We start from the raw sequence: 57671 nt of genomic DNA, 5'->3' as shown, positions 1-57671 counted from the left end.
ACCTTGGCCACCCGCCCCGCCTTGAGCAGCGTGGCGATGCCCGTCTCCCCCGCGCCTGCGTTGTTGGAAATCACCGTCAGGCCGGTTGTGCCTTGTGCGCAAAGGGCATCGATCAGCCCGAAGGGGATGCCCGATGATCCAAACCCGCCAATCATGATCGATGCGCCATCTGTGATCGGCGCGACCGCCCGCGCCAGATCCGCTACTGTCTTATCCATAAAGCTGCCTCACGTTTTCACGGCGGGTTGCCGTCTGAATTTCAAATTGATCCCGATGGTCGCAACCAGAATCGCACCGCCAAGCAGGCTGGTCGGAAGGTCGGGGAACAAGATCAACACCCCCCCGACCGCCACGGCGATCCGGCTGATTGTGCCAATCCGGCCCACCTTGTAGATCCAGCTTTCAAAGGCCGAGGTGATCGCCCAGATTGCCACCAGCGTCAGGCCGACGCGCTCGATGATCTGCAAGGCCGTGCCCTCCATGATCAGCGCCGGATCATAGACAAAGATGAACGGCAGCACGAACAGCGGCATCCCCAGACGCATCGCGTAAAAGCCGGTCTGCATCGGGCGCGATCCGGCCACACTGGCGGCGGTAATCGCGGCAAGCGCCACCGGCGGCGTGATATAGGACAGCATCCCCCAATAAAGGATGAACAGATGGCTTGCGATCGGATGCAAGCCCGCCTGCACCAAGGCAGGCGCCAAGAGGATCGACAAAAAGATATAGCAGGCCGTCACGGTCATCCCCATGCCCAGCACAAAGCTTGTCACCGCGCCCGCGATCAACATCAGCGCGGTATTGCCATTGGCATAAAGCAGCAATTCACGCGAAAACGCCCCCGCAACACCGGTATAGGACAGCCCGCCCACCACCAGCCCGATCCCCGCCAGCACCGCCACAAGGCCCGCGATATTGCGCGAGGTGTCCTGCACCAGCTCTATGACACGGTTCACCGTCAGGCGGGTTTCCTTGCGAAAAGAGGTCGCGACCAGCATCACAACCGAGGCGTAATAGGGCGCGCGCGCCTCCATCCGCATGATCATCAAGACATAGATCAGCACCGCAAGGCTCAGCAGATAGGGCCAGCCGGATTTCAGCACCGGCCAGACGGGCGGGGTCTCGCTGCGGGGCAGGCCCGCAAGGCCGCGCCGGGCGGCATACATATCGACCTGAAACAGCAGGGCGACATAGAACAGGATCGCCGGAATAAGCGCCGCAATCACGATGCTCGAATATTGCACGCCGAGGAATGACGCCATCACAAAGGCAACCGTCCCCATCACGGGCGGCATCAAGGTGGCCCCGGTTGACGCGCAGGCCTCAACGGCGGCGGCGTAATGCGCAGGATACCCCACGCGCCGCATCGTCGGGATGGAAAACGGCCCCGAGGTCAGGATATTGGAAATCACGCTGCCCGAAAGCGACCCTAGGATGCCAGATCCAAGCACCGCAACCTTGGCCGGACCGCCGCGGGTGTGACCCAAAAGCGCCGAGGCCAGCTCCATGAAAAAGTCGCTGCCCTTGGTGATGACCAGCACCGAGCCGAAAATGACAAAGCCGATGACTAGTTCGGCCACGACCTGCATCGGAATGCCGATCACCGATTCCACGCCCAGAACATGCGCGCGCACCGTGCCCATCAGCGAATATTCCGTCCCCCACAAAAAGCCGGGCATGCTGTCGGCCCAAAGCGGATAGGAACCAAACAGCAACGCGGTGAACAGCAAGACCGTCCCCCCCGCGCGCCGCACCCCTTCGAGTACCAGAAACAACAGGATTGAGGCCATGATATCGGCCATCAAGGGCGCGTCATATTCCCAACCCCGCTGCAAGATATCCAACCCGTGAAACCCAAGCCAACCGGCGCTGGTCAAACTCGCAACCGCCAGGACGGGGTTAAGCCAGAACAGCCGTTCAGGGTGCATGATGCTAAACGGCAATGTCAGGAAAGCGATGGCCAGAAATATCCCGATCAGATAATAAAGATAGGCATTGCCCAAAGGCTGAAACCCGAAAATCCCCAATAAAAACTGTTGGTTGATGGCCATGATGACGCCGATCGTGCCAAGGATCATCGTGATGATCTGCACCACATGTTGCCGTGGACGCTGGGGGGGTACCGTTTCGGCAACGGCATCTTTTGTCGAAACCATAATCTTATCCTGACATTACCTGGAATACCCCCGGCGGTGAAAACCCGCCGGGGGAAAAGAGCGCGCTGCGGATCAGTTCAGCGCGGCAACCACCTCGGCGCGGTGTGCCATCCAGGCCTCGGAGAATGCCTCTTCGGACAAGCCCTCATTGGCGGGCTTGAATTCGGCCCAGGCGGCCAGCAGCGCATCCATGCGCGCGGTGCGCTTGGCGTTCCATGCGTCATCCTCGGCGGTCCAGATACCCTTTTCCTTGAGATAGCGGATCGCCCCTTCGTGGAAGGGAACGTCAATCGCAGGCTTGCCCGATTGCTCCAGCGTCCAGCGCTTCATCGTGGCGGTGCCGTCCTTGTAAAGGTCATAGGTTTCATCCAGCGCCTTGATAAAGGCGTAAACCTCATCTGCGGATTTCCCGGCGGTGGTGGTGATTACCGGATAGCGATAGGCCGCCATCTTGGCGATTTCACCTTCGGGCAGGCCGGCGGCGACATCTTCATCCGATGGGCCCATGATCGGCAGCACCTTAAGAAGCCCCTCCCACCCTTCGGCGTTATCCGCCTCTAGCGGGACATAGAAAATGCCGCGCGGGCTTTCGGCAAGCTCATAAAGCTGGCTGGTGGTGGGGGTGGTGCAGGTCGCATCGGATTCGTTGCGCGTCATCGATGCCATGGCCGAGGCATAGGTCGGGAAGGTGATCACCTCCACATCGTCCAGCGTCAGCCCGCCAAAGGCCAAAATCGCCTCACATTTGACATTCACCGACGGGTTGCCGGCCACAAAGGCGATCCTTTTGCCGCGCGCGTCGGCTACGGTCCTGATGCCTGCATCCTCTGCCGTGATCAAGGTGATGCCTGCGGGACGCCCGGCGACGGCGCGCAGCTCAGTAGGGCCCCAATCGGGGGTGGCGAAATCAAAGGCGCCCTCGGATACGAAAAACGCCTCGGTCGCAAGAAAGGCATAATCGGCGCGGCCCTGCAACAAGGGCTGCAAACGGCCGATGCCGCTGCCCGAGGGTTGGATCCGCACGCGGGTGCCGAACTTCTTGCCAAAGGCATCGGCAATGGCCGAGGCCTCGGCATAGCCGGCCGAGCCGACATCATAAGATGTCCAGACCATCGTGTCCGGCATTTCTTGTGCCATTGCGGCCGGGGCCATCATTGATGCCGCCAGAAAGCCGGTCGCAGCCAGCCCGAGTCGAAAGGTCGTTTTCATGTTATTTTTCCCTGTTGATTCCAGACAAAGCGCCTCACCGATCCTCCATCGGCTTTTATCCGGCATGACCCCTTTGGGGGCCGCACGCCGGACGGCGCTGTGCCTCTCCTCATTTGACCATAAGGACTGGAAGCCATGTTTCAAATGCATTATTGATATATCAGAGATACTCATGAGGCATGAATGGATTTCCGTCAGCTCCGAAACTTTATCCAAGTGGTTGAACTCAGCAGCATTACCGCCGCCGCGGATCATCTGAACATCGCACAGCCCGCGCTGAGCCGACAGGTAAAGGCGCTGGAAGAAGAGTTGAATGTCGCCCTGCTGCGCAGGCATGGGCGCGGGGTCATGCCAACAGAAGAGGGGATCCGGCTGGCCCGCCGGGCGCAAACCATTCTGGAAGATGTTCAGGATCTGGCCAATGACATCTCGGGGCATCGCGCCCCGCTGTCGGGGATGGTCAGGCTGGGCCTGCCGCCGACCGTTTCTGAAATCCTCGCCACACATTTGATCGAGCGGGTGATGCAGATCTATCCGAACGTCAAACTGCGGATTATTTCGGGTTTCAGCGGCCATGTGCAAGACTGGCTCCAACGCGGCAAGATTGATCTGGGGGTTGCCTATGAGGGTCAGCAATCCAATCTGATCAAGGCGCAACCCATTATTATCGAAAAACTTTTCTTCATCCAATCGGCAGCAAAGGGCGCGCAGGACGGTGTCCCGATTGACGCCCATACGGCCCTGCAACAGCCCCTGATCCTGCCCAATCCCGAACACGGCCTGCGCGCGCGCATCGAGGCGATTGCGGCGCGGGAAAACCTTGCCCTTGATGTGGTGTTGGATGTGGATATCCTGACGACCATGCTGGCCTTTGTCGAGCGCGGGTTGGGTGGTACAATCCTGCCGCTTGTCAGTGTGCTGCAACAGGTGCGCGACAAAAAGCTGGTCGCCCGCCCGATAGAGCGTAGCCCGATCGACCGCACCCTGGTGCTGATGTCACCGCTCAACCGGCCAAGTTCCCGACTGACCACCAGCATTGCCGAGTTCATCACCGCCGAGGTCCACCAGATGGTGACCGCCGGCGAATGGCCGGGGACGACGCTCTAGACCCATCCGAAATGTATCAGCGCCCACAAAAAGGCTGACCAGATCATCAGAATAAGGATGGAATAAGGTCCGTTCCAAACAGGGCCGATCACTTCTGCCCGTCGGTCAATGATCGCGGCGGAAATCGCCAGCGTGGTGATAAAGGGCGAAAGCCCCATCACGGCGGTCCAGCCCCCGATAATCGACAGGGCAATTGCGACATTGCTAAGGCCCGGCACCGCCAGCTGCGCCGCAATAGCCCCCAGAACCGAGGCCGTAATAATCGGGTTCACCCCGACAAGTGCCAGTATGAATATCGAAAACGTAAGGCCAAAGGCATAAGAGAAGGCGGACAGACCCCAATGGGCGATCACCTCTCGCAGGGCGTCCATCGGGATCAGCGCCAAAAGAACCACCGCCAAAAACCCGGCCGAGGCAAAGACACCGACCTCTGGCCCCATATTTGCCAGCCGCAGCCAGCTTGTCTGTGCGACCTTGCCGATGCCGCCCAAGATGCCCCGCGACTCGTGGCGCATCGCCGCCCCGGCCCAAAGCACGGCATAGCAGGGCACAATCACAATCAACCCCTGCTGAAAGCTGAGCGAGGTCATCCCATGCAGGACAAAGACCCCCGCCCCCAATGCCAACACATGCCCAAGCAGCAACGCCACCGCCAAGCCGCTTTTGGGCGGCGGCGTGGTGGTCGGCAATCCGCGACCGCGGAACCTTCGGCCCTCATAGGTATCCCAGGCCCAACCAATCGCCGTCAGCACGAATGACATCGCAAAACCTATCGGCCCGAATTGCACATAGGAAATCCCCGGCAACGTCAGCAAGGTCGCATTGGTGGCAAATCCGAACGGCGACCAAAGTGCGATCATTGAAAACCCGCGTATCACGGCAAGGGTCATGCGGCGCAAACGGGCCTCTTGAACCTCGGGGGGTAATTGTGCGGTGCCTTCGCGGTCCATCGACTGCTTTGCGATATCCAGCAAAAGCGCCAACCCGCCGAAATTGACCAACACCCCGAAGAGATGACCGCCAAAGGTCATGGACAGATAGCGGCGTGAGGCAGGTTGATTGGTCACCAGCGCCCCCGCCAGCCGCACCTCGGGCGCCAATGCCGCCGCGGATCGCAAGGTCGCCAGCATCGCAATCAGCGCCGCCAGAAACAGCATCCGGTCCAGCCCGCGCCAAATGACATCCGCCGGGACATGCTGCACCATCGCCAGCGCCGCCGCCCCCAGCGAGAGTAGCACCGGCACCCAAGTGCCAATGCCGAACATCTTGCACGACAGGGCCAGAAACCCGACCAACAGCCCCGTGCCAAGGCCGATCACCAGATGCGAGGGCGCGAAAATCTGCATGACCGCCGCGATCATCACCCCCAACATCAAGGCCCGCCGCAGATCGCAGCCAAGCGATAAAAGCGGGACAGAGGGCACCTGCCCCCCCCTGTTCAGCATCCGCGAAACTGCGGAGGTCTTTTCTCCGCAAAGGCTGCGCGCCCTTCGGCGGAATCCGCGCTATTGAGCAAGGCCGGTTGAATCGATTGCTCATAGTCCAACGCCGCAGCCACATCCCGCGCGAACCAATCGACGATGAACTGTCGTGGCAGGGGCGCGCCCTCGGCCTCTTGCAATGCGATCTCACAGGCACGGCGCAGCACATCGCCCGCATCCGCCAGCACGTCCACCGCGCCCAAAGTCAGGGCTTCCGGCGCATCAATGACACGGTTGGTCAAGAGCAGCCGACGGGTCTGCGCAGCACCGATCCGGGCGGGCATGGTCGCCAGAATACCCATATCGGGGATCAGTCCGATCTTGGTAAAGCTGGCGACAAAACGCGACTCTTTGGATGCGACGATGGTCGGACAGGCCAGTGCGAGGGCAAAGCCGCCCCCGGCCGCCCAACCCTCAACCCCCGCAACCAGCGGTTTGGAAAACCGCGTCATCCGCATCACCAGGTCCTTGATCCGCGAAAACCGTTCGCGGTGCTCGGATACGCTGCGTTCCCCCTGATCGCGGATATCGCCCCCGGCAGAAAAGTTCCCGCCAGCCCCCGTCAGAACGACCGCCCGCACGGCATCGTCGCCCTCGGCCTGCGACAATGCGGCGATCAATTCGACACGGGCGGCATGGCCAATGGGGTTACGGCGCGCAGGCTCATTTATCGTGATGACGCAAAGCCCGTCGGACCGGTATTCGACATCGATGCTCATACGGCCTCCTTATGCTTGAAAATTCCGTTGCCCATGACGATCACATCCCGTTCCACAGCGCGGGTGCGGAATGACCCGTCTGCCCAAACCTCTGTCCGCAATGTTTCACCCGGAAAGACATGCGCCGTAAAGCGCAAATCCATCGCGCCAAAGCGGCTGGCGTCATAATCACACAACACCGCCAGCAAAGCATGTGCCGCACAGCCAAAACTGCAAAGCCCGTGCAGAATGGGCCGCTCAAACCCGGCCTTGGCCGCCACGCGCGGGTCAAGATGCAGCGGATTGGGATCGGCATTCCAGCGGTAGGCCAGCGCCTGTTCGGGCCGCGTGGGGGTGTCGAACACATGGTCGGGCGCGGTACCCGGGAGTTGATGCGGCTTTTTGGCCAGCCCCGTTGGCCCGCCAAAACCGCCATCCGCGCGCAAAAATGTCGTGTTACGACAGGTCGCAAGATGCAGGCCGGTTTCCGCGTCATGCAACTGCTTTTCGCTATAGAGCAACGCGCCCTTGCCCTCTCCCTTGTCGATCAACCCGGTCACGCGGGTCTTGCCGCGAATGGTGCCCGCCATCGGGATCGGGTTGTGCAGGGTCATCCCCTGTTCACCGTGCACCAGCTTGAGGGCGTTGACGCCGGTTTCGGGATTGCCCAACCAGAACCCCGGATGCCCCAGCACATTGACGATGGCGGGCATCACGCGGCGATCATCGGCCAGCCCGTCCACATAGGCCAACTGGCGCAGGTCCATAGGGTCCTGTCCCATGCCGACCGTCAGCCCATAGCGTGCGACCTCCATCGGGCCATAGCTCTGTTGCACTTCGGGGATATCGAAGTTCAGCAGGGTTTCATAATCAATGGCCATCGGCAGCCCCCTCTTGTGCAACTTCAATCACCGCATCCAGCGCATAGGCGCCCTGCCCCTCTGGCATCGCAAGCACAGGGTTCAGGTCAATCGAGCTCAGCCCCTCGCCCGCCCCCGCCGCAAAGACCGACAGGTTAGAGAGCATCTGCGCCAGCGCGTCGATATCGGAAGGCGGCGTGCCTCGCGCGCCCTGCAAGATCGCCGCACTGCGGATCGACAGGATCATCTTACACGCGGTATCGACCCCAAACGGACAGGCCCGCACCGCAACATCATTGAGCAGCTCGACAAAGATCCCGCCAAGGCCGAAGACCGCAATCGGACCGAATGTCGGGTCACGGTTGATCCCCATCAAACATTCCACCCCGCCCGAAAGCTGTTTGGCCACCAGCATCCCCGTCACCGAGGCCTTGGGCGCATGTTCACCAACTGCGGCCATGATCTCGGCATAGGCGGCACGCACCGCATCCGTGTCCTGCAGGTTCAGCTTGACCGCGCCAATGTCGGATTTGTGCAAAATATCCGGCGAGAGGATCTTCATCACCACCGGATAGCCAAAGCCCTCGGCGGCCTCTACTGCCTGATCGGCATCCGTGACGGCCTGTTCGGGGGCGGCGGCAATTCCGGCCTTGGCCAGAATGATCTTGGCCGTCGCCTCATCAGGGTTGCTGGCCGGAAGGGTGACCGGCGCCACAGCGGGCAGATCGGCCTGCGTGGGGTTTTCCATCGACCGACCCAGCCGCAAGACCGTATCCAGCGCCCGCACCGCACGACAAGGATCGTTGAACACAAGGATCCCCGCATCGTCATAATGCTGCAAGACCTCCGGATCGCCAAGCGCACAAAAGGCGATGATCCGGTCGGGATATTCGGCGCGCAGCGGGGCGATGGCATCAAGGATCACTTGCGACATCGCGCGGCTTCCCGCCACATAGGTCAGGAAACACATCACCGCGCCGTAACCGCCATCCTCCAGCGCCGCACGGGTGAATTTTTCCAACAAGGACGGATCATTCAGCGCCTGCGCGGTACAGTCCAGCGGATTGGCCGGCGCGGCATAGGGCAACACCTCGCGCAGCGCCTCTTGGGCGGCATCGGGCATGGCGGGCATCGGCAGGCCGACGCGCTCTGCCTCATCGCTGGCCACAATCCCCGCACCGCCACTGACGGTAATCACGCCAAAGGAATGCTGTTTCGGGAACACCTTTTTAGAGGCGGCATAGGCGATATCCATCATCGATTCCGGATCACGCAGGATGATCGCGCCGTGATCGCTCAGCACCGCATCCGCCACCACCGCATCCCCCGTCAATGACGCCGTATGTGAGGCCGCCGCCCGCGCCCCCACCGCCGAGCGCCCCGATTTCAGCGCCAGCACCGGCTTGCCCGCCGCCCGCGCCGCATCCAGCGCGGCCAAGAGCGCGGGCGCATCATTCACCGCCTCCATATAGGTGCAGATCACATCCACCGTATCGCTTTGCGCCATCCAGCCAATGGCATCGGCCACGGTGATATCGGACTCATTTCCCGTGGTGATCAGAACCGAACAGCCGATCCCGCGATCGCGTGCCAATGCGCCCAGATGTGCGCCGAACGCCCCCGACTGGCTGGCAATGCCAACATTGCCCGACTTGGGAAATCCGGTATCCAGCGAGGATGAAAACGTGCCGTAATAGCCGATATCCACATTGTAGACGCCCAATGTATTCGGCCCAAGCAAGCGCATCCCGTGCTGTTTGGCCAGTTCTTCAAGCGCGTGCTGCGCGGCCAGACCTTCGGCCCCCACCTCGGCAAAACCGGCCGAGAAAAGCGTCGCGGCACGGCAGCCCATACGCCCCAGTGCCTCAATCGTTTCGGGCACCAGCTTGGCCGGAACCGCGATCAGAGCTGCATCCGGCACCTCGGGCAGGTCTTGGACGCTGGCATAACAGGGCAAGCCCTGCACCCTGTCGCGTTTGGGATTCACCGGCAAAATCCGGCCCTTATACCCGGCCCGCAGCATCGCCGCGATGGGCCGCCCGCCGATCCGCGTCACATCATCCGATGCGCCGATGATCGCGACCGAGCGCGGGGCGATCAGCCCGTCGATATCCGAAAAGCTGCTCATAATGTGGCCTCTGACCCGAGGATCGCCGTGCATTGGCTGGAAAGCGTGCCGCCGTTGCCGTGACAAAGCGCAAGGTCACAGCCGTCGATCTGGCGCTCGCCCGCCTCGCCACGGATCTGGGCCACGGCCTCGGCAATCAGGAACAGCCCGTACATCCCCGGATGCACACAAGACAGCCCGCCCCCGTTGGTATTGACTGCCAGCTCTCCGCCCGGCGCGATGCGACCGTCCGCGACAAAGCGACCGCCCTCCCCTTTGGGGCAAAAGCCAAGATCCTCAAGGAACAGGATCGTGTTGATCGTGAAGGCATCATAGAGCATCACCAGATCCAGCTCTTGGCGCGACACGCCGGCCATTTCCAGCGCCCGCGCGCCACTATCAACAGCGGCGGTGGTGGTCAGATCCGGCATCGCCACGATGGAACGGTGGTAATTGGCCGCCCCCGCCCCGAGGAAATAAACCGGCTTGGCCGCCAGATCCTTGGCCCGATCCGCCCGCACCAGAACGCAGGCCGCAGCCCCGTCCGTCACAAGACAGCAGTCCGATTTGCTCAGCGGGTCCGAGATCATCCGCGCCGACAGCACCTCATCCTTGGTCAATGGGCCGCGTGCAAAAGCCTCGGGGTTGAGGTTCGCCCAGCCCCGCGCCGCAAGCGCCACATCGGCCAGATTTTCGCGCGTGGTCCCGTACTGGGCCATATGGCGGCTGGTGGCCAAAGCATAGGCGGTGATCGGGTGGCGCGGCTTATAGGGGGTCTCGTGCCACTGTGGTTCGCTCATGGAGACAAGCGCCCCGCCTGCGGTGCGCTGGTTCGAGCCATAGCAGACCAGCGCCACATCACAGAGCCCCGCCTCCAGCGCCATGGTCGCCTGCAGCAGATGCAGCTCAAAGCTGGAGCCGCCAACATTGGTGCCGTCGAAATAGCGCGGCTTCAGGCCCAGATATTCAACCACGCTCATGGTGGGAAAGGCGTGGCTGCTGGTCGCGGAGAACACGGCATCGACGTCTTGCATCTTTAGCCCGGCATCGGCCACGGCCGCCACGGCGGCTTGTCCCAACAGCTCCATCGCGGAAAAACCGGGGGCCTCCCCCATGCCTGCGGTTGCCATGCCGACAATTGCGCTCTTACCCCTCATTTCGCATCCTCCATCAGATCAAAGACCACACGCGGGCCGTCTTCTGTTGTTTCAACCCGTGCCTTGACCCGCGCGCCGATCGGGGCCGTTTCCACCGCTGGCAAGGTCGACATCATGCGCACGCCCTCATCCAGCTCGATCAGGGCCACATTCCATGAGCCCCCGCGCGCCCGGTTCACCGTGATCGCATAGACCGTGCCGGTCCCCTTGGCGGGCACCCATTCCAGATCGGTCGCCCCCGAGGGCGTCAACACCCGTGGCCAAAACACATATTCACCCGTGCTTTTGGCCCGTTGGATCATAAAGCGGCCCGCCTCCAGATGGGCCTGATAGGCCGCCTGCGGCCCCAGAGTTTCAATCGCTGTCATAGCTCCCCCCTATTCTTTCCAGCCCAGAAACAGATGCGTCTGGGATGTCATTCCGACCGTCTTGCCGTCGCCTCGCGTCATGATGACCTGCAAGACAACCGTGGTCCGGCCAACATGCAACGGCACACAGCGCGCCGTCACCGTGTCGCCCACCTTGATCGGGCGCGTGAAGTTGGTCTTTGCCTCTACTGTGGTGTTGGACACATCGGCAGGGCTGTTGATAAAGGCCGATGTCCCAGCCGCCGTATCGGCCAGCGTCATAAGCGCGCCGCCATGCAGCACCCCGTTGCGGTTGCCCATCTCGGGGGTGACGACCATCTGGCAGATCACCTCTTCGGGGGTGCAGACAACGGTTTTGATGTCCAGAAACGCCGCGAAACGCGATCGCGGCGGCATATCAGCGGCATCGCGTGTTGGATAAGATGCCATGATCAACCCGCCCGATTGGCAAGGGTGCGGCGCGCGATCACCAGTTGCTGGATCTGGCTGGTGCCCTCATAGATGCGCAAAAGGCGGATATCGCGGTACAGACGCTCAATATCATATTCCGCCATATAGCCCGCACCGCCATGGATTTGCAGCGCCCTATCCGCGATCCGGCCCGCGGCCTCGGTGCAGAAATACTTGGTGCAGGACGCCTCAAGGATCGCCTTGCCTTCGCGGTTGAATGTATCGGCAGTGGCGCGCACAAGGGCGCGGGCGGCATGAAGGTCTGCCTGACAATCGGCAAGCATCCCCTGCACAAGCTGGTGTTCCCCGATCGGCTTGCCGAACTGTTTACGCTCCAGCGCGTAATCGGTGGCGATATCGAGCATCCGCTGGCTTTGCCCCACGGCCATCGCGCCGACATGGATGCGGCCACGGTCCAGCACCTTCATCGCGGTGCGGAAGCCCTTGTGCAGGTTCTCCGGCCCGCCGATGATCGCCGATTGCGGCACGCGCACATCGTCGAAAATCACATCCGAGGTCTTGGTGCCGCGCTGGCCCAGCTTGCGGTCGGGCTTGGCCACGGTGATGCCGGGCGTATCGGCAGGCACGATAAAGGCGGAAACCCCATCGGCGCCGGGCTTATCGGCATCAGTGCGGGCAAAGACGGTGAACACACCGGCGCGCACGGCATTGGTGATATAGCGCTTGGTGCCATTGATCACGAAATCATCGCCGTCGCGCCGTGCAGCAGTACGGATACCACCCGCATCCGACCCGTTATCAGGTTCGGTCAGCGCAAAAGAGGCGATGGTGTCACCGCTGGCAATCCCCGGCAACCATTGGTCTTTTTGCGCAGGGGTGCCATCCATCACGATGCCCTGTGCGCCAATGCCGACATTGGTCCCGATCAGTGACCGGAAGGTCAGCGAGGCATAGCACAACGCCTCGATCAGCCGCGCCTCTTGCGGCACATTCAGGCCGATGCCGCCATATTCTTCGGGGGTTGAGAGGCCGAAAAGTCCCATCTCTTTCATCTCGGCAATGATCTCTTCGGGGATCGCATCCTCTTCTTCGACCTGCCGTTCCGCAGGGATAAGCCGTTCGCGCGCGAATCGGCTTACTGTATCTATCAGCTGTTCAAAAACATCATCATCCACACCTACGGCCATCGAATTTCCTCCCATTGGACGGTCTTAATCTAGTCTTGAACTAGCAGGAATATTCTGTATAGTAAATTATATTCTGGTCAGGGAATTATATGACAGACGACCAAAGCCATAAACCCGTCCCCGCCGTGCAGAACGCCATGATGATCATGCGCCTGCTGGCCACGACCAACCGCCCCATGGGCGCCACGCAGATTGCGCGGGAAACCGATATGAACGTCTCTTCGGCGTTCAACATCCTGCGTACGCTTGCGCATGAGGGGTTGCTCAGCTTTGATCCGACAACCAAGGCCTACCGTGTCGGCATGGGGTTGATGGAGCTTGCGGCCCCGCTGCTGGGTGCCAATCCGTCGGATCTGTTGCGCTCGACGCTGAACAATATCGCGCAGGATCATAAGGTGGTGATCGCCCTGTGGCAGATCACCCCGCAAGAGCGGATCGTGCTGATCGACAGGTTCACCGCGCCCAATATCGTGCAGGCCGTGATCGCGCGAAACACCCGTCTGCCGGTGTTTGCCGGTGCGGTCGGGCGCTGTTACGCCGCCACGCTGGGGCTGAGCAAGGCCGCGACCCGCGAAGGGTTCGACGCCGTGCGCTGGCAACAAGCGCCCAGCTTTGACGCCTATTGGCAGGATGTCGCCACCGCCAGGGAAACCGGCTTTGGCCGCGACCGCGGGCAGCTCTTTCGCGGGCTTGATATCGTCGCCTCGGTCGCCCGCGACGGCGCCGGTATCCCCCGTCTGGGGATGAGCAGCATCACCATTGCCGCACAGCATGACGACGCAAGCCTGACCGAGGTCGGCACAGCCCTGGCCGAGGCGGCACAGCTGGTTGAACGCTGTCTTTTCGTGCGCCCGGCGCGCAGCTGAATGACCCATGATCAGACCACATAACGGAGGATATATGTCAGAACCAAAACCCCTTGGCGGAAAGGTCGTCCTTGTAACGGGCGCAGGCGGCGGGATCGGGCGAGCCATAGCGCTGGAGGCCGCAAAGGCGGGGGCTTCGGTTGTCGTGAATGACATCGGCGCATCGCTTGACGGCAAGCGCGAATCCAGCGCCGCCGCCGAGCAAACCGTCACCGAGATCGAAAAGCTGGGCGGCAAGGCCGTGGCCAATGGTGATGATGTGTCCATCCAGGAGGGCGCGCAGGCGATGGTGCGTCAGGCCACAGACAGCTTTGGCCGGCTGGATGCGGTGGTCAATAATGCGGGCATCCTGCGCGATTGCTTCTTTCACAAGATGACCTACGAGGATTTCGACGCGGTGGTAAAGGTCCATCTTTACGGCACCTTCAACACCAGCCGCGCGGCAGCAGATGTGATGCGCGAGCAAGGCTCCGGCAGCCTGATCCATATGACCTCGACCTCGGGGCTGATCGGCAATCTGGCACAGGCCAATTATTCGGCGGCGAAACTTGGCATTGCCGCGCTGTCAAAATCCATCGCGCTGGACCTGCGGCGCTGGAACATCCGGTCCAATTGCATCGCCCCCTTTGCCTGGAGCCGGATGACCTCTTCGATCAAGGTTGACAGCCCCGAACAAGAGGCCCGCGTGAACCGGATGAAGGAAATGGCCCCCGAAAAGATCGCGCCAATCGCGCTTTATCTGGCATCGGATGAGGGCGCCGATACCACGGGCCAGATCTTTGCCGTGCGCAACAACGAGATTTTCCTGATGTCACAGCCGCGCCCCACCCGTTCGGTCCACCGCGGCGAGGGTTGGGATCTGGACAGCGTGCGCAGCCACGCGATCCCGGCACTGCGGGGCAGCTATGTACCGCTGGATGTTTCGGCGGATACCTTTAGCTGGGACCCGATTTAAGCCAAAGACACGACGTTCGAACGGTTTACAAGGCGGCCCCCCAAGGGCCAGCCCTTTGCATTTCGTGTTGCAGCCGCCGAGGGATCGGCGGCTGTTCCATTTTCTACTCGAAAAATTCGCTGAGCCGCATCTTGCCGCGAGCGAGACCGAGCTTCATCGCCGGCGTTTCCTTCGTCTTCGATGAGCCGATCCAGTTGTGCACGAAACGGTAAATTTCGATGATCTTCACCATCGTTTCCGGGTTGTAGAGGTAATGTCGATCCCAGGCCCGACCGTTCCCGCTGGGCGTATGGGCGGGCCGTGCGGCGAAGCGGATATTCGAGCGCACCTTGTGGAAGTAGGCATCGACGCCTCGGAGCGTTGCGAGGCGCATCAGGCGGGCGCGCCGATCCGGTGCCATATCCGCGCGGTCCGTCAGGATACGGATGCGGCGGTGCGGCTCGCTTTTGGTGTGGAAGGGCCAGGCGAAAGGCTCACCAGGCAGATGCTCACGCAGGAGGCCTTCGATGGCCGTGTCGGTGCGTTGCAGCTTCTCCTCCATCTCCAGAGTAGTCCAGGCCGCCTGCGTGAGTCCCGTGGCGAGTTCGAGTGCCGCCTTCCCTTCGCCAACGAGCATATTCCGTTTGTCATTGGACTTGTGCTTGTTGAACTGCACGACGATGACATCGGCGCGCGCCTGCTTCACCCACATCGCGAATGCCGAGACGAAGGACAGCGCCAAGCCTGGATCGGCGTCAAGCACGAAGACAAACCGCTCGCCTCCTTTCCCGAGCATATGGCGCAGGTGAAACGCGTGCGCGAGTTGTGCGATGTCCTGACGCAACAGGGAGCCTCGGTGCGGCAGTTGCAGGTCGAGATCCGCGTCCGGCGCTTCGAGCGGATGGATTTGGACGCCTCTGGTGATCTTGTCCAGGTGCGCCTTGAACTCGGTTTCGGACCAGACCCGAGCCTGGCTCCGGAACGCGCGGGGTAAGGCGAAATCCCCTGCCGCCGTCATTCGCGCCTCGATGTTCGGGAGATCGACGCTCGGGTCAAGGCCAAGATGGGCCGCCATGATATAGCCGGTGTTAGCGTGAGCGGTGCAGAGGTGCTGCACGGCGATCTGCGCCCGCGTCTTCTTGTTCGGCCAGTTGAGGTGCAGCGTCTGGGAATCAGTCGCGAAGCGCCGCCCGACCTTGTTCCAATCCACCGATGCGAAGGAGCCTTCTCGCCGGGCGGTGTGATCGACGACGCGATCGTAGATGAAGTCGATCTTGCGATAGACATCCCGCGGGCAAAGGCCGGTGAAATCGCTGATTTTCGAGATCGGCATCCCGTTCGTGATCATCCAAAGCACCTCGCGGTTCGCGCTACTGCGGTGCTGCTTACGGATGCGCGACCCAACCGTGAATGTGCCCAGGCAGGCCTTGCACTTGTAGCGCTGCGTGCCCGTCGCTGTGCGACCTGACTTTCGATACAAGCCGGTATTCTTGGACAGCTGCTTCTGGTGATTGTCGCAGGTCTCGTTCTGGCAGAAGTCGGGCGGGGGCAGCTCTGGCCGGAAGCGTCCGCGCAGCCGCCGATACTCCTCTACGATCGCTGTGTTGTTCTTAATGATCGACGACTGGCCGCAGACACCACACTTGAAAGTCTTGTCGTTGTCCGAGCCAATGACCTCTCCACCAGGTTGATTATGCTTGACTTTTGCGGGTGGGCATCCTTGTCTTATGTATGGATCAGGCGGCTCTGCGAAGATCTCGCACTGCGGGTTGCGACAGAAGTTGACGTCGATCCCGTATCTCGGATGCGGCAATCTGCGCTGAAGTGCTGGCGAAGAAATAATCGTGGGCGCGAGCATACTTTCTCCCTCGGAAAAAACCACATTTGGTAGCTATCGAGGGAAAGGTTGGCCAAAATCTGGCCAACCTAAGTTTTTCCTGCAACACGAAATGCAAAGGGCTGGCCCCAAGGGCCGTCCTTTGCATTTCGGCCCAAACCGGCCATGCCGATCAGGCATATCTGAAAGGCCATTCAGATATTTGTTAAATGAGTCGCCCTGTCAGACAATCAGGAAAACCCCTCTTGACGCCAAAACACCGAGGAGCCTTCCGTTGTATCAGCACGACGCAAATGATTTCCAAGATATCCGCGATGCGGTCCGCGCCCTTTGCGCAGATTTCCCTGACGAATATCACCGCAAGATCGATGAGCAGCGCGGCTATCCCGAGGAATTCGTGGATGCGTTGACCAAAGCGGGCTGGATGGCGGCGCTTATCCCCGAGGAATACGGCGGATCGGGGCTTGGGCTGACCGAAGCGGCGGTGATCATGGAAGAGATCAACCGCGCGGGCGGCAATTCGGGGGCCTGCCACGGCCAGATGTACAATATGAACACGCTGGTGCGCCACGGATCAGAGGCACAGCGCCAGAAATACCTGCCCCGCATTGCCAGCGGCGAATTGCGCCTGCAATCCATGGGCGTGACCGAGCCGACAACCGGCACCGATACCACCCAGCTAAAAACCACCGCCGTCAAAAAGGGCGATAAGTACGTCATCAATGGCCAAAAGGTCTGGATCAGCCGGGTGCAGCATTCCGACCTGATGATCCTTTTGGCGCGCACCACGCCGCTCTCTGAGGTCAAGAAGAAATCCGAAGGGCTTTCGATCTTTATCGTCGATATCAAAGAGGCGATGAAATCGGGGATGCGGGTGCAGCCGATCCTGAATATGGTCAACCATGAGACCAATGAGCTGTTCTTTGACAACCTCGAAATCCCCGAGGAAAACCTGATCGGCGAAGAGGGCAAGGGGTTCAAATACATCCTGACCGGCCTGAATGCCGAGCGCACGCTGATCGCGGCGGAATGTATTGGCGACGGCTATTGGTTCACCGACCGCGTTGTGCGTTATGTCAAGGAACGTGAGGTCTTCGGCCGCCCGATCGGCCAGAATCAGGGCGTGCAATTCCCGATTGCCGAAGCCTATATCGAGATCGAGGCCGCCAACCTGATGCGCAAAAAGGCTTGCGAACTTTATGACGCGGGCCAGCCCTGCGGCGCCGAGGCGAATATGGCGAAATACCTTGCCGCCAAAGCCTCATGGGAGGCGGCGAATGCCTGCTTGCAATTCCATGGCGGCTTCGGCTTTGCCTGCGAATATGATATCGAGCGGAAATTCCGCGAAACCCGGCTCTATCAGGTTGCGCCGATCTCAACCAACCTCATCCTGTCTTATGTGGCCGAACATATCCTTGGTCTGCCGAGGTCGTTCTGATGCGGCCGCTGGAAGGGATCAAGGTTGTCTCTATTGAACAGGCCGTCGCCGCACCGTTCTGCACCGCGCGATTGGCCGATGCAGGGGCCGAAGTCATCAAGATCGAACGCCCCGAGGGCGATTTCGCGCGCGGCTATGACAGCGTGGCCAAGGGGCAATCAAGCTATTTCGTCTGGCTGAACCGGGGCAAGACCTCCCAGACGCTTGATCTGGCATCGCCCAAGGGCAAAGAGGTGCTGGCCGAACTGCTGGCCGGTGCGGATGTGCTGGTGCAAAACCTCAAACGGGGCGCGCTTGACCGGCTTGGCTTTGGGCCGGAACGGCTGGCACAGGATTTTGCGCATCTGATCTGCTGCTCTATCACGGGTTATGGCGAGGGTGGGCCGATGGCCGATCGCAAGGCCTATGACCTGCTGGTGCAGGCGGAATCGGGGCTGTGTTCGATCACCGGCGGCCCGTCCGAACCGGCCCGCGTTGGCATCTCTATTGTCGATATCGCCACGGGTGCCACCGCCCATGCCGCGATCCTTGAGGCATTGTTACGCCGTGCGGTGACGGGGCAAGGGGCAAATATCTCTATCTCTATGTTTGACGTGATGGCGGATTGGCTGACGGTGCCCCTTTTGAACCATGAAGCGGGCAACAGTCCCAAACGCATCGGCCTTGCCCATCCGTCCATCGCACCCTACGGCGTTTTCACCGCCAAAGATGGCGCGCAGATCCTGTTGTCGGTGCAAAGTGATCGGGAATGGAAAAACCTGTGCAATCTGTTCTTGCAGGCGCCCGACCTTGTGACCGATCCGCGTTTTGCCCGCAACATCGACCGGGTACAAAACCGCGAGGAGACCGACGCAATTATAAGCGCGGCCTTTGCCCGTATGACCGCCCCCCAGGCGGTTGCCGCCCTAAGCCGGGCGGATGTGGCACTGGCCCAGCTGAATGATATGGGCGGGCTGTCCAATCACCCGCATCTGCGGCGCATCACTGTGGAAACCGAGGCGGGGCCGGTCTCCATGCCCGCCCCTGCGCCGATCTGGGGCGATGATCCGCACGGCTTTGGGCCGGTGCCCGCACTGAACCCGTTAGAGGATTAGGGTATGACACTTGATATCGACCATCTGCGCCAATGGATCGGACGCAAAGATCACGCGCATGAGGTTCTGACACCGACGCTGGTGCAACGTCTTTATGCCACGCTTGACCGTCAGGGCCCGACCGAGGAAGGGGCTGACGCGCCGCTGTTGACACATCACTGCCTGTGCCAACCCCTTGTGCCCACGGCGGAACTTGGCCCCGATGGTCACCCGACGCGCGGCGGGTTTTTGCCGCCGGTGCCCTTGCCACGCCGAATGTGGGCAGGCGGCGCGCTGCGGTTTCACTCGGCACCAAGGATAGGCGAGGACATCACGCGTCGCTCGGTGATCGAGGATGTGACCATGAAAAGCGGGCGTTCGGGCGCGCTGTGTTTTGTGACCCTGCGCCATGATTTCAGCAGCCCGCACGGCCCCATCCTAAGCGAGCGACAAGACATCGTTTACCGTGATGCACCAACCGGCAATGCCAATCCTGCGCCGACCCCTGCCCCCCAAGGTGACGAGCGGCGCGAAATCAGCGCCTCACCGGCGTTTTTGTTCCGCTATTCCGCGCTGACCTTCAACGGCCACCGCATCCATTACGATCAACCCTATGCGCGGGAGGAGGAATTCTATCCCGGCCTTGTGGTTCATGGCCCGTTGCAGGCGATGCTTTTGGCGCAATATGCCGGTGACCTGATGGGCCGCGCGCCGACAGGGTTTTCGTTTCGCAGCATGGCCCCGATTTTCGGCGGGGGCAGCTTTTGTTTACATGCGCAAAGGCAGGGGGACGACCTTATGCTCTGGACCGCCGCACCGGACGGGCCAGTGGCGATGGAGGCACGGGCCAGCTGGGATTAGACCCCGCCACCCCACCTGTCGGGACAAATCATCCGGCCTGCACAAGCACCTGCGGGTTGACGACCAGCGAAAGGTCCAGCCGCCCGTTGATCCCGTCCAGACAGTTTTGCGCCGCCGTCAGCGCCATACGCGCCGCGCCATCATCGCTCATCGCGGCCATATGTGGTGACAAGATGATATTGTCCAGCGCCAGCAACGGATTGTCCATCGACACCGGCTCTTGCGCAAACACATCCAGACCGGCTGCACGAATTTCACCGCTTGCAAGGGCGCGCGCCAAGGCCGCCTCATCCACCACCCCGCCCCGCGCGGTGGAGACAAGCACCGCAGAGGGCTTCATCATCGCCAAGGCCTCCGCCCCGATCAGATTGCAGGTGGCGGGCATCAAGGGAACATGGATGCTGACAACATCGGCCTCTTGCAGCCCCTCGGCAAGGCTGACCTTGGTCCAATTGGGATCATGGCTGCCCGGGCCTGTCGATCTGTTGCAATAAGCGATCCTCATGCCAAAGGCCTCGGCGCGTTTGGCAACCAAGGCACCGATCCGGCCCATGCCCACCACCAAAAGCGTCTTGCCCGCCAGATCGCGCGCGGCCAGCGCATCGCGAAACCCCCAGTCGCCCGCGCGCGTCGCCTTGTCATAGCGCAACCCCATCTTGGTCGCCGCAAGCATCAGGTAAAACGTATGTTCGGCCACCGTTACCGCGTTTTGATCCCCGATCACCGTCAAGGGAATCGCACGGCGGTTCAGCGCCTCAAGGTCGATATTGTCGATCCCCACGCCATGCCGCGAGACGATTTTCAGATTTTGCGCAGCGTCGATATGCGCGGCCGTAAGGGGCAGGGTCCGGACCAGGATCGCGGTCGCGGTCCGGGTGGCGGCGATGACGCCGGCGCTGTCATTCTCGTCAACGATGACCGGCGTGATACCGGGCGTATTTTCCAGAAACGCGATCCCGCGGGGGTGAATATTTCCGATAACTGCAATTTCCATTCAGGGATCTTTCAAAACATTTCAGCTGGCTTTGGTCCGATAAGACCTGTCACGGCAAAAGACCAGATGAAGCGGCGAGGCCGCGGGGGAATTTACGCAGCATCAGCCCCGCTGCGGCACAGCGGCAAAAGCCAGTCTTTGAAACCGGTTGCTGCGGGCGACAGGATTGTCTCCTTGGGGACAACAAGATGATAGGCAAAAGCGCTTTTGAAGGGAGTGGACAAAACATGGGGGTCATCTTCGTCGTTGCGGCCCGTGCTAAGGTGAGTTCTTTGCGTGTGGGGCTGCCATGGACGTACGGATTACAATCGAAACTACCTTCGACAACGGGGAGAAGCGCACTCATCAGCTTGACGGCATTTCACGACCCTACCGGGTGACCTGTCCAGACGGGATCGGGTTGCGCCTCGAGGATGGGAAGAGGGTTGTCGAACAGATTCAGCGGGCAATTCTTTGCGATCAGGTTGAGGAAATCATCCGAGAAAGCCGCGTATGCCCGGATTGCGCCTCGGTTCGTGCCATTCATGACTATCGCACGCGCGATCTCGACACGCTCTTTGGGCGGGTTCGGGTCAAAGCCGCGCGCTTGCGCCGCTGTTCGTGTGATGCCAGGTCAGCGGCGATGCCCGGCGGACCTATTTCTCCGCTGGCCTATTTCTTTCCTGACCGGGCTACCCCGGAGCTGCAGCGGCTCCATGCGGAACTCGGGTCCCGGCATTCCTTTCGCGAAGCCGCGCGGCTGATGAAAAGCTTCCTCCCCTGCCATCCGCCCCATCACACCACGGCCCAACAGGCCCGAGCGTGCATATTTGATCATCTGTAGGAACAATCCGCGAACAGGGTTATCCTTGACGGCTACGTTTGACCGGGGTTGGCTATCTCTGCTTGGGGTGCGGGAGATAGTGAATTGGAACGGTCTTTTGTCGAGATTTGGAACCTGTCCTTTGATGACATCGGATTGATCGAGGGGATCAATCGTTCTGGTCGGGTTTGGTTTGCGTTTCAGCTTTGTTTTTTCCGCGAGCGGGCGCGATTTCCGTCTCGGCCGGGCGATGTTCAGACCGACGTCTTGCGATACTTGGCCGAACAGTTGGGGGTTACTGCGCCGGAAGCGCGGGATTTCGAATGTGGTCATGTGACTGCGCGCAGGCACCGGGCGGCAATCTTGCGGTATTTGGATATTCGACGTGCCACTGATCGGGACCGACAAGCGTTGCGGGACGAACTGGCTGAGCTGTTTCTGGGGTCCTTTGGGAAGATTGATGATCAAATCGGGCTTGGGTATCGCCGAAGTCGTGCACGAAGGTTTTTCATTCCGTCGGACAAGTTCATGGAGCGGTTGGTGCGCGGGGCGCGGCATGATGCCGTTGAAAAGCTGCTCATGAGAATTGCAGACGGCTTGCCCGCAGAGGCGCGCCGGAAACTGGAGACCAGTCTGGCTGACCCCAAATACGCCACGGGATTTCTGAGTTTGAAGTCGGATGCAGGGGCGGCCACGCTGGAAAATATTATGGCGGCGACAACGCGATTGGCTTTTGTGAACGCGCTCAATTTGCCGTTCCCGGTCATGGCAGATGTCGATCCCGCCCTGGTTCAGCGCCTGTCCCGTCGCGTGGATCGTGAGACAGCAGCCGAAATGCGTCGCCGCAGCGACACGCGCCGGTTGGGTCTCTTTGCGCTCCATCTCATGCACCGCCGAGCCGAAATGATCGACGCGCTGATTGATCTGCTGCTTGAGATCATCCACCGGATGCAGACACGATCGCGCCGCCGGGTTGTGGGGGCGATCGCGCGGGATATCGAGCGGGTTCATGGCAAGGAGCGCCTGCTGGTCGATATGGCCATCGCCGCCGTGGACGACCCCGAGGGTCGGGTGCTTGAAGTCATCTATCCTGTCGCGAGCGTGGCCAGGTTGAAGGCCGTGATTGAGGAGGACCGCGCAAAGGGTACGCTGGACCGGCGAATTCAAACGGTGATGCGCGGCTCCTATGCCAGTCACTACCGCCGGATGGTGCCGCCGCTCCTGGCTGTGCTGCGGTTTCGATCGAACAATGCAAGCTGGCGCCCGGTCTTGGATGCGCTCGATTTGATCCAGCGGTGGCGCAAGGATGGGCGACGGATCGTGCCTGCCGATCTGGCTCCGCATGGGTCCATTCCCGCCAAATGGCGTGAGGGCGTCATCGATGCGTCCGGTCGTCTGAACGTGATTACCTTCGAGCTCTGCGTATTGGCGCAGTTGCGTGAGCGGTTGCGCGCAAAGGAAATCTGGGTCGATGGCGCCGACCGCTACCGCAACCCGGACGATGACTTGCCTGCTGATTTTGAGGTACAAAGAGATACATATTATCGGGGCCTTGGCCTCACCCGGGATGCCGGAGCGTTTGTCTCGCAGGTGCGCGATGAGCTGACGCGCGAACTCCACCTTCTGAACCGAACCCTGCCGGAAAACGACCAGGTCCGGCTGCGAGCATTCGGGGAAAACCGGATCAGAGTCACGCCCTTTGCGCCGGTGCCGGAACCACCGGGGCTGGGGGCTCTCAAGCGCGAGGTCGAACGCGTCTGGCCAATGACCGGCCTGCTCGATGTCCTGAAGGAAACGGCCTTGGACACGGGGTTTCTGGATTGTTTCGAGACTTCCGCCAGCCGCGAAGTCTTGGCCCACGCAGATCGGGACCGGCGGCTACTGCTGGCGCTCTTTGCTGCGGGGACCAATGCCGGGATCAAACGCGTCGCCGCCGGTGTCGGCGACGTCAGCTATGACGAGTTGCTCCATATTCATCGCCGCTATATCGACCCGAACGCGCTGCGGGCCGCAGCGGCTCGCGTGGCCGATGCCACTCTGGCGGTCCGCAATCCCGCGATCTGGGGCGAGGCGGGCACGGCTTGTGGTTCGGATTCGACGAAGTTTGGGGCCTGGGACCGTAACCTGATGACTGAATGGCACGCGCGCTACGGTGGGCGCGGGGTGATGATCTACTGGCATGTTGAGCGTCAGGCGACCTGTATCTACTCGCAGCTCAAGAGGTGTTCGTCCTCCGAGGTAGCGGCGATGATCGAGGGGGTGCTCCGACACTGCACAGACATGGAAATCCAGCGCCAGTACGTAGACAGTCATGGTCAGACCGCTGTTGGCTTTGCATTTTGCCACCTGCTCGGGTTCGAATTGGCGCCACGTCTGAAGGCAATTGCCCGCCAAAAGCTGGTCCTTCCCGCCGCAGGTATGCGGGCGCGCCTGCCGCACCTGACGCCGATCGTGTCGAATGTTGTCGATTGGGCAGAGATCGAGCAGCAATTCGACGAGATGGTCAAATACGCCGCCGCCATGCAGCACGGCACCGCCGACCCCGAAGCGATCCTGCGCCGGTTTGCCCGGACCGACGTGATGCACCCGACCTATAAAGCGCTGGCCGAGCTGGGTCGGGCCATCAAGACAATCTTCCTGTGCCGCTATCTGCGATCGGAGACCCTTCGCCGAGAAATCCACGAAGGCCTGAACGTCGTCGAGAATTGGAACAGCGCGAACGGGTTTGTGTTCTTCGGCAAGGGTGGTGAGATTGCCTCGAACCGGATCGCCGATCAGGAAATCTCGGCACTGGCGTTGCAACTGGTCCAGGCGTCGATGGTCTATGTGAACACGCGCATGGTCCAAGCGGTCCTGTCGGACCCGAATTGGCAGGATCGCTTGTCACCCGAAGACTATCGCGGCCTGACCCCGCTGATCTACGCGCACATCACGCCCTATGGCCGCTATGACATTGACCTTGACACCCGGATCGACTTCGAGCGAATGGCAGCATAGCGCGTCATTATGCGTATACCCGTAATGACATGACCGGTGAACACTGATACATACCACATTTGTGTTCACTTGGGTCTTTCTCGGGATAATGAACACATTATGTCAAGGGCACACCCAAAATGAACAGATCGAGCCCCAAAATCGGCTATGCTCGAACATCGACCGTCGATCAGAATCTCGATGCTCAAATTGAGGCGCTGACAGCCGCGGGGTGTGGGATGGTCCGGCAGGAACAGCGCAGTGGGGCCACGCTTGAGGGCCGCCCCGAGCTAAAGACAATCCTCGACTTCATCCATCCAGGTGAAACCCTGGTGGTCACTCGGATCGACCGGCTGGCGCGCTCGATGCAGGATCTTCAGACCATCGTCGCCAGGCTGAAGGAAAAGGGGGCCCATCTGGCGGCCACCGAGCAACCTGTCGATACGTCGACCGCTGCGGGCAAGGCCTTCTTCGACATGCTCGGTGTCTTCGCCGAGTTCGAGACCAACCTGCGCCGGGAGCGGCAAGCCGAGGGCATCAAGGCTGCCAAACGGAAAGGGGTCTACCGAGGTCGCCCGCCCAAGATCGATATGGCGGCCATTCAGGTCAAGCTTGGTGCAGGTCTCTCGCCCTCGGAAATTGCCCGCGAGATGGGGATCTCGCGCGGGACTGTCTATAAAGCAAAGGCTGCAATGCTGACGGGCAACGAGCTCACAGAGGTGCCAACTGCATGAAAAAGTCCCCACGCAAGCGACAGCCATCGGCGCCCAAGACGCCTGCGCAAACACGGGCCAAGGTGCCACCCCCACGCAACCTGACCCCGGAGCTTTGCGATCGGCTTCGCCGGGACATGATGAAGGCATGCCTCACAGTGGCAGAAACGCACGGGCTGACAGTCGAAGGGGGCGATCTCGCGAATATCGACCTGCGCCATAGTTTTGCGATCAGCTTCCGCGTCGGCATCCCGCAGGAGGACGGTGCGATCTATTCCCCGGACAAGGCCATGTTCGAGGTTCTCGCACCTCACTTTGGGCTGGAGCCCTCAGACTATGGCCGCACCTTCCGGTCGAAGGATGAGTTGTTCCGCATCGTCGCCATCAATCCCAACAGACCTAAATATCCTGTCAACGCTGAACGCGTGTCGGATGGGCAGGGCTTCAAGTTCCCCGCCGAAAACGTCGTTATGTACCTGCAGCGTTCAGGCGCATAGCTTATACGCCTTTTGTTCCGTCAAACGATCAAATATGCACGCTCGGGCCTGTTAGGCCAGTATGGCACGCGTCCCACGTATCGCAAGTTTTCCCATTTCGGAGAATATATTAATTTCAAAAATAATATTTTCTTGTAATAATACATAATAGTGGAAAATTGGAGATATTTTGTGATTAACCATCAATTGGAGAGCCTTGAATTAGCAGAGCTCAAAGACATCAAAGTCTATGTCGAAAAGTTAATTCGGGAAAAAGAAGAAGAGGCACGCCAACGGGCAAAGGCGGAACTTGAGGAACGAGCTCGGGAGTTGGGCTTCAATGCATCGGAGCTGTTTGGTGCGGAAACCCGAAAACCAGTAAAGCGACCGACACATCAAAATCCGGAAAATCCCCGAGAGACGTGGACTTACGGACCTGGAAAAAGACCAAAATGGATTACCGAGTACATAAAAAACGGCGGTAAACTTGAAGATCTGGAAATCGATGGATCGTAGTGCACTCCAGCACCCTTAGCTTGCCGGTGTTCCAGTGCATGGCGATGTCGGGTTTAAAAGCAAGATCGATTCTGCACCAATGTCACCTGAAACGAATAAGTCTCGAACTGACCGGCACCGCAAGTCATAACCTCAGCTTCACCGTATACGACATTTCCCGGGAATTAACGCCCAAACAAGCAATAAAGCTGAAAACAATGATAAGAAACGCGTTGGGAGGATTGTGCTCGTTCAGCGCGGTCGATATCCCTCCAGGGCAATTCTCTGATCACCTGTTCGAATTGACATCGATCAGACTGTCCATTTGCAAGTCTGCCCGGGAGGAATGTAGCTTCATAAAGAGTGCTTGATGGCCTTTCACAGATCCATTTTTATAGGTTAAGCTGTAATGGCCTGACCTTCGTCCATGTTCCAGTTGACCTGAATGCCGTAACTGCGTTTCCAGGCAGATGCAGCAGATCGAACATGTTTTTCGCTAAGGTCGAGTCTGTATTTCCGGTTCTGTGCTGGACAAATCTCGTCGTGGATCACGTTGACCAAAAACCAGTCGGAAGCTCCACGTTGGAAGACAACTGTCGAAGCAACGGCATTAAACTTATAGCTCTTCGAAGGCCCTTGCATGCGAGCGATGAGACAGGCACCTGCCCTGTTGGACTTTGCCAAGCCAAAATTTGACAAATCCGTTTCGGCCTCGTCGACAAGTGCGATGAGATCCTTGGAAGTGTGAACAAAACTCTTTGCCTTGCCCATCACTTGCGCGATTCCGGCTTCAAGCTTTTCAGAATTAGCTTCGTTAATTTTTATTCTCATATCAATTACCTCTCATTAATAAATTGATGTAAATTACTTATGCTACAAATATGATTGGATCAACTTCTATCTAGTTAATAAAATATTAACAGCATATTTTCTTAATAGGTTTTTAACAATTCTTCAGCGATTGCTTGTGAATTACGGCGTACTTGCTCAAAATGATATAATTCAGATAAAACCTTGGAGTGAGCCTCCGGGCACTCATACTCATCGACAATTTAATGGGATAACTCCCGGGACTGATAAGGGGGCCATTATCGTTACCGCTCAGATGGCCGATTTCGGAGCGCTGAACCGCCTGTGTTGAACTGGCTGAACCCCATCATAGGAGTTCAGCATGCCCTGCCTCGACTACAGAGCCTTCGTCAATGCCTGCCGCGATGAGCGCGGCGTCGGACACCACACCTTGCGCGCCTATGCCCAAGACCTGCGGACCTTCGCCCGCTTCACCGAGGCTCACCATCTCAGCGACCCGCTGTCGAAAGACGACATCCTCGCCTATCACCGGCACCTGCGCGATGAGTTGTGCGCCAAACCCGCGACCATCGAACGCCGTCTTGTAACTCTAAAGTCGTACTATGCGTGGCGCGAAGATCGAAACAGCGCCCTGCCCTCCCCGTTCACGGACGTCCGCATCTCTGTCAGGATCCCGCGCCGCCTGCCGCGCCCCATCAATCGCGGCACCCTCAAAGCGGTTCTCCAGACTGATGAAGGCCGGATCGCCTTGCGCGCGAAGACGGGCGCCGACGACGCGGCGCCGGTCTCGCAGAATGCCGTCACAATCCTGATCATCAAGCTGCTCATCGTGACCGGGCTCCGGATCAGCGAGCTGACAAATCTGAAGATCGGCGACGTATCTCACGACGCGTGTCAGATCCTCGTGAATGGCAAAGGCGGCAAGGAACGGATCGTCTTCGTGCCGAACCGCGAGTTACAGGAAGAGCTCAGGCACTTCCTCGAGGCTCGCTACGCGCAAGGTGGCTCTTCCGCGCCGCTGTTCCTGAACACCGAAGGCCGTCGGCTCCGCTCGGCCACGTTCCGCAAGCGGCTGCGGGCGTTGTCCAGGCGCCTCGGGATCGAGCCGCACTTGACCCCGCACCGGTTTCGGCACTCGGCCGCAACACTGTTGATCGAGGAAGGCATCGACATCCGGATGATCCAAGCCTTGCTCGGACATGCCAGCCTCAGGACGACGGAGATCTATGTGCGGGTTTCAAACCACGCGCTGCGACGAGCGTTGGAGCACGCTGATGTTCTGGGCGTCTTGAGAAACTGAGGGCGGGAGCCCGACTTTTGCTGCGATTGCGAGTAGGTCAGTCTGTGGAACCCAAAGCAGACCTTCAATGTAGTCCGTTTCGGACTGAGTGTTTTCAGGCTTTGATGGGTCGCCACCCTCCACGGGGGGAGAAACCCGGATCTGCAAAATCTGATGGAAGCGATATTCTGTTACCCAGGGTCAGATCCAGTAAACGCCTAGGTCAAGCTTATGGGTCGCCTGGCAACGCATGATATTTGATATTCAGGCTCGACATGTATGACGAATTTCGTGCAGCGAATTGTGTGTATTTCCGAAATATCATATGAATTTCATCGAATATTTGACTCTCTTCCGTGAATATACTTTGGTGGAGAGTATCAAATTCTGCAAAGGATCGTTCATCATTGCTCAAAGACATTGATAAAAGAGAGAAATTTGTTCGACTCGCAGAGGGGCGAACGCAGTCTGCCTTGGATGCGATTCGCAAACTCGGCAACCTTTCAAACCGGCGAGCGTATGAGTACTCTGACAGCGATGTGAAGAAGATCGTGAAAGCTCTTCGAGACGCTACGAGCGACATCGAACGGAAATTTGGCTCAACGGCCACCGATGGCGTCGACAAATTCAAGCTCTAGGGGCACAGCGCATGAAGGCAGAACCACTCAATATCCGCGACAAGCGATTCCTTATCAATCGACTGATTGAGCAAGCTCCTGTGAGCACTTTGGTTCGCGAGTTTTTCAAGAACGCTGATGAAAGTGCAGCTGGCGCTGCCTACGGCAACCGTCGCATCGAGATCTACCCGACCATGATCGACGGTGTCAGGAAGCTTACTTTCTGGAACACTGGGACGGGCATGGACGACCGCGAGCTAAAACAAGCGACTGAGTTGTCCTCCTCGATCAACAAAGAGATGGCACTCGATGGAAATTTTGGCATCGGAGCGAAGGTTTCAGGTCTGACAATGTCGAAGGAGGGCATCCGTTATCGTTCTTGCAAGGATGGTACTGTCAACGAAGTGGTGATCGGCTTCGATGCTGAGGAACAGACCTATGTTCGTTTCCCAGTGGAACTGCCTGATGGCAGTTTTGATACGGTATATGACGTGACTCAGGCTGCTATTAACGAAGGTCAGGACACATCGTTTGATTGGACGGAAGTAGTACTGATGGGCGAGTGCGAAGAGCATGACACTGTTGCTGAACCACTTGGGCAGGGAAAGAGCCAAGATCGCAGTTTCATACCTTCGGCTATCTTCCGGCGCTTCGCGCGTTTCGCTGATGGCGTCGAAGTGCGCATCGATGTCGCTATGACCAAAGGTGGAGGCAAAGACGAAACTGGTCGCACGCGACGCTTGAAGACACTCGAAGAGGTGGCGGAGGAGCTTCCAAACCACGAGTGGGTTGACGCGCCGGGTGGAGAAATAAGGGTACACTATATTCACGACCCGAAGCACGAACGCTACAGCCATTCTCTCAGCGCACTAGCCAATCCGGCAACTAGCTCGACGACCTTCTGTGCGCTGGTTCACAAGGGAGAGCGTTACGACATAAAGTCCAGAAAAGCCTGGTCTGCCGCAGCTCCAAACTTCGGAATTCCATTTGGTTCGAAGGTTCTCACAGTTGAGATTGAGCTTAGAGATGATCTCGCACTGCCAAATCAATATAGGGATGGACTGACCTGGCCAGATGACCGCTCTCCAATGCTTGCTGAAGACTTTGACGACTATGTGCGGGAGCTGATGCCAAATTGGGTTAAGGACGTCATTCGAGCGGAGTCTCCATTATCCGACGACAACTTAGATGACCTTCAATCCGACCTTCAAAAATTGCTCGACGAGTTCCGTGTACCCACGGTGACTTTAAGCCCATCACGCCGTCAGTCTGCAATACTAACTGAAGCGGCAGAGGAAGGCACCGATACATCTAATCCAACTAGTCTCGAAACCGAGTTTCCCGAACTAAGCGAGGCTGGCGAAAAGGATGCATCCGAAGGTGACCACGACAAAAGCCAGCGGGCTAAACAAAAGAAAGTTCGTAAGGCACCAGATGGTTCTAAGCTCTCACGTTCAGCTCAGTCATTGGAGCGCGTGCCAGAAATCAAAATTCTTACGGACCCAGAGGAAATCGCAGACAAGAATCTCAAAGGTCGTGCCGGCCGCTACTATAAGGATGCACAGACACTGTTTGTGAATGGTCTCTATTCGGCTGCTGAGCGCATGGCCGTCGAACTTGATGCTGAGCTGCGAACAGCAGGCGAGGCTGAAGTCGTCCGGTCGGCGATTTTGAGAGCATCAAGAAAATTCATGGCTTTTCGAGTTGGCAAGGCGACTTGCTACGCGATCAGTAAGCGCCTCTCGGATGATTGGTCTAGCGACGACCTTGATCGCGCGACCTCACCCGAGTCTTTGTCGATGGCCGCCGATGATTACAAACAAAGCATTTCTCAAGCGAAGCGATATGCGAAAGAGTTGATTAGGACTGCAGATGTCCCAGAAGAAAACGTTGCTTAGTTCAATAGGATATTTGTTAGTCAAATTCAGTAATGCATGCCTATGTCCGGGAGTGTTGGTCTCGAATGGCTAAGGCTGGCGGATACATATTGCGGGTAAGCCAAGAACGGCTGGGTGTATTTGACCATGCTATGGACATGTATGGCCGCTTCGCAGAAGCGGTGCCGTCGTTCAATCACAGCCGAAACGCACCATTGGTCTGTTTCATCGTCGATCCCTCCGGCCACGTTTCGCATATTGGTCGTGGACGACGAGGTGTAAACGCTGGGACGGAGCAAAGCCGTCTCAATATTGATGAAATTCACTCGCTCGACAGCGCTGTGTCGATCGATGACATCATTGTTGGCGTGCCAAACCGCAATAGAAAAGCCGTCGAAGATCGGTTTCAGAATGGCGGCTTACTTTCGCCAAAAGCCTTTCAAGAGACTGTCGATCTCTTTGCGCAGCTCGCGCCTGGCGCTGGTGGTCTTATCGAGCGCTTCACGACGTCGACACGTCAACGTCTTGAACGTTTGAGTGAACGAGAGCGGAGCAATCTCGCCTATCAAAAGGAGTCTCTCGCAGTCGCTTTGAGCCTAGCTGGGATTGACCGTACTCCATTGGCGGAATGGTCGCTCCACGAGGAAGCTCCTGAGTCTTTTCTGGATGGGCTCACCGAAGTTCGGATGCGAGAGGATCCGATGGTTATTCAGGATATGCGACAAGTGCCCGGCTACGCGTATCTACGAGACGTGCCCAACGCCGCCGCTGCTGTTTTCGTAGATGGCGAAAATCGCCTCACCGTGATTATGGCCAATCGTCAGCCGCTAGAGGAGCAGACTGGAACCGATTTGATCTACTACAATGAGCGCTTTCGGGCGTTCATCATGGTCCAATACAAGGCCATGGAACCGGATAACGATATGGGTGCGATATTCCGATTTCCCGAAGCAAAACTCACTGACGAACTCAGCCGCATGGATAAATTCCTCAAGGAATTGTCTAAGGTCAAATCCGACGGAAAGACGGATGACTTTCGTTTCAGCGATGATCCGTTCTTTTTGAAGTTCTGCCCGCGCGTCCAGTTTGAGCCCCATAGCACAGGTCTGACGAAGGGTATGTATATTCCCCATGCTTATTGGCGGTTGCTTGAAAAGGACGACCGATTGAAAGGTCCGCGGGGCGGGCGTCGTTTGGCATATTCCAACGTCGGTCGGTACTTCGACAACACGTCATTCTCCATGATGGTCAAGGGTGCATGGGTCGGGACCAGTATTCCGCAGTCGGAGCTTCTTGAACGATGGATTCGGGAAGTCGTGGCTTCTGGACGCTCTGTCACTTTCGCGGTGAAACCCGATGATCCAGATCCTGACGATGAAGGTGTGTTCGTCCTCGATCCCAACGTGGATCTGGATGGCTTGCCTCTCCAAAAAGATGAAGAGCCGGATCGAGTAAAAGTCTTACGCGGGTGACTAGACAAGGAATCGGCGGAGTCCGCCTGGGAGGAAAATATGGCGGTCATTCGCAAGGTTGATATTTCACACTTTCGATCGATTAAGTCGTTTGAGTGGTATCCGTTGCCTGGTCTCAACTGCCTCATTGGATCTGGCGACGCTGGCAAGAGCACAATCCTTGACGCCATCGACTTATGTCTCGGAGCGCGGCGATCCGTGCAGGTCACCGATGCAGATTTTCATGAGCTCGACGTTGAAACGCCAATTTCGATTAAGCTGACCCTGGGGGCACTGTCAGACGCACTCAAGAATTACGAGGCGTATGGGGAGTATCTACAAGGTTACAACGACGTACTCGGCACAATTGAAGACGAACCGGGACACGGCCTCGAGACAGTCCTGTCTTTGCATCTGGAAATTGCCGGCGATCTGGAGCCGCGATGGCGGCTGAGGTCGGACCGCGCAGATGCAAGGGGGAACGACCGAAATCTCAACTGGAAAGATCGGATTGAACTCGCGCCGACCCGTCTCCGCGCGGTCTCGGATTACAATCTTGCTTGGCGGCGGGGGTCTCTCTTGAGCCGGTTGAGCGAAGAGAAGCCGGATGCGTCCACGGCGTTATCACAGGCGGCCCGAGAAGCGCGGAAGGCTTTCGGCAACGACGCGGATGCACAGCTTGGAGATGCCCTCGCGTCGGTGAAAAAAGCTGCCGATGAACTCGGAGTATCGATCGGCGCCAAGGCGCAGGCGCTTCTCGACACTCATTCTGTCTCGATCACAGGCGGGTCGATCGCTTTGCACGATGAACGCGGGGTTCCACTCCGGGGCTTGGGTCTCGGATCCACCCGTTTGCTTATCGCCGGGCTCCAACGAGAAGTCGCGGCGCGTTCCTCCATTCTCTTGGTCGATGAGATCGAGAACGGTCTTGAGCCGCACCGCATCATTCGGCTTCTTGGATCTCTGGGAGCCAAGGAGGAAACACCACCGCAACAGGTCTTTGCCACCACGCACTCGCCGATCGTCCTGCGCGAGCTGTCGGCGGGTCAACTTCATGTACTGCGGCGATCTGGAGAGAAACATAAGGCACAACCCGTCCCCGCATCCGCGCAAGGGACGCTGCGCCGTGCTCCTGAAGCTTTTCTCGCGCCATCGGTCTTGATCTGCGAGGGGGCGTCGGAAGTCGGTTTTGTGCGCGGTTTCGAGCATTATTGCGTAGGCGAAGGCCAACCCTCGATTTTCGCTCGGGGTGTAGCGCTCGTCGATGGCGGCGGCGGCCACCCAGACCGCTTGTATGAGCGCGGGGTCGAGTTTGCAAAGCTCGGGTATCGAACCGCCGTCTTCCGAGATTCAGACATCCCGCCCACCCCGCAGACGGAAGCGGCCTTTCATCAACTGGGTGGCGGAACATTCACGTGGGATGCGGGTCAATCGCTGGAAACGGCGATCATCGGCAATGTCAGAGACGCGACGATTCTTGCTCTTCTTGACTACGCGATTGCTGAACATGGGCAAGATATGGTCGCCGCACACATTCAATCCGCGTCTGGCAATCAGGAGACGGTCGAGAATCTTCGTGCACTTCTCCATTCACCTCAGCACACAATCACACCTGCTCAACGCGATATTCTGGTGGCGGCTTGTACGACGAAGAAAAACCCGTGGTTTAAGTCGGTTGGTCGCATGGAACATGTGTCCAACAAGATACTGGCACTGAATTTCGGGGATGTAAGCGAAAGCTTTAGGAACCGAGTGAATGTGCTGCTCGGCTGGGCTCAGGCGCCTCATGGCTGATATTGACCTGCTGACGATCAATTGTGGCAGTGTCTCCGCACCCGCCGGGTGCGGAAAGACCCACCTGATTGCTTCAGCGCTTCAACGGCATGATGGTTCGAAGCCGATCCTAGTCCTGACGCATACCAATGCGGGCGTTGCAGCCCTTCGCGCGCGATTAGCGCTCTTGGGGGTTCCGCAAAACGCGTACCGGATCACCACCATTGATGGCTGGGCAATGCGTCTCGTCGCAACCTTTCCGCATCGTAGCGGCCATGCTGAAGGCGTACTGGATCTGACGGAACCACGGAACGATTATCCTGCAATTAGGCAAGGCACGATCAATATACTTGCAGGCAACCATCTCAGAGATGTTCTGCAAGCGACTTACGCACGGTTGTTTGTCGACGAATATCAAGATTGCATAGTCGAGCAGCACGCGATGGTCTCAAAGATTGCAGAAGTTCTACCGACCTGTGTGCTCGGTGATCCGATGCAGGCCATATTCGGCTGGGGCACCAACGTGCTCGTCGATTGGGAGGCTGATGTCCATGCGCGCTTCCCGCCAGCAGGTGAACTCGACACGCCGTGGCGATGGCGCAACGTCGGGACAGAGGCCTTTGGTCGTTGGCTATTGCAGGTCAGAGCAGCGCTGCAATCTGGTCAGCCTATCGATCTGACGCAAGCTCCCGCTGAGGTGGAAGTGATAGCCGTCACTGGCGACGATGATGTGCCCAACCAGACCAGGGCCGCTAATACCCGTCCTCCGATCGAGGGTGGAAGCGTGCTGATCGTCTGCGATGCCAAACGACCTCCGCGACATCGTGAGATCGCGGCAAGAGCACGAGGTGCCGTTGTCGTCGAGAACGCCGACCTGACAGACTTCATTCGCTTCGCGACATCTTTCGACATGCATGCGCCAACGGCTACGGATGAGCTGATCGACTTTGCTGGTTCGACAATGACCGGTGTAGGCGCCGCTCAGATGAAGCAACGGCTGCGCGTGCTGCTGGCTGGTCGGGAACGATCTCCGCCAAATGACGCGGAAGCGGCGGCTCTGGCTTTTGCACGCGCTCCAAGTCCGACAGCCGCCGTAGCTTTGTTGGTTGAAATCAATCGGCAGAGCGGAGTTTTCCCTTTGCGGCCTGCGCTAGTGCGTTCTGCCATCCAGGCCTTCAATGGCTGTGTGGACGCGGAAGACTTCCAGGAGATGGCAGTCCGCGCACGTGAGCAATCGCGGGTCAAAGGTCGAGCTTTGCCTCACCGAGCCGTCGGCAGCACCTTGCTCCTGAAAGGATTGGAAGCTGATGTTGCGGTGATCATTGACACCGATCTACTGAATGCTCGCGATCTCTACGTCGCGATGACGCGGGGGTCGCGAAAACTCGTGATTTGCACGAGCAACCCGGTTCTCCTACGGGAGATACAATGAGCTCTTAGCACTCCAATCTTGTGTGGCTTGGTCGACTTCATACCTCAGTGTGCCGCTACAGAGCGGCTCCCACAGAGCAGCTGTTCATTCCATCCTTAGGCTTCCGTCTGATCAAGACGGTCGATTACCTCGCCAATGCGTTGCTTCGCTGAGCGCACGCCCGTAAAAACATGATTATGATGGAAGTCTGGCAGCATGAACCAGCAAGAACACAAGATCATTAGTTTGGTATTGAACGAGATGGCGTTCGAAGGGGCAATCAAGCACTTTCACGAGGCACCACCCGACCTTCCACAAGATTTGTTCGACGAGTTAAAGGCGATCGGAATTCCCGGCCGCTACGACGGAAACATCGAAGACTATCGCTACGTTGATATCGAGTTCGACCACGAGAAGTCGGTGTTCGAAAATTGCTACAGACAACTTAGAACGATCAGGAACAATATCGTCCACGCCAACAAAGCCTATCGACCAGATCCGCCAGAGCGCCTGAAAGACCTACTACAATGGGCTCAAGACTTCATCGACAGTGTCTACCAAACCAACTCTCCCCTGGCGGAACGTGCAAAGGAAATCAAAGAAATATTAAAGATCGAGAACTTTTGATAGCCGCAGTCTCCTGCGAAAATCCAGTTCTTCGGCGCTCACAGAATAGGCTCAGTCCGGCCCGAAAGGACATTGAGCGGGCCGTTTCGCCAAGCGGCTCAGGTCATAAGGGAGGTAGGTTGCCGCGGCGGATCTGAGGCCAATCTGGCACCAAAGACGGCCTACTCTTGAGCTTTGTTGGCGGTCAGAACCTTTGTTCAACCACCGGAATTACCTGCGCGATTAGTTCGGATTGAGACTCAGAAGCAGGAAGCACCACATCCGCTGTTTCAAGCAATGCTATCGCCACGTCGGCCTCGACAGAGTGTTGCAACGCGCACGCTACAACATTTGAGTCGTCTCCGCGCGCTACCGCACGCTCGAAGGCGATATGTTTGTCAGCTGCCAAATGAATGTGAAAAAGATCAGCTCCGAAGAGCTTGCGCATCTCGTTCAGGATCGAAACGTGTCTCAAACCTTCGATAACAAAGGAGGCTGCATTGTCTACATCATGATGGTCGAGTGTCGCCAACAGGAAGGCCTTTGGATCTCTTCTTACCTGTCTTTCGCCCTCGTCTTGAAGTGCTTTTCTGTCACCCTCGTCTCCTCCAGACTGCACAACTAGATGCCTGACATAGCCACCAAAGCTTATTCGGGGGAAACCGAATTCGTCGCTGATAGCTTTTGCAAGCGAGCTCTTGCCACTCCCTATTTGCCCAGAGAAAATAAGAATGACTCTGCCCGTCAAAATGTGAACTCCAACTGGTCGTCATCCAGTGCGACCCAACCTCGTCTGTCGGTTTTTGCAAATTCGATCGGTGCAAATCCGGTTGTTTGCTCGACATGAATTACAGAAGCGAACCTAGCATTCTGCTTTGATCGCCAGAAATCGTCTCCAGCCAAAATCCTTGTTCCGTAGTCGGCTCGGATTACATCCAACGAATGATGCGCTGTGGCAAAATACTCGGCATAGGAGACTCTCGTTACTGCGGTGATCGGCCCAGAGTTTTCTTTCACAAGAACCAGGTCACCCGAGGATACATAGCCGTAGGGAGCACACCTTACAGAGGACAAGCGCGTATCGACTGTCTTTTGTCCTGCTTTGAGGAACGACAAGAACGGTTCTGAAAAGATCGCTACGTGCAACTTGCTATCCAAGCGGCTGCAAAGAATCTCCGCTATGAGCGGACCCCAATAGTTGTGCGACCGCAGCCTTGTCATGAGTTCTTGTAGCAATTCTTCGCGCCGCGACACTGTTCCCACCAAAGTGTTCCTTCTCTTCCTGCAGCTCTTTAGCGGAGAGTTTTTGGAGGTGAAACTTCAACGTAGCGTACCGTTGGAATTTTCTGTGATGGTAGGGTCGACACGGATTGCGGTCATAGAATTCTGGAAGCGCCAACAGGTCACCTTCGAGTGCAGCAGTTAACTCATTTGGTTTGTTGCAACGAAAAATGCGGTTGCCGGACGTCCAAACATTTGCCCGCGCCCTCCGTCCGTCGCGCCTGCTCACCGTAGGCAAAACGTCACCCGCTACGATGCTTGACAGTGTGACATCACCACCGTGCTCATCTGGTTCGGACACGTCTATGAATAGACGCATTCGACCAACTGATACCTCGTGCCAAGGGCGAGGCCTTGTTCGAGAGTTCAGAGGCAAATGTCTCGCAACACCGACTTTTCGGAACTCGAGCAAGTCGGCTGTCCTCCAGTCCCCGGGTACTGCTAACCCAGCGGCTTTCAAAGCGTTAGCCTCAAAGAAAGGGGTCTGATACCTCGCGAATCCCGGAACTTGATCTGTTAGAACCAGACCGCACTGTTCAGCAATGGAAAGCAGATTGGCGCGATGATCGATCGCCGATCTCCTCGACCCCAATGGGGCAGCGACCATGAATACGGTACCATCGTGCTGGCAAGCAGAAGCCGCCAGCGGAATCATCTCGTTAAGGCAATCATCATACCAAGGAGGATCTAGAACCACACTCGCGTAGGACGCCGGAAAAGCCCGGCTCGGTCCGAAATGTGTTGAGAGCGAGCTAGCCCGTCTTCGTGCATGTTCGCTTACAGCCGTTGAAATCTCATTGTCTTCTCCCAAGAAGTCGGCGTGTTGACCCAAACCTAGCTTGATTGCGGCCAAGGCGACTGTCGGGACGCCAAGGCAAAGCGTCCTTCCAAAACGTCGTGCACTGGGAATCACAGCTCGAGAAGCGAGTGCTTCAGAAGTCTCCTGGTTGAATCTCCATTCAAAATCCAACGGATGCGGCGGTGGAAGCTCGGCATAAGTTGAAGTGGGGTTTGATGCGGCACGTGCTTGGAGAGCTAGCTTTCGGCCCAACTCGACTGAAATGCGCCCACTTTTGCCTAGACGACGAATTCCCGCCATTGCGGCGGTGGGGTACACTCCGGGGAGTTCGGCAAGCAGACTTGAGAAGCTAGTGACGCCCGCCGATAGCGACTTCAGTAGCCAGAACTCTACCCTGTTTTCGAACGACCAGAGATCGATCGGCGCGTGTTTCATGCCTGCGACCTCCGCAAGCTGACGTCCGTGATCGGCCGGTGACGATCTTCGAGTGAAAACCTTTTTTCGATTTCCACGTTCCAGTGCTGGATTGCCACTTCTTGTACAGCAAGACTGGCATCAAACTCGTCATTCATCCTCGGCTCCACTGGACCATAGACGCCAATCTGCAGTGGGACTATGCGAAGTGGTAGGAATTCATGAATGGTCTGCAAACGGTCGAAGAAGGCGCTCATCCGAGAATCGATGTTGTCAGACGATGGGTCAGTAAGCGTGATGTAGCCATAGACGTCGAGATCGAGGTCCAGCAGCCTATCCATTACTTGTAACTGGAACTCAAAGCCGCTTGGCTCTGCATTTGTGTTAAACGCAAATGACCTTTCATCGATACCCTTGAAGCAGCAAACCCGACCGTAATTCTTGTAAGACTGCATTCGCTCCAGCTGCGCATTCGAAAGCTTAGTGAAGAGCCAATCAGTGCTAAGATTGTCATCTGACCAAAGAAACGTCTGCTGATCGAGCCCTCTAGCCTCCAACTCTTCCATCATCCAAACGGGCCATTCAGGGATCAAATCCGGCGATCCACCGGATAGATCAATCACGCTCGGACAGCCATCCGGCTCGTTCTCAAATAGGTCTACTAGCTCAGATACTGTAAACCACTTCGACTTTTTTGAGTTGGCGCTTAATAGCGGATAAGGAACGAAACAGTACCAGCATCGCCAAGGACAAGCCGCGTTTTGATAGACTTGCGCTTCCATGGTGGTCTGGCCGTCTGCAAGCCCCAAAGCCTTCGCAGCCGGCAAGATTGGTAGTGGGTTGGACGGCCAGTTGGGAGCCGTCGAGGTTTTGAAGTGACGAATTCGACCGAAGCCTTCGCAATTTGTCGGAACAGTCAGGTCAGGTTCTTGGTCGGAGCCGCTTAGCCTGGAAAGCAGCACACTCCGTTCAGATGCGGTGACCGATTTCTGGCGCAGATGCTCTGCCTGTTGGTCGGTATTGATTACGCCTCTGACCACGTTCCGACCTCCTAGCGCATAGTCTTCGATCGGATTGGGGGGACATGCTGCGGCCCAACTTGGACGTCGTCCAGACGCTCTCGAAGGTACATCTCAATCAGGTCCACACAATAATCGACCTCCTCATCGGTCAAATCGTGGTCCTTGGAGATGTCGTGCCAGTAGTTAAGACACGTTCTGCAGCACGTCGCAGTAGCATGTTGCGCATAATAGATGGGGTTGCCCTCAAACGGCGTTTGCCGTCCGTCACGCGGATTCCCTGACTTTGCGACATGCTTTCTGATCCGCGTTTCGACTGCCTCTCGAAGCTCCAACCAACCTTTTCTCTTGGCGTAGTTTTTTGCACGTTGATCAATTTCAACGTGGAAGAAATGATGCCTGATTTTTTCGTTGTGTAGCGCCTCGAACGTAAACTCAACGTCTTCGATCGATCTTCTATGCAGGCGCTGCCAATCGATCAATTTGGCACCGCAAGAACGGCAACTTCCACGTTCCTCATGCCCCATCTGTCGCGTCGCTTTGAAGCAATGAAGATCGTTATCGCAGTCGCTATCCGTGCAGCTGATCTTGAGCGGTTTGAGTTCGACCAACGGTTTCATACTTAATTCCTCTCAAGTGCTCTTTGCAAAATTGAACCATCGACGTCGTCAATGCCTGCAAAGGAAAACCGTTCGCAAAACACATCCCTGGCGATCATCCAAGGATCTTCGCCATCACGCTGGAGGTTTGCCGCAGCCCCCCACCAGCTGATCCCTTGCATCTGAAGGCGAAATGCCAGGTAGTTTGCAAGCAATCCAACGTCCACGCCTCTCTCTTCGGCCAACCGCGCAACGACGGATTTGACCCTTCTAATGTCGCCACGGCTCCTATCGACGACAATCGCCGTGAGCTCCTCCGCCTGGCCGGAAAGACCAACCTCGCCGGCAAATTGACTTGCTCTCACCTCCTCATCGGAGCTTCGGCGCTCTTCAGAGGTTTCGGCGGCCTCCAGAATCACGAAGTCAGTCTCTTCAGGCCTCTGAGATGCGTGGTAAAGCTCATGCAGCAAGTCGAATATCCATCGACTTACATGTGGAGTCTTTTGTTTCATTACAATGACATTTCTGCCTGATATTCTCCAACATGCTCCGTGAAATTGCCCCCCGTCTCGCAATGGCACCACTGGGATACCCAAATCCCAAGAGAAGTTTAGCAAGTCTCGGAAACCAAACTCTTCATAGTGTTCTTGGAACAATCTCAGAAATTCCTCCGGCTCATCAGGTACCGCTGGGCCTTCAATTACCGGCGTCGCATTCAACACAAGTCGAGCCAGATAATTGGCATATGTCGCATAAAGTGCTGTTTGATCAGCGTCTCGCTTTGCTGGCATTTTGAATCTTGCTTGCGCTCCAGCTATTGCTGGCACACTTAAGGGATGCGCCGAGAAAAGTTGGTCTTTGGCCCAACCATAGACTCTCGAAACCGCCTCTATCGAGCGATCAACAACTGTTGGTGCCTCTTGCGGCGACCCATCGGAAAGAGCGCTAAACCTGCTTTCATCCTCTGAGCTCAGAAGCTTAGACCTTAGGAAAGCTGCGTCTAAGCCTACCTGAGATAGCTTCTGCAAAACTCCTTCGAAACCATCAGGTTGGTACGGGACCAGTATTTCGTTTCTAAGTTCAATATTGAGTGCTTCTGTTACTTGAACAATTCTGGCTAGACTTGCACTCGAGTACTTATCCGATTCATAGCGTTGGATCTGCTGAGGTTTGAGTCCCATCCTCTCCGCGAGTTCACGCTGAGAAAGTCCGGAAGCAATTCTTGCTGCAATCAAGCCCTCGGCTAGGTCTTCAATCCGCTCCACCCTAATAACGGGAGCTTGCATTGACTGCAGCTCCTCATATGCTCGGATTTCTTCTTCAAGGTCGACCAATTGGCTATTCAAGCCACTAAGTTCGGCCTCAATAAAGGTCGGGTGTATGCCGGCCTTCTCTCTCTCTGCGACATCAAAGCCATCAATCGCAGCCTTAAACTTCTCGGCATTTGCTCGAGTAATTTTGTATTGGCGCTCATTGGTGATCATTTGATGCTCCCTAGGTCTAGAGACAGTATTCCTTTGGCGTTTCCACTTCTGTCGGATTGAAAAAAGTCACGAAAAAGTACACCGGGTGCGGCGACTGAGCTCTCTAGGAACAACTCTCCGCCGTACTTAGCTTTCATTGCCGCGCGTCCGGATAGCGAGAAATCGAGCAGCACCGGATCTACAAGGTAAGGGTTCATGCCAACTGGGCTCCAAGCGCCGTCATAGTCGTTTGGTAGGTCCTTCTCAGACACGAAACTTCCATCCAAAAGCAACAACGTGCAGCCTGCTCCCCTGAGGTTAAGGGCGGCACTCTTGAGGCCGCCAACCAGGCGCGTTCGGTGCTGATTGACCGAACATAGAGCGACCAGTTCATCCCACGTCACAATATGGACGCCGGGAGCAAGGTAGCCTGTGGACGAATCGTACATTAAAGTCATGACACAACAAATATGTTGTGTTGAAATCTCGGTCAAGCGAAATCAGAACAATTTACGAACACAGACGACGATGAAGCTAAGCAGCTCGGACCTACAATGATAGCGCTGTCGAATGTCCGTTATCGCTGGTCGCGGCCTACGGCTGACGCTCACGCAGCTAAGGTCTGCTTTCCGCCTGTTGTGCCGAATCTTCACCGAAATCGCTCCACCTTGACGTTCAGAAAAACATACCCTATTTTCTGACATGGAGTTGAACCATGATCACGTCGAAAATCAAGCAACGCATCCTAGGGAAGGGCCGGGGCGCCATCTTCGCGCCGTCGGACTTCCTCGATATCGGATCGCGCGCAAGCGTGGATCAGGCGTTATCGCGCCTGGCCGATCAAGGTGTGATCCGGCGGCTGACACGTGGGCTCTACGACTATCCCAGGCTCAGCCCGCGCTTCGGACTCTTGGCGCCATCCGCCGATGACATTGCGCGCGCTGTTGCCCGGAAGGACAACCAGGTTCTGCAACCCTCACCTGCCATGGCGGCGAACCAGTTGGGTCTGTCCACCCAGGTGCCCTCCAACCCGACCTACATGACCGACGGGCCCACCCGAACGAAGAAGATCGGGCGGCAGGTGATCCAGTTCCGCAATGCCTCTCCGAAGACACTGGTCGGGGCTGGGTCGAATACAGGCACTGTTTTCCAGGCGCTCCGCTATGTCGGCAAGGATCGTGTCGACGATCAGGTGATTGGCAAGATCGCCCGCTCGCTGGACGCCAAGGATCGCGCACAGCTTGCCAAGCAAAGCAAACACGTCCCCGCCTGGATGCATCCGGTCGTGCAGCAAATTGTGACACACGCCTGAGCATGGACGATTTCGCAAACGAAACACCTGAGCATCGTGACGAAGCCTTTGGACAAGCCGCGGCAGAACTTGGCTTTGCCAAGGCCATCGTCGAGAAGGACTTCTGGGTCTGCTGGTCGCTCCAGCATCTCTTCGCCCTGCCCTCCTTTGGCGATCACCTGATCTTCAAAGGAGGCACGTCGCTTTCGAAGGCTTACGACGTGATCCACCGGTTTTCCGAAGACGTGGATTTGTCCCTGGACCGCGCACAGCTTGGCTTTAGCGGCGACCGTGATCCAGAGCTACCGGACCTCTCGAGCGGCAAACGAAAATCCCTCCTGCAAGACCTTCAGGAAGTCGCCGAGGCCACTGTCGCCGGACCCTTGCTTGAAGAGATCAACGCGGCATTCTCCGCAAGCCTCCAACAGCCCTTCTCCCTCGCGATTGATGAGGGCGACCCTCAAACCATACTCTTCGCTTACCCGTCTCTCGGTGACGAAGACCCAGGCTACATCAAACCGGTCATACGGTTCGAGTTCGGCGCACGTGGGGCACAGCTCCCGGCTGAACAACGGCCAATTGTGACTTACGTCCAACAAGCCTTTCCTGATCTCCCTGGGTTGAATTCCGTCGATGTCCGAACTCTCGGCATCGAACGAACCTTCTGGGAGAAAGCGACGATCCTCCACATGCTCTTCCATCAGAATGCGAAGAAACCACTCGCCGATCGAATGTCCCGTCACTACTACGACATGGCCCAGCTAATCGGGCATGATGCCAAGACGCGCGCGCTGGCCGACATCGGCCTCCTCGACGAGGTCGGCCACCACAAGTCGGTGTTCTTCAAGGCGGCCTGGGCAAGATACGAGGACGCAAAACCAGGATCACTGCGCCTGCTTCCAAACGAGAAGCTCGAGGCAGCCCTCCGTCGGGACTACGCCGGGATGCGCGAGATGATCATGGGCGACGCGCCGAGCTTTGACGATGTGATGGGCGCGATCGCAGGGTTGGAAGCCGAAATCAACACGCCCTGATTGCGACGGTCTTGTCGATTGGAAGGCCGTTCGGCTTTGACCACCGGTCCGCTAACCGTCTGCCCCGAGTCCGTCGTGAGTTATAGGATGCCATTCTATAACTCATGAATGGTGCAGATTTGAGCGATAGGGCGGATGGCACGACGCACAAGCATCATCCTGCCGAGAATCCGGCATCTTCCAGTTGCTCCCGATCCGGCAAGTCCTGAAGCGACTCCAGATCGAAGGCCACGAGGAACTGGTCCGTCGTCACATAGGTATAGGGCGCACCGCGCCGGGGCGACCGCGGGCCGGTGCCGATCAGACCGCGGGCATGCAGACGACCGATCAGCTCGCGGCTGATCTCCTTGCCGAATATGTCCTTGAGCCCATCCCGCGTAACCGGCTGGTAATAGGCGATGGCCGCGAGCACCGCGACATCGAATTCGCTCAGATCGAGTAGCAGATCCCCGACATCCGCCGCTGCGCGGATCGCAGGGGCGTAGATAGCCCGCGTCCGGAACATCCAGCCGCCGGCGACCTGGGCGATCTCGAAGGCCCGCCCCTCCAGATCGGCGGCGAGGTCCTCGACCAGCAGGTCGACCGAGACCCCCTGCCCCACCACCCGGGCCAGATCTTCGCGCGGCACAGGGGAGGCAGAGGCGAAAAGCACCGCCTCGATCCGGCGCATCCATTCCCGCCAGCGCAGATCGGGCGGCAGGTCGGCCAATTCGCGGTCCAGATCGGCTTCGGAGTGATCCTTGGCCATCGGTCAGACCCCATAAAGCCGGAAGGTTTCGCGCCCAGTCAGCTCGCGCGCGGCACCAAGCTCGACCAGCCGGTCACAGAGCCGCCGCGCGGCGCGATCCGGCAAAGGCAAGGCCGACGGCGCCATGGCATCGCGGGTCAAAAACATCTCGACCGCGTCGCCCGCACCCTTGGCCCGCAGCTTGGGCGCGACCGCCTTCAGATGCGCCGCCCGACGCGCAAGGGCGGCGGAGAGACGCACGGCCTCAACCGCCGATGACGCGATCGCCCGATAACAGGGAAGGTGCAGGTCCTCGCCCTGCTTGCGCAGGTCCGCGCGTTTCAGGCTTGGAGCCAGAAGCGGCACGAGATGATCCCAGCCAAGCGCCTCGGCGAGGGCGGCATCCGCGAGGATCAACGCCTTGGTCTCCATACGCGGCGCATCAATCCACGTGGCAATCTGGCCCGGTTCGGAGGCCGGCAACGCTCGACCCAGAGCCTTGATCGACACCGGTCGCTCCGCCGCGCGCCGCCAAGCCATGCAGGTCTCGCCCGCCGGTCCAGGAAGGTCGCCGGGGCGCAGCAGGTGCACCGCGTCGCGCAACTCCCCTGCCCGCTCCGGTCGCCCCGAAAACGCTATGCAAGCCTCGGCCGCGCGCAGCGCGAGCCGGTCCCGTAACAAGGCTTGGGGCACCTCCTCGTGTCCCAACACAAGATGCAGGTGTTTCAGCGCAGCGCCTGACAAAAACGCAACATCTTCAAGGGTTTCAGCAGGTGCGGAGGTGACCCAGGCGGGCATCCGAGGTAGCGTGTCTAGGTCGCTGATGTGATCCGGCCTGGCAAATGTCACGCCTGAAACCTACATCAGGGCGGCGCTTTTCTCTAGAAAATAGCGCGCAAACCGCCCCACCTTGTCGCCCTCTATTATGTCCAATAAGTTTGCCTTATCGGACGTAAAAGGGATATGCTCCACGACATGTCAGAAAACCACGAGAAGTCGAGCTCAGGGGCTGCAAACGGGTCTTCGTTCAACGAGGACAACGAGAGAAATCACCCAGACAGCGAAGCTTTGAGTCTGCCCTCCTCTGTCGCAGGCTCCGGCACGCTCGACCGACTGGTCGATACCGCCCGCGACTACGCGCGCGCTGCGGCGTCAGACAACACGCTGCGGGCCTACGCGAAGGACTGGGCGCATTTTGCGCGATGGTGTCGTATGAAGGGTGCGGACCCGCTTCCTCCATCACCAGAGATGATCGGGCTCTACCTTGCCGATCTGGCATCAGGGTCGGGCCCCTCCCCTGCCCTGTCGGTTAGCACCATAGATCGTCGCCTGTCCGGCATAGCCTGGAACTACGCGCAGCGGGGTTTCACCCTCGATCGCAAGAACCGCCACATCGCCACCGTGCTGGCCGGGATCAAGCGAAAGCACGCGCGACCGCCGGTGCAGAAGGAAGCGATCCTGGCTAAGGACATTCTCGCGATGGTGGCGACCCTACCCTACGATCTGCGCGGGCTGCGGGATCGGTCAATCCTGCTCTTGGGCTATGCCGGCGGCCTCAGACGGTCGGAAATCGTCAGCTTGGATGTCGGCAAAGATGACACCCCCGGCTCCGGTGGATGGATCGAGATCCTCGATGACGGCGCCGTGCTGACATTGAACGCCAAGACCGGCTGGCGCGAGGTCGAAATCGGCCGCGGATCCTCCGAACAGACATGCCCGATCCATGCGCTCGAACAATGGCTGCATTTCGCTAAGATCGATTTCGGCCCGGTCTTCGTGCGGACGTCCCGCGATGGCAAAAAGGCACTGGAAGCCCGTCTGTCGGACAAACACGTCGCCCGCCTGATCAAGACCACCGTCCTGAAATCCGGCATCCGAGCCGAGCTGCCCGAAAAAGACCGCCTCGCGCTGTTTTCTGGGCATTCTTTACGCGCCGGGCTCGCCAGCAGCGCAGAAGTCGACGAACGCTACGTCCAGAAGCAGCTCGGACATGCCTCGGCCGAGATGACCCGTCGCTACCAACGCCGCCGTGACCGGTTCCGGGTGAACCTGACCAAGGCCGCAGGGCTATAGGTCAACATTTCTGAGAGCCGCCAACGCCGCGACATGACGTGGAAGATCACTCCGGGAATGCAGGATATCAACGATGATGACCTCGTCAGGCTGATCCAGGAACACAAGGAAATGCTCCCCTGCCCTCGCAAACCGCAGATCGGCCGCATCATCGACCAGAACCGCACAGCTTCTGCTATGCGCCTGACCGTTCAGGATTGCCTGACAGCGGGTGAGCAGCTCCGTTTCATAAAGGTCTGCCTGTTTGAGCCCGAATTGTTCGATCGTCCATTTGGCAATCTCGACCAGACTGGCCTCTGCGCGCCGGGTCAACCGAAGAGATCGGCTCATGAAGATGCGCGCGCTTGCCGAAATGCCCGCCGGATCGCGTCGTAACCGCTTCCCTCGGCAAAGTCGCCCGCCTTTGCCTGCGCCAATCCCTCGAACAACCCCTGCCGGATATCGGTGAGTTGGGCTTCTTCCTGCTCCAACAGTCGAAGCCCCGCGCGCATCGCCTCGCTGACGTTCTGATAACGTCCAGAGGCAACCAAAGCCTGAACCAGCTGGTCTTGGGTTTCGGTCAGAACGACGTTTCGTGTCACCATGTATCGGGCCTCCATCATTGGCAATATATGCCAATGGCCGAATTCCGTCAATGCCAGCAGAGTGACTTGCGTCGCCGTGGTCAAATGGTCGTTTACTAACGATACCTTAAATTGCAAACGGCCCGTTTTCATGCCCCTCATAGGCTATGCGCGCGTCTCCACCGAGGATCAGACCCCCCTGCCCCAGTCTGAGGCCCTCCAATCTGCGAGTTGCGACGAAATCTTCGAAGAGCACGCCTCAGGCGGCAATCGCGCGCGCCCGGTGCTCGCGCGGGTGCTCGAACGTGTCCAGAGCGGCGACACGTTGGTTGTCGTACGGATCGACCGGCTTGCGCGGTCTTTGTCGCACCTTCTCGAGGTGATTGAGCGTCTGGAGGCCAAGGGCGCCTTCTTCCGCTCGCTCCAGGACCCGATCGATACCGCCTCTCCGCAGGGCAAATTCACATTGCAGGTTCTGGGTGCCGCTGCAGAGTTCGAGCGCGCGCTGATCCGCGAGCGTACCAAGGCCGGACTTGCCTCGGCACGCTCAAAGGGCCGCGTCGGCGGCAACCCAGGTCTTCGCGCCAAGGACCCTGAAGCGCTGCGCAAGGTGCGGCTGGCACGACAGGACGGCTATATGGAGCGCTTACACGAGACCGCGCAGGATTGGGTGCCCCATGTGCGCCGCTTGCGCCCGGATATGGCCTGGGAAGACGTGCTGCGGATCATAAATGGCCCCCTGCCCCCAGATCGCCATTGGACACAAAGCCGACTGCTTCGCGCTGTGAAGGCCTATGTCAGAGACGGTTTCCTTCCTGCCGAGGTGCTTGGCCGCGCCGGACGCCGCGAAACCGATGACCGCCTGCCGGCTATCGTGGCTGCCATCAAAGGTTCGGACCCGGATATCACGCTACAGGCGATCTGCGACCGGTTGGAATCTATGCGTGAGCGGACTCCACGGGGACGTACAAGCTGGCAACCGTCCTCCGTCAGGATGCTGTTGGAACGGGCGGAGCGACTCGAGTTGCTGGTCAGGTAAATGGATTGACGACGCGCACCTGATCTTCGACCAGCAATCCGTCGTGCATATCCTCAGTCCACAACGTCGTGCATCCAGCGATCAGCGCGGCAGACACGATCATCGCGTCATAGACCGATAGCTGGTACTTCTCTGCCAACGCGCGACCCACTTGATGGGTTTGAACCGTTAGGTCCTCGACAGGGCATAAGGACTTGATACCCTCAAGAAACGCTCCGGTATCTTCCCAACTGAGCCCAGCTTTCCGCCGGCAATTTACCATCGCTTCGTTCAGGACCTGGACGCTGATCCGGGGTCCCTGCCCCAGAATTTCCTCTGCCCTCTCAGCCTTTGGACCATTGTCGAGCAGGTAGAGCACAACATTCGTGTCTGCGAATTCAGCGCTCATGCGCGGCGTCGCGGCTTAGACGCGCGTCCTTGGGCAGTTTTCCGCGAAACCGCCTTAGCCCTTGCAGGACTTCATCGGCGCGAGGTTGGCGCCTGACAAGAATGGTTCCGTCGTCCTTTACCAGGTCGACCTGGTCGCCTTCCTTCAAGCCGAGTTCCCGCACAAGATCCGCGGGTAGTCGGACTGCAAGGGAGTTTCCCCATTTGGCAACTTGCATCTTGTCCTCTCAGCCATGGATAAACATCCGAGTATGTATAGCCAAAACTATCAAAAGGCAAGCTTTGGTGCGCTCAAAGCGTTTCTCGGATCTGCGTGCAAGAAGCCATTTTGGCCACCTCCGAAAAGGTTTCTGGCATGTCCCTCTTCGTGAAATGCGGTGCATTATACCATGTAATAGGTAGCCTAACTGTCTTGTGTTCGGTGAGGTCTCGCCCACTAGATGTGGAAAAACCTTGCGCGAATCCGACTCTTGCGCCAATAGTCACGGAAACGAGGCAAAAAACGTCATTTTCCGTGAACACGCCAAAGACGCGATGTCTCGGAAGCGAGAGGGCAGATGGATAATACCTTTGTGCATGAGGATCTCAACGCGGTGATCCGCCAGCATTCGGAATGGCTGGCCAACCAGTTGCATTCGCAACGTGAGAGCCTGTTTCCACCCGATGCCGAGAAGACCATGCGCAAATTCACCTCTGGTGAGGCTGCGGCGCTTCTTGGCGTCAACGACTCCTATCTTCGCAAACTCAACCTGGATGGCAAAGGGCCTTCTCCCGAGCTGACCGCTGGCAACCGTCGTCTCTACTCGGCGCAGGACATCCAGGCGCTGCGTGTGCTCCTTGAAAGGACCGCTCGCAAACCGGGCGATTACGTTCCCGGAAGACGAGAAGGTGATCATCTTCAGGTCATCGGCGTGATGAATTTCAAGGGCGGTTCTGGAAAAACAACAACCTCTGCCCATCTCGCCCAACGGCTTGCCCTGCGCGGATATCGTGTGCTGGGCATTGATCTCGACCCTCAAGCTTCCTTCACCGCGCTGCACGGCGTTCAGCCGGAATTGGACCTCGAGGATGGCGGCACTCTTTACGATGCGATCCGCTATGAGGACCCGGAGCCGATCCGGTCGGTCATCCGCAAGACCTACATCCCCAATCTCGACCTGATCCCCGGAAATCTCGAACTGATGGAGTTCGAGCACGATACTCCGCGGGCGCTGGCGCAGGGCAATGCAGGGCTTTTCTTCTTCCGCGTTAAGAAGGCGTTGGCCCAGGTCGATGGGGACTATGACGTGGTCGTCATTGATTGCCCACCGCAGCTAGGATTTCTGACCATGTCCGCACTATCCGCGGCCACGGGCGTTCTGGTGACAATCCACCCGGAAATGCTCGATGTGATGTCCATGTCGCAATTCCTCCGCATGACAGCCGACCTCATGGACGTGATCGCCGAGAGCGGCGCCGACATGTCTCATGACTGGATGCGCTATGTTTTGACCCGCTACGAGCCGCAGGATGCGCCGCAGAACCGCATCGTGGCTTTCCTACGAACAATGTACGGCGAAGCCGTGCTGAATTCGCCCATGTTGAAGTCTACAGCCATCTCCGATGCGGGCCTGACCAAGCAGACGCTTTATGAAGTGGAACGCAGCGCGTTCACGCGCTCCACCTATGATCGCGCGATTGAGAGCCTGAATACGCTGAATGACGAGATAGCCGACCTGATCCAGAAAACCTGGGGGCGCACATGACCAGTGGCAAGAAGAAGCGCATGTCAATGCTGGACAGTCTCGCGGCAGCTGGGGCCCCCTCCCCTGCCCCTCAGACAGGTGCTGTGACACCGATGATGACCTCGAATCGCGCCCTTCGGTCCGCCCGCGACGCGGTCGATTCCCATCATGTTTGGGAACTGGACCCGGCGAGCATCGAAGACGGGCGTATGGCGGACCGGCTTGACCCGGCCGATGTACTGGATTTGCGCGACGCGATTGAGGCGAACGGTCAGACTGTTCCGATCCTCGTGCGACGTGCGCCGGGTGAAGATGATCGCTACCTTCTGGTCTATGGGCGACGCAGGCTGGAGGCGATCCGTCAGTCCGATAAGGTTACCAAGGTTCGCGCGCTAGTCACCAACCTGGATGACGACAGCGCTCTGCGTGCTCAGATTTCGGAGAATATGGGGCGGCGCGATTTGTCATTTATTGAAAAGGCCCTGTTCGCAAAGGACCTTGTGTCGTCCGGCTTCGGAAATCAATCTCAGGTTGCAGAAATTCTTACCGTCACGAAGTCGTCCATATCTATGGCGATCGCGATCGCGGACATGGTTGGGCCGGATCTGGTACGCGCCATTGGCGCCGCCCATGGAATTGGCCGACCCCGATGGGAATCCCTCGGTCGGGCCATCGACGAGAATGGTCTGAACCGCGAGGACCTTATCGGGATCGCGAAAAAGGCACGTGAAAATGCCGAGACCTCCATGATGGTGAATGACGTTGCCTCTACCGATGACCCGTCCATCCAGGCGTTTCTGGCCGTAGAAAAGGCTGTGACCAAGGCGATTAAACCGGCCAAGTCGCCCTCCCCTGCCCCACCTTCCAGCGTACCGCTGAAGATTGGCGGCAAACGCGGCGGCACGGTCAAACGCACTGCCAAGGGCCTATCGATCGAGTTGGCGGGTGGAGGCTTCGCCGATTGGGTCGAGACGCAAGTGCATGACATGATTGACGACCTTCACGAACGCTGGAAGCAGCGGTCGGAAGACTGAGGAAGAGCAGAAATCAAAGAAGGAGGCACGAAAAGGCAAAAGAAAAGGTCCCGCAAAGCGACCGCTCCACGAGACCCTAACTTGTTTCTAGCACCTTCAAGGTAGTGTCCGGAGCCATTTTCCGCAAGTCCAAAGTGATTCGCGGACCGGGATATTTTTGTCTTCGTGAATGACAAAATGGACTACACGCCCGTAACGCTGTTCCGGCGAACGATAGATGCTGCCATCCTGAAACATCAGGCACCGACCCAGGAAGACCTGCCCCCAGCCGGCGCCAACAAGTGGGAGGTCCTGAGGGAGCTCGCTGCCGCTCGAGTCGCGTTCGGCTTGTCCGATCGGGATTTGACGGTGCTTCAGGCACTGATCAGCTTTCACCAAGCGACAATTCTCGGGGGCAATAACAGCGAATTGATTGTACATCCGTCCAACAAAGCGATTTGCGAGCGCCTGAACGGCATGCCCTGCTCGACGATGCGGCGCCACCTCTCCAACCTTGTGCAGACTGGCTTTGTTGTCCGGCGCGATAGCCCCAATGGGAAGCGCTATGTCCGTCGCTACGGCGACGAAAAGGTTGCGTTCGGGTTCGACCTCTCTCCGCTCGTTCGACGCTTCCAGGAGGTCTGTGAGGCCGCTGAGGCTGTGCGGGCCGCAGAGGAGCGTTTCAAGCGCCTACGTGTCACTGTGAGCCTCATGCGGCGTGACCTCGCGGGGCTGGCCGAGTACGGGCGCTCACTTCGTCCAGATCGAGGCGTCTGGGACCAATTCTCTGATCTTGCGGCCCTAACAGCCCGAGATCTTCGCAGGAAACTCGAAATGGAAGACCTTAGGCGCATCGAAGCCTCTTTGGGGTCGGCTTTGGACCACGCCCGAAACCTTTTGGAAGGTCGTGAATCAGAAGATATGAGCACCAATGATGCTGTTTTCGAGCAGCACTATCAGAATTCAAATAAAGACTCTAATGATCTTGAACCTCGCTTAGAAAAAGCGCGGAGCGGAGGCGTTGCGCGCGAAATTCCGGAAGTTGCCGATAGCCCTCTGTGTTCTGAAGATGAGGCCAACTCAACGGTAACTGCTGACGATCAACTGATGCCGAATATACCGCTTGGTCTCGTCCTCGCCTCCTGTCAGGAATTCAAAGCGTATTCCGAGCAGCCCGTGCGCCACTGGCACGATCTGGTCCGGGTAGCTGATGTGGTCAGGCCCATGATGGGTATTTCGCCTTCCGCGTGGGACGAGGCGAAACGCTATATGGGTCCGGAAGAAGCGTCTGTTGTCATTGTTGCAATGCTTGAACGGTTTGCGGATATCCGATCACCTGGAGGCTACTTGAGAACCCTATCTTCAAAGGCAGCAATTGGGGAGTTCTCCTGCGGTCCGATGATCATGGCCTTGATGCGGCGGGATGCTGCATGATGAGTTCACAGCTGTGAACTTGGCTGACAAGAAGGATAGCTCGGGATGGTTCACAGCTGTGAACTTCTTTCCAACACGATCAGGGCTCGCGCTCGCGGACCTGGCCAGAAACAAGGTGCTTCAGTTCCCAGTCACACGGGCAGGTCACCATCTCCAAAGAGATTTGGAAAGAGCCGCTCTCGATAATCCAACGGAAACGCCAACCGAACTGGCGTCTTCGGCGAGGCAGAAGTCAGGTATCCGGCGGCGGTCAGTTTACTCAGCGTATTGCGCGCAGTACGCTCGGACGTCTTGAGCACAATCTGTGCGTCGCCTCGTTCCAGTGCGCCATGCCGAAGAACCGCCGAAATCAGTTCCGGCGCTCGCTTGTCATCGATGGTATCTGCAACGAGACGACGATACCGTTGGTCCAATCCGCCGAGATCGAACAATCTTGCTGAGAAAGTGATCTGGTCGAGCGTCACCTTTAGGAACCATTCACTGAACGTCCTCAGTGCCGCTTCTGACAGGTTCCCCCGTCCGTCGCGGTCTCCGCGGCGTGGGCTGTCGGCCAGATCCATCATCCGTTTGTACTCGCCCCGATCGGTTAGCCCGCGGGCCAGCCCACGTGATACGGACCAGAGCCCTTGGCCACCAATCCCCGCTGTGAGGGCCATGGCATGAGACATCAGCCTGCTGACGCGCCCGTTGCCATCTGGGAAAGGATGGATGTAGTTCAGCCGGTGATGGGCGGACGCGATTGCGATGATCCGACCGCTCGAAGACCGCGCCGCAATCTGAAATCGTTTGTCGAAATGGTCCATGAATGCCGCGACGCGCGACGAAGAAGGAGGTAGGTGGCGCCCGACCGCAACTTCCCGATCGTCATCCTGGCGCATGCGTCCCGGAACGATGGGTTCTTGTGTGCCGTCTGGATGTTCGATGACCCGAAACTCGTCAGGCATCTCGTCGTAGAAGCTCTTATGGACCCAAGTCAGGAATTCGACAGATGTGGGGCGGGGCAGGGTGCCTATGCGATGCATCTCGTCGATGGCCCGTTGAACGATGACGTGGGCCCGGGCCTCAAGGGCGAGAGGGCGGGTTTCCTCTTCAAGCTCGGCGCCAGCCAGCGCCCTTTCGATGTCGCGGGGGCGCGTGTTGTGTCCTTCGATCAGGTTGGAGTAGTAACAGTTCATCACGCGGACGAGATCGGCAAGCTCGGCTGCGCTGTCAGGATGCAGCCCTTGTCCCAGCCCGGTGGCTTCCCTCTGGATGTCGACCGAAAGGTCTGCCAATTCTGTAGGAATATGCTCCTCGAAGAAGCAGGGTTCGATTCTGGCGGGTGTTTCCAGCATTTTTGCCGATCTTTTATGGTTGCAAAGTAATTGAAAAATATACACATTTCGTATCTGCAAGCAAGGTTTTGCCGATATGCGTTGCCGATCTTGCCTGCCGATCTGAATTTGCTGTTCCAAATCAAGGGCTTCTGGAAACGGCCCGGTATTGACCCGTTTTTTGAGGACCCGTTGGTTATTGAAAAAGACAGGGTCCGTACCCGGGGAAAGTGAAAGTGTTCTTCGGGTTTTGTGACTGACGGATGAGGGCCTTTGGGGTCCCTCAGATGGGTCCGGGCCGGGTTCCGGTCTGTCTTTCCTGATGAAGGGCATTCCCATGCAAACAGGTATCTTGCGCGTGCTGCGCGCAATCGCTGCCTCGTGGTGGCGACACAAGGAACTGCGCCGAACCGGCCAGTCGGCGCAGGCGCGGCAGCTCGAACGTGAGACCGTCCTGCGTGATCTCGGCTATCTCAGGCAGGCGGCGACATTGCCGAATGCGCATGTAATCTGCGGAAAGGGCGGGACATTCATCCATCTCGGTTGGACCTTCGCGCTGATCGAACGCTTTCCCTTGGCCGCTCTTGTGGTCGCACGCGGAACGACGTTCATCGATATCCAACCCGTCACTGATGTCATCGCCTTCGCGAGTCTCCCCCGCGTGACACGGGACGGACCGGTCGACCCTGAACCTTTCGGTCCTGTCAGGTCCGTCTCGCTGACCACCTACATCGACATGGTCAAAGAGCTTGGTGCCAGAATCGTCAACAATCCACGCCCCAGTCGGCCAACCTGATCACTATCCCCTCACACCAACACTCGAAAGGACGCCAGCCATGGCCCGATCCCGCACGTCCAAATTCGCTGCCTCCGAGGTCATCACCAACGAAATCATCCGTATCATTGAGCGCGGCGTCCTGCCCTGGCGCAAGCCCTGGACCGGTGGCGGCAGCTCTCGTCCCCTGCGCGTGGGCGGTGAGCCCTACCAGGGCGTGAACAACTTCCTGCGGACGATGCGAACGGTGATGGCGGGCCACAGCTCGCCCTTCTGGATGACGTTGCCGCAGGCCAACGCCTTGGACGCAAAGGTTCGCAAGGGCGAGAAGTCGTCTGTCGTCGTTTACTACGGACAAAGCCGGACGAACGCCGCCGGTGAGGACGGTCGCAGCGATGGGGATGATAGCTCTGAGGAAGCCCGCGTCTTTCGCTTCCAGAAATCCTACCGGGTCTTCAACGCCTGCCAGATCGAGGGACTTTCGGACAGATTCCATCCCGAGCCGGGGCCTGTGCCTGAGCATCTGCCCGCAGAGCCCATTGCGCATATGCAGGCTTTCTTCGATGCCATCGACATCACCACGGTGTTCACGGGCAGCGAGGCCTACTATCTGCCGCCGGTCGACAAGGTCTACATGCCGTCAATCACCCGTTTCCAGGACCCGCGCTGCTTTTACGGGGTCTGGGCGCATGAGCTGGCCCATGCCACCAAGGCGTCCCGCCGGCTCAACCATGATTTTGGCCTCTCGCGGTTCGGCAATACGGCCTATGTCCGCGAGGAAATCGTGGCTGAGCTGACCTTCTGCTTCCTTGGGCAGGAGTTCGGGTTCACGGCGCATACGCTCGAGATGAACGCCGCGTACCTTTACAACTGGCTCCGCGTCCTGCGCTCGGACAAGCAGGCGATCTTCAAGCACGCGGCCGATGCGCAGCGCGCCCGCGACTACCTGATCGCGCGATCGAAGGCGGGCAGGGCAGGGGACAGCGCTGAGGCTGCATGACGCCGAAGAGCGGCGTATCACATGCGACGCAAGCCAACGAGATCGCTGCGCGTCGCCTGTTTCAGAGACTGCTGTCTCAAGATCAACGTCTTCGACCGCAGTGGTGGTTGAAGGCGCAAGTGCGTGCGGGCCTCGCCTCTCACGGCGGTACTGGAGAACCTCACGGCACAGGGCCGTCGGGTCGAGATCATCCCGAACCCGAATTATCGAACCAATGATCGGCTCAGATAGGCCTGGCTCGATCCCAGACCGCGTGGGCCACGCCGGAAAGAAAAAGCGGGCTTTGAGTAGGGTGTTTCAAACTTCTCAATGGACAGACCCATGACCCGCAACGAACAGCCTCTGACAGACCGACCGAACCCCGCCGTAATCGCCGCGCAGAACGACGCCTTCCGGACGTTGGCCTGCCTCGGGAAGCCGCCTGAGCAGCCCATCCAGGGCCGGATGCATGTGACTCGGTCGCTGATTGAAGCCGGCGACGGGGTCATGGCCGAGGCGGTCAAGGCCACGGGGCGTTCGACAGGTTCGGGCCCGAGAACGACCCGGAGGGCTGGCATGATTTCGGGGCGGTGGATTTTCAAGGCGAAACCGTGTTCTGGAGAATAAACCTCTACGAGGCCGCCTCGGAGTTTCGCTACGGGGCCGAGAGCCCGGAGAAAACCCGGTAACCACCATGCGCGCGCTGGCATCATGATGGTGCGCGACTGGCAGGGCAGGGGGCTAATTAAGCCACCTGATATGACTGTAAAATGGAATCTCCACTGACGAGCAGCAAGTCAGAGGGAAAGGTGCGGAAGGAGAGAGCCTTGCAGCAACTGCAGTGAAAATATCTTAGGGTAAGGCGTGGAATTGAAGCAAGTGCGAAGGAGCTTATAAGTCTTGGGCGAAAGAGCTAATAGGTGGCTAGACTGCAAATTTATTGGACATAACTGATGGCGACAAGGTGGGGCGGTTTGGACGCTAAATGGTAGGCAAAAGCGCCGTGAGAGGTTAGTGTTGCGGCATGACATACCAGCCGACAGCCATCTCGAACGACCTTGGCAACCTACCTCACTTGCCGGGCTGGGTCACCTCCGGCCGCGCGGAAACCTTTGAAACTGTGGCCTTTCGGTCGGGGGTGGCGCTCACGGTACTCGACCAGCTGGTTTGCGATCCGCGATATGGCGTGCCGGTGAAGCTGTTCGCCAACCGGCTGGCGCTGAGTGCTGCGACGGCGACCTCAAAACTTGAAGGGCGGCTGGCGCGAGAGGCGGATATCCGCGACGCCTACCACCTGACGCCGCCGGGCGAGGCAAGGGGGCCGGATGGCGATCTGCTGGCGTTTTGGCGCGGGGCGGTGCGCCTGCGGGCGGGCGGGACGGGTGAGATCGCTGATTTGCTTGGAGGGGTTTTTGCAGGTGATGTTGGTGTCTGGCTGGACGCTGGGCAAGAACGCGCCCGGACCCAAGGGCCGCTTGCGGGCTGCGGGGCTGTCCTGCGTGCCGTGCTCGACGTCGATGATCGGGCGGAGCGGGTCGCCTGCTTGCTGTCCGATATCGTCCTGGCGCGGGCGCTGAACTGGAAGGCGGTGCTGCCGGTTACGGCGCAGCGGCTCAGCAAGGGGATGCTGCGCGATCTGACAACGAGCGGGCAGGGGGCCGAACTGGCGGTTCAGGCGCGTTTCCTCGAATCCATCGAGGACGCGATCCGGCAG

General features: G+C 58.3%; 54 protein-coding genes and 2 pseudogenes (1 of these 56 running past the window's edge). 29 read left to right on the top strand and 27 right to left on the bottom strand.

The features are described 5' to 3' along the window. The 3 genes from KPG71_RS17820 to KPG71_RS17810 all read right to left on the bottom strand — a co-directional run. A protein-coding gene (locus KPG71_RS17820; protein ID WP_216339841.1) for a 3-oxoacid CoA-transferase subunit A crosses the window boundary here: on the bottom strand, window positions 1–218 show its start. The gene continues 448 nt to the left of window position 1, outside the view; the window shows 218 of its 666 coding nt (coding positions 1–218); its start codon is at window positions 216–218; its stop codon lies off the left edge, out of view. A gap of 9 nt (window positions 219–227) precedes the next feature. Then, window positions 228–2156 carry a TRAP transporter fused permease subunit gene (locus tag KPG71_RS17815; RefSeq protein WP_216339839.1) on the bottom strand — a complete coding sequence of 643 codons (1929 nt, stop codon included), beginning with the start codon at window positions 2154–2156 and terminating at the stop codon, window positions 228–230. Window positions 2157–2228: 72 nt separating this feature from the next. Further along, window positions 2229–3365 carry a TAXI family TRAP transporter solute-binding subunit gene (locus KPG71_RS17810; protein WP_216339837.1) on the bottom strand — a complete coding sequence of 379 codons (1137 nt, stop codon included), beginning with the start codon at window positions 3363–3365 and terminating at the stop codon, window positions 2229–2231. A 183-nt stretch (window positions 3366–3548) separates the two neighbouring features. On the opposite strand from KPG71_RS17810, the gene KPG71_RS17805 reads away from it, so the two are divergent. Further along, window positions 3549–4472, top strand: a complete 924-nt coding sequence (locus KPG71_RS17805) for a LysR family transcriptional regulator (protein WP_253196355.1) — start codon at window positions 3549–3551, stop codon at window positions 4470–4472. Here KPG71_RS17805 and KPG71_RS17800 read toward each other — a convergent pair. From KPG71_RS17800 to KPG71_RS17765, 8 genes are read right to left on the bottom strand one after another with little or no spacing between them, the layout of a single operon-like run. Then, on the bottom strand, window positions 4469–5896 hold the full coding sequence (locus KPG71_RS17800) for a hypothetical protein (RefSeq protein WP_216339833.1): 1428 nt from the start codon (window positions 5894–5896) through the stop codon (window positions 4469–4471). The two genes, KPG71_RS17805 and KPG71_RS17800, sit on opposite strands and share 4 nt — an antisense overlap. 14 nt (window positions 5897–5910) lie before the next feature. Further along, a complete protein-coding gene (locus tag KPG71_RS17795) occupies window positions 5911–6672 on the bottom strand; it encodes an enoyl-CoA hydratase/isomerase family protein (RefSeq protein ID WP_216339830.1) in 762 nt (253 codons plus the stop codon). Continuing rightward, on the bottom strand, window positions 6669–7532 hold the full coding sequence (locus KPG71_RS17790) for a MaoC/PaaZ C-terminal domain-containing protein (RefSeq protein WP_216339828.1): 864 nt from the start codon (window positions 7530–7532) through the stop codon (window positions 6669–6671). The genes KPG71_RS17795 and KPG71_RS17790 overlap by 4 nt, the downstream gene beginning before the upstream one ends. After that, on the bottom strand, window positions 7522–9639 hold the full coding sequence (locus KPG71_RS17785; protein WP_216339826.1) for an acetate--CoA ligase family protein: 2118 nt from the start codon (window positions 9637–9639) through the stop codon (window positions 7522–7524). Before KPG71_RS17785 ends, KPG71_RS17790 begins: the two co-directional genes overlap by 11 nt. Further along, window positions 9636–10775: a thiolase gene (locus KPG71_RS17780; RefSeq protein ID WP_216339824.1), complete on the bottom strand. Its 1140-nt coding sequence runs from the start codon at window positions 10773–10775 to the stop codon at window positions 9636–9638. Before KPG71_RS17780 ends, KPG71_RS17785 begins: the two co-directional genes overlap by 4 nt. Continuing rightward, window positions 10772–11143, bottom strand: coding sequence for a Zn-ribbon domain-containing OB-fold protein (locus tag KPG71_RS17775; protein WP_216339822.1), 372 nt, complete (start codon window positions 11141–11143; stop codon window positions 10772–10774). Before KPG71_RS17775 ends, KPG71_RS17780 begins: the two co-directional genes overlap by 4 nt. A 9-nt stretch (window positions 11144–11152) precedes the next feature. After that, on the bottom strand, window positions 11153–11572 hold the full coding sequence (locus tag KPG71_RS17770; RefSeq protein ID WP_216339820.1) for a PaaI family thioesterase: 420 nt from the start codon (window positions 11570–11572) through the stop codon (window positions 11153–11155). Between the two features lie 2 nt (window positions 11573–11574). Continuing rightward, window positions 11575–12741, bottom strand: a complete 1167-nt coding sequence (locus KPG71_RS17765; RefSeq protein ID WP_216339818.1) for an acyl-CoA dehydrogenase family protein — start codon at window positions 12739–12741, stop codon at window positions 11575–11577. An 89-nt stretch (window positions 12742–12830) separates the two neighbouring features. On the opposite strand from KPG71_RS17765, the gene KPG71_RS17760 reads away from it, so the two are divergent. Next, a complete protein-coding gene (locus KPG71_RS17760; RefSeq protein WP_216339816.1) occupies window positions 12831–13607 on the top strand; it encodes an IclR family transcriptional regulator in 777 nt (258 codons plus the stop codon). Between the two features lie 34 nt (window positions 13608–13641). After that, window positions 13642–14562, top strand: a complete 921-nt coding sequence (locus tag KPG71_RS17755) for an SDR family NAD(P)-dependent oxidoreductase (RefSeq protein ID WP_216339814.1) — start codon at window positions 13642–13644, stop codon at window positions 14560–14562. A 103-nt stretch (window positions 14563–14665) separates the two neighbouring features. Here the strand turns inward: KPG71_RS17755 and KPG71_RS17750 are convergent, their stop codons facing one another. After that, window positions 14666–16399: a hypothetical protein gene (locus KPG71_RS17750; protein WP_216339812.1), complete on the bottom strand. Its 1734-nt coding sequence runs from the start codon at window positions 16397–16399 to the stop codon at window positions 14666–14668. Between the two features lie 253 nt (window positions 16400–16652). Between KPG71_RS17750 and KPG71_RS17745 the strand changes: the two genes are divergently transcribed. From KPG71_RS17745 to KPG71_RS17735, 3 genes are read left to right on the top strand one after another with little or no spacing between them, the layout of a single operon-like run. Next, window positions 16653–17816 carry an acyl-CoA dehydrogenase family protein gene (locus KPG71_RS17745; RefSeq protein ID WP_216339810.1) on the top strand — a complete coding sequence of 388 codons (1164 nt, stop codon included), beginning with the start codon at window positions 16653–16655 and terminating at the stop codon, window positions 17814–17816. After that, window positions 17816–18910, top strand: coding sequence for a CaiB/BaiF CoA-transferase family protein (locus KPG71_RS17740; RefSeq protein ID WP_216339808.1), 1095 nt, complete (start codon window positions 17816–17818; stop codon window positions 18908–18910). Before KPG71_RS17745 ends, KPG71_RS17740 begins: the two co-directional genes overlap by 1 nt. 3 nt (window positions 18911–18913) lie before the next feature. Further along, a complete protein-coding gene (locus KPG71_RS17735; RefSeq protein ID WP_216339805.1) occupies window positions 18914–19750 on the top strand; it encodes a MaoC family dehydratase N-terminal domain-containing protein in 837 nt (278 codons plus the stop codon). A 28-nt stretch (window positions 19751–19778) separates the two neighbouring features. Here KPG71_RS17735 and KPG71_RS17730 read toward each other — a convergent pair whose 3' ends face one another. Beyond that, complete coding sequence (locus KPG71_RS17730; RefSeq protein WP_216339803.1) at window positions 19779–20744, bottom strand: hydroxyacid dehydrogenase; 966 nt, start codon at window positions 20742–20744, stop codon at window positions 19779–19781. Window positions 20745–21033: 289 nt separating this feature from the next. Here KPG71_RS17730 and KPG71_RS17725 point away from each other — a divergent pair. From KPG71_RS17725 to KPG71_RS17705, 5 genes and pseudogenes are all read left to right on the top strand, one after another. Beyond that, window positions 21034–21528: pseudogene (locus KPG71_RS17725) on the top strand (ISKra4 family transposase); the annotation flags it as partial. Window positions 21529–21615: 87 nt separating this feature from the next. Further along, window positions 21616–24543, top strand: a complete 2928-nt coding sequence (locus KPG71_RS17720) for a Tn3 family transposase (protein WP_367397385.1) — start codon at window positions 21616–21618, stop codon at window positions 24541–24543. A 119-nt stretch (window positions 24544–24662) separates the two neighbouring features. Then, window positions 24663–25256, top strand: a complete 594-nt coding sequence (locus tag KPG71_RS17715; RefSeq protein WP_216339799.1) for a recombinase family protein — start codon at window positions 24663–24665, stop codon at window positions 25254–25256. A 137-nt stretch (window positions 25257–25393) separates the two neighbouring features. Continuing rightward, the gene (locus tag KPG71_RS17710) at window positions 25394–25732 is read left to right on the top strand and encodes a hypothetical protein (RefSeq protein WP_253196353.1); all 339 of its coding nucleotides are present in this window, start codon (window positions 25394–25396) and stop codon (window positions 25730–25732) included. Between the two features lie 150 nt (window positions 25733–25882). Next, the gene (locus KPG71_RS17705) at window positions 25883–26227 is read left to right on the top strand and encodes an H-NS histone family protein (RefSeq protein WP_216339797.1); all 345 of its coding nucleotides are present in this window, start codon (window positions 25883–25885) and stop codon (window positions 26225–26227) included. Between the two features lie 378 nt (window positions 26228–26605). On the opposite strand, the gene KPG71_RS17700 is transcribed toward KPG71_RS17705, so the two are convergent. Beyond that, window positions 26606–27037: a hypothetical protein gene (locus tag KPG71_RS17700; protein WP_216339795.1), complete on the bottom strand. Its 432-nt coding sequence runs from the start codon at window positions 27035–27037 to the stop codon at window positions 26606–26608. Window positions 27038–27377: 340 nt separating this feature from the next. Here KPG71_RS17700 and KPG71_RS17695 point away from each other — a divergent pair, with 340 nt between their 5' ends. The 7 genes from KPG71_RS17695 to KPG71_RS17665 all read left to right on the top strand — a co-directional run bounded on the left by KPG71_RS17695 (window position 27378) and on the right by KPG71_RS17665 (window position 36051). Next, complete coding sequence (locus KPG71_RS17695) at window positions 27378–28316, top strand: tyrosine-type recombinase/integrase (RefSeq protein ID WP_216339794.1); 939 nt, start codon at window positions 27378–27380, stop codon at window positions 28314–28316. Between the two features lie 386 nt (window positions 28317–28702). Beyond that, window positions 28703–28933: a hypothetical protein gene (locus KPG71_RS17690; RefSeq protein ID WP_253196352.1), complete on the top strand. Its 231-nt coding sequence runs from the start codon at window positions 28703–28705 to the stop codon at window positions 28931–28933. An 11-nt stretch (window positions 28934–28944) separates the two neighbouring features. Continuing rightward, window positions 28945–30810 carry a hypothetical protein gene (locus KPG71_RS17685; RefSeq protein WP_216339792.1) on the top strand — a complete coding sequence of 622 codons (1866 nt, stop codon included), beginning with the start codon at window positions 28945–28947 and terminating at the stop codon, window positions 30808–30810. 65 nt (window positions 30811–30875) lie between these two features. Beyond that, entirely contained in the window at window positions 30876–32261 is a 1386-nt protein-coding gene (locus KPG71_RS17680) for a hypothetical protein (RefSeq protein WP_216339790.1), read from the top strand. Between the two features lie 39 nt (window positions 32262–32300). After that, window positions 32301–34034: an ATP-dependent endonuclease gene (locus KPG71_RS17675; protein ID WP_216339788.1), complete on the top strand. Its 1734-nt coding sequence runs from the start codon at window positions 32301–32303 to the stop codon at window positions 34032–34034. Further along, window positions 34027–35445, top strand: a complete 1419-nt coding sequence (locus KPG71_RS17670) for a UvrD-helicase domain-containing protein (RefSeq protein WP_216339786.1) — start codon at window positions 34027–34029, stop codon at window positions 35443–35445. Before KPG71_RS17675 ends, KPG71_RS17670 begins: the two co-directional genes overlap by 8 nt. Window positions 35446–35640: 195 nt before the next feature. Next, a complete protein-coding gene (locus KPG71_RS17665; protein ID WP_216339783.1) occupies window positions 35641–36051 on the top strand; it encodes a hypothetical protein in 411 nt (136 codons plus the stop codon). A 184-nt stretch (window positions 36052–36235) separates the two neighbouring features. Here KPG71_RS17665 and KPG71_RS17660 read toward each other — a convergent pair whose 3' ends face one another. From KPG71_RS17660 to KPG71_RS17635, 6 genes are all read right to left on the bottom strand, one after another. After that, entirely contained in the window at window positions 36236–36778 is a 543-nt protein-coding gene (locus KPG71_RS17660; protein WP_216339781.1) for an AAA family ATPase, read from the bottom strand. Further along, a complete protein-coding gene (locus KPG71_RS17655; protein WP_216339779.1) occupies window positions 36775–37293 on the bottom strand; it encodes a hypothetical protein in 519 nt (172 codons plus the stop codon). Before KPG71_RS17655 ends, KPG71_RS17660 begins: the two co-directional genes overlap by 4 nt. 1248 nt (window positions 37294–38541) lie before the next feature. Beyond that, window positions 38542–39564 carry a radical SAM protein gene (locus KPG71_RS17650; RefSeq protein WP_216339777.1) on the bottom strand — a complete coding sequence of 341 codons (1023 nt, stop codon included), beginning with the start codon at window positions 39562–39564 and terminating at the stop codon, window positions 38542–38544. Window positions 39565–39575: 11 nt separating this feature from the next. Further along, a complete protein-coding gene (locus KPG71_RS17645; protein WP_253196351.1) occupies window positions 39576–40163 on the bottom strand; it encodes a DUF4186 family protein in 588 nt (195 codons plus the stop codon). A gap of 2 nt (window positions 40164–40165) precedes the next feature. Next, a complete protein-coding gene (locus KPG71_RS17640) occupies window positions 40166–41626 on the bottom strand; it encodes a helix-turn-helix domain-containing protein (protein ID WP_216339775.1) in 1461 nt (486 codons plus the stop codon). After that, on the bottom strand, window positions 41623–42063 hold the full coding sequence (locus KPG71_RS17635; protein WP_216339773.1) for a hypothetical protein: 441 nt from the start codon (window positions 42061–42063) through the stop codon (window positions 41623–41625). Before KPG71_RS17635 ends, KPG71_RS17640 begins: the two co-directional genes overlap by 4 nt. Window positions 42064–42320: 257 nt before the next feature. Here KPG71_RS17635 and KPG71_RS17630 point away from each other — a divergent pair, with 257 nt between their 5' ends. Both KPG71_RS17630 and KPG71_RS17625 read left to right on the top strand, forming a co-directional pair. Then, window positions 42321–42917, top strand: a complete 597-nt coding sequence (locus KPG71_RS17630) for a DUF6088 family protein (RefSeq protein WP_216339771.1) — start codon at window positions 42321–42323, stop codon at window positions 42915–42917. Between the two features lie 2 nt (window positions 42918–42919). Further along, window positions 42920–43930: a nucleotidyl transferase AbiEii/AbiGii toxin family protein gene (locus KPG71_RS17625; protein ID WP_216339769.1), complete on the top strand. Its 1011-nt coding sequence runs from the start codon at window positions 42920–42922 to the stop codon at window positions 43928–43930. 154 nt (window positions 43931–44084) lie between these two features. Here KPG71_RS17625 and KPG71_RS17620 read toward each other — a convergent pair whose 3' ends face one another. Together KPG71_RS17620 and KPG71_RS17615 are read right to left on the bottom strand one after the other, a co-directional pair. Continuing rightward, a complete protein-coding gene (locus KPG71_RS17620; protein ID WP_216339767.1) occupies window positions 44085–44678 on the bottom strand; it encodes an SMC-Scp complex subunit ScpB in 594 nt (197 codons plus the stop codon). 3 nt (window positions 44679–44681) lie between these two features. Beyond that, window positions 44682–45506, bottom strand: coding sequence for a DUF1403 family protein (locus tag KPG71_RS17615; RefSeq protein ID WP_216339765.1), 825 nt, complete (start codon window positions 45504–45506; stop codon window positions 44682–44684). Window positions 45507–45620: 114 nt separating this feature from the next. Between KPG71_RS17615 and KPG71_RS17610 the strand changes: the two genes are divergently transcribed. After that, entirely contained in the window at window positions 45621–46730 is a 1110-nt protein-coding gene (locus KPG71_RS17610; protein ID WP_216339763.1) for a tyrosine-type recombinase/integrase, read from the top strand. Here KPG71_RS17610 and KPG71_RS17605 read toward each other — a convergent pair. Both KPG71_RS17605 and KPG71_RS17600 read right to left on the bottom strand, forming a co-directional pair. Beyond that, complete coding sequence (locus tag KPG71_RS17605) at window positions 46725–47060, bottom strand: type II toxin-antitoxin system RelE/ParE family toxin (protein ID WP_216339761.1); 336 nt, start codon at window positions 47058–47060, stop codon at window positions 46725–46727. The two genes, KPG71_RS17610 and KPG71_RS17605, sit on opposite strands and share 6 nt — an antisense overlap. After that, on the bottom strand, window positions 47057–47314 hold the full coding sequence (locus KPG71_RS17600; protein ID WP_216339867.1) for a type II toxin-antitoxin system ParD family antitoxin: 258 nt from the start codon (window positions 47312–47314) through the stop codon (window positions 47057–47059). Before KPG71_RS17600 ends, KPG71_RS17605 begins: the two co-directional genes overlap by 4 nt. 130 nt (window positions 47315–47444) lie before the next feature. Here KPG71_RS17600 and KPG71_RS17595 point away from each other — a divergent pair, with 130 nt between their 5' ends. Beyond that, window positions 47445–48332, top strand: coding sequence for a recombinase family protein (locus KPG71_RS17595; RefSeq protein WP_216339759.1), 888 nt, complete (start codon window positions 47445–47447; stop codon window positions 48330–48332). On the opposite strand, the gene KPG71_RS17590 is transcribed toward KPG71_RS17595, so the two are convergent. Further along, window positions 48325–48720: a PIN domain-containing protein gene (locus tag KPG71_RS17590; protein ID WP_216339757.1), complete on the bottom strand. Its 396-nt coding sequence runs from the start codon at window positions 48718–48720 to the stop codon at window positions 48325–48327. The two genes, KPG71_RS17595 and KPG71_RS17590, sit on opposite strands and share 8 nt — an antisense overlap. Then, window positions 48710–48937, bottom strand: coding sequence for an AbrB/MazE/SpoVT family DNA-binding domain-containing protein (locus KPG71_RS17585; protein WP_009815510.1), 228 nt, complete (start codon window positions 48935–48937; stop codon window positions 48710–48712). The genes KPG71_RS17590 and KPG71_RS17585 overlap by 11 nt, the downstream gene beginning before the upstream one ends. A gap of 339 nt (window positions 48938–49276) precedes the next feature. Between KPG71_RS17585 and repA the strand changes: the two genes are divergently transcribed. The 3 genes from repA to repC all read left to right on the top strand — a co-directional run bounded on the left by repA (window position 49277) and on the right by repC (window position 52890). Further along, window positions 49277–50464 (top strand): plasmid partitioning protein RepA, encoded by a 1188-nt coding sequence (gene repA / locus KPG71_RS17580; RefSeq protein ID WP_216339755.1) that lies wholly within the window; start codon window positions 49277–49279, stop codon window positions 50462–50464. Continuing rightward, window positions 50461–51477: a plasmid partitioning protein RepB gene (repB, locus tag KPG71_RS17575; protein ID WP_216339753.1), complete on the top strand. Its 1017-nt coding sequence runs from the start codon at window positions 50461–50463 to the stop codon at window positions 51475–51477. The genes repA and repB overlap by 4 nt, the downstream gene beginning before the upstream one ends. A gap of 177 nt (window positions 51478–51654) precedes the next feature. Continuing rightward, complete coding sequence (gene repC, locus KPG71_RS17570; protein ID WP_216339751.1) at window positions 51655–52890, top strand: plasmid replication protein RepC; 1236 nt, start codon at window positions 51655–51657, stop codon at window positions 52888–52890. 131 nt (window positions 52891–53021) lie between these two features. Here repC and KPG71_RS17565 read toward each other — a convergent pair whose 3' ends face one another. Continuing rightward, window positions 53022–54224, bottom strand: coding sequence for a Fic family protein (locus tag KPG71_RS17565; protein ID WP_216339865.1), 1203 nt, complete (start codon window positions 54222–54224; stop codon window positions 53022–53024). 301 nt (window positions 54225–54525) lie between these two features. Here KPG71_RS17565 and KPG71_RS17560 point away from each other — a divergent pair, with 301 nt between their 5' ends. From KPG71_RS17560 to KPG71_RS17545, 4 genes and pseudogenes are all read left to right on the top strand, one after another. Further along, window positions 54526–54999, top strand: a complete 474-nt coding sequence (locus KPG71_RS17560; RefSeq protein ID WP_216339749.1) for a hypothetical protein — start codon at window positions 54526–54528, stop codon at window positions 54997–54999. 40 nt (window positions 55000–55039) lie between these two features. Further along, window positions 55040–55978 (top strand): ArdC family protein, encoded by a 939-nt coding sequence (locus KPG71_RS17555; protein ID WP_216339747.1) that lies wholly within the window; start codon window positions 55040–55042, stop codon window positions 55976–55978. A 321-nt stretch (window positions 55979–56299) separates the two neighbouring features. Then, window positions 56300–56743 (top strand): annotated as a pseudogene (locus KPG71_RS19875) (DUF3768 domain-containing protein). Window positions 56744–56981: 238 nt separating this feature from the next. Further along, the coding region (locus KPG71_RS17545; protein ID WP_216339745.1) for a DUF1403 family protein at window positions 56982–57671 on the top strand (690 nt) is incomplete at its 3' end.

It is taken from the genome of Roseovarius sp. PS-C2 (assembly GCF_018862045.1).
GTDB lineage: Bacteria > Pseudomonadota > Alphaproteobacteria > Rhodobacterales > Rhodobacteraceae > Roseovarius.
This window is presented reverse-complemented; position numbering and strand designations above follow the sequence as displayed.

Coding starts and splice junctions, on each gene's coding strand:
- KPG71_RS17815 (WP_216339839.1), bottom strand. CDS start 2,156: ATGGTTTCGACAAAAGATGCCGTTGCCGAAACGGTACCCCCCCAGCGT.
- KPG71_RS17685 (WP_216339792.1), top strand. CDS start 28,945: ATGAAGGCAGAACCACTCAATATCCGCGACAAGCGATTCCTTATCAAT.
- KPG71_RS17805 (WP_253196355.1), top strand. CDS start 3,549: ATGGATTTCCGTCAGCTCCGAAACTTTATCCAAGTGGTTGAACTCAGC.
- KPG71_RS17765 (WP_216339818.1), bottom strand. CDS start 12,741: ATGGCCGTAGGTGTGGATGATGATGTTTTTGAACAGCTGATAGATACA.
- repA (WP_216339755.1), top strand. CDS start 49,277: ATGGATAATACCTTTGTGCATGAGGATCTCAACGCGGTGATCCGCCAG.
- KPG71_RS17695 (WP_216339794.1), top strand. CDS start 27,378: ATGCCCTGCCTCGACTACAGAGCCTTCGTCAATGCCTGCCGCGATGAG.
- KPG71_RS17760 (WP_216339816.1), top strand. CDS start 12,831: ATGACAGACGACCAAAGCCATAAACCCGTCCCCGCCGTGCAGAACGCC.
- KPG71_RS17620 (WP_216339767.1), bottom strand. CDS start 44,678: ATGGCCAAGGATCACTCCGAAGCCGATCTGGACCGCGAATTGGCCGAC.
- KPG71_RS17700 (WP_216339795.1), bottom strand. CDS start 27,037: ATGAGAATAAAAATTAACGAAGCTAATTCTGAAAAGCTTGAAGCCGGA.
- KPG71_RS17585 (WP_009815510.1), bottom strand. CDS start 48,937: ATGCAAGTTGCCAAATGGGGAAACTCCCTTGCAGTCCGACTACCCGCG.
- KPG71_RS17605 (WP_216339761.1), bottom strand. CDS start 47,060: ATGAGCCGATCTCTTCGGTTGACCCGGCGCGCAGAGGCCAGTCTGGTC.
- KPG71_RS17730 (WP_216339803.1), bottom strand. CDS start 20,744: ATGGAAATTGCAGTTATCGGAAATATTCACCCCCGCGGGATCGCGTTT.
- KPG71_RS17600 (WP_216339867.1), bottom strand. CDS start 47,314: ATGGTGACACGAAACGTCGTTCTGACCGAAACCCAAGACCAGCTGGTT.
- KPG71_RS17645 (WP_253196351.1), bottom strand. CDS start 40,163: ATGAAACCGTTGGTCGAACTCAAACCGCTCAAGATCAGCTGCACGGAT.
- repC (WP_216339751.1), top strand. CDS start 51,655: ATGGACTACACGCCCGTAACGCTGTTCCGGCGAACGATAGATGCTGCC.
- KPG71_RS17675 (WP_216339788.1), top strand. CDS start 32,301: ATGGCGGTCATTCGCAAGGTTGATATTTCACACTTTCGATCGATTAAG.
- KPG71_RS17770 (WP_216339820.1), bottom strand. CDS start 11,572: ATGGCATCTTATCCAACACGCGATGCCGCTGATATGCCGCCGCGATCG.
- repB (WP_216339753.1), top strand. CDS start 50,461: ATGACCAGTGGCAAGAAGAAGCGCATGTCAATGCTGGACAGTCTCGCG.
- KPG71_RS17630 (WP_216339771.1), top strand. CDS start 42,321: ATGATCACGTCGAAAATCAAGCAACGCATCCTAGGGAAGGGCCGGGGC.
- KPG71_RS17680 (WP_216339790.1), top strand. CDS start 30,876: ATGGCTAAGGCTGGCGGATACATATTGCGGGTAAGCCAAGAACGGCTG.
- KPG71_RS17775 (WP_216339822.1), bottom strand. CDS start 11,143: ATGACAGCGATTGAAACTCTGGGGCCGCAGGCGGCCTATCAGGCCCAT.
- KPG71_RS17740 (WP_216339808.1), top strand. CDS start 17,816: ATGCGGCCGCTGGAAGGGATCAAGGTTGTCTCTATTGAACAGGCCGTC.
- KPG71_RS17750 (WP_216339812.1), bottom strand. CDS start 16,399: ATGCTCGCGCCCACGATTATTTCTTCGCCAGCACTTCAGCGCAGATTG.
- KPG71_RS17780 (WP_216339824.1), bottom strand. CDS start 10,775: ATGAGGGGTAAGAGCGCAATTGTCGGCATGGCAACCGCAGGCATGGGG.
- KPG71_RS17715 (WP_216339799.1), top strand. CDS start 24,663: ATGAACAGATCGAGCCCCAAAATCGGCTATGCTCGAACATCGACCGTC.
- KPG71_RS17735 (WP_216339805.1), top strand. CDS start 18,914: ATGACACTTGATATCGACCATCTGCGCCAATGGATCGGACGCAAAGAT.
- KPG71_RS17635 (WP_216339773.1), bottom strand. CDS start 42,063: ATGACTTTAATGTACGATTCGTCCACAGGCTACCTTGCTCCCGGCGTC.
- KPG71_RS17670 (WP_216339786.1), top strand. CDS start 34,027: ATGGCTGATATTGACCTGCTGACGATCAATTGTGGCAGTGTCTCCGCA.
- KPG71_RS17565 (WP_216339865.1), bottom strand. CDS start 54,224: ATGCTGGAAACACCCGCCAGAATCGAACCCTGCTTCTTCGAGGAGCAT.
- KPG71_RS17755 (WP_216339814.1), top strand. CDS start 13,642: ATGTCAGAACCAAAACCCCTTGGCGGAAAGGTCGTCCTTGTAACGGGC.
- KPG71_RS17595 (WP_216339759.1), top strand. CDS start 47,445: ATGCCCCTCATAGGCTATGCGCGCGTCTCCACCGAGGATCAGACCCCC.
- KPG71_RS17640 (WP_216339775.1), bottom strand. CDS start 41,626: ATGATCACCAATGAGCGCCAATACAAAATTACTCGAGCAAATGCCGAG.
- KPG71_RS17810 (WP_216339837.1), bottom strand. CDS start 3,365: ATGAAAACGACCTTTCGACTCGGGCTGGCTGCGACCGGCTTTCTGGCG.
- KPG71_RS17795 (WP_216339830.1), bottom strand. CDS start 6,672: ATGAGCATCGATGTCGAATACCGGTCCGACGGGCTTTGCGTCATCACG.
- KPG71_RS17790 (WP_216339828.1), bottom strand. CDS start 7,532: ATGGCCATTGATTATGAAACCCTGCTGAACTTCGATATCCCCGAAGTG.
- KPG71_RS17610 (WP_216339763.1), top strand. CDS start 45,621: ATGCTCCACGACATGTCAGAAAACCACGAGAAGTCGAGCTCAGGGGCT.
- KPG71_RS17590 (WP_216339757.1), bottom strand. CDS start 48,720: ATGAGCGCTGAATTCGCAGACACGAATGTTGTGCTCTACCTGCTCGAC.
- KPG71_RS17785 (WP_216339826.1), bottom strand. CDS start 9,639: ATGAGCAGCTTTTCGGATATCGACGGGCTGATCGCCCCGCGCTCGGTC.
- KPG71_RS17625 (WP_216339769.1), top strand. CDS start 42,920: ATGGACGATTTCGCAAACGAAACACCTGAGCATCGTGACGAAGCCTTT.
- KPG71_RS17560 (WP_216339749.1), top strand. CDS start 54,526: ATGAAGGGCATTCCCATGCAAACAGGTATCTTGCGCGTGCTGCGCGCA.
- KPG71_RS17665 (WP_216339783.1), top strand. CDS start 35,641: ATGAACCAGCAAGAACACAAGATCATTAGTTTGGTATTGAACGAGATG.
- KPG71_RS17555 (WP_216339747.1), top strand. CDS start 55,040: ATGGCCCGATCCCGCACGTCCAAATTCGCTGCCTCCGAGGTCATCACC.